The sequence below is a fragment of the Mesorhizobium sp. J8 genome, from assembly GCF_016591715.1.
GTDB lineage: Bacteria > Pseudomonadota > Alphaproteobacteria > Rhizobiales > Rhizobiaceae > Mesorhizobium.
Genome location: NZ_AP024109.1, coordinates 6,285,444 through 6,338,906, shown reverse-complemented (window position 1 = coordinate 6,338,906; position 53,463 = coordinate 6,285,444). Strand labels below are relative to the sequence as shown.

Below are 53,463 nucleotides of genomic sequence, written 5' to 3'. Positions count from 1 at the left end.
CGAATCGATCGAGCTCGCCAGGCACTGGCTGGAGAAGGCCGACCTCGTCGACCGCGCCGACGACCCGGCCGGCGACCTGCCCTATGGCGCGCAGCGCCGTCTGGAGATCGCGCGCGCCATGTGCACGGGGCCGGAGCTGCTGTGCCTCGACGAGCCGGCCGCCGGCCTCAATCCGAAGGAATCGGCCGCGCTCAACGAGCTTCTGATGGACATCAAGAACAACACCGGCACATCGATCCTGCTCATCGAGCACGATATGTCGGTGGTGATGCAGATCTCCGACCATGTCGTGGTGCTCGAATATGGCCGCAAGATCTCCGACGGCAATCCGCAGTCGGTGCGCACCGATCCGCGCGTCATCGCCGCCTATCTCGGCGTCGACGACGAGGAAGTGCAGGAAGTGCTCACCGAAGTCGGCGACGAGGATGTGATCGAGCAGCTCGATACCGGGCCGGACGCCGCGCACGGGCCGGGAAATTCCGCCTCGATGATGGCCGGCCCGGTCTCCGACAGCGTCGAACATGCCAACGAGGGCGAGCGGGTCACGGTGTCGAAGGGGGCCTCGAAAGCGGCCCAGATCGACGCGCGCGCCGCGGCAATCGCCAGCAAGCCGATTGTCGCCCCAGCAGCGACGAAGCCGGCGACGAAGAAGCCGGCGGCAAAAGCGCGGTCGACAAAGGCGGCCGCGAAGGCGCCCACCGCAAAGGCCGAAGGCATCTCCAACCGCCTCGACGCGCCGCGCGGCGGCAAGGCCGACAGCCTGATCCGCATCAAGGGCATAGGCCCGGTCAACGAGCGGAAGCTGAACGAGCACGGCATCTTCCATTTCGACCAGATCGCCGCCTGGAAAAAGGCCGATATCGAAGCGGCGGAAGCCTATCTCGCCTTTGACGGGCGCATCGAGCGCGAAGACTGGATCGGCCAGGCAAAGGCGTTGGCGAAGGAAGCGGCGGCCAAGCCCGCGACGCGTGGAGGGCGTAAATAATGGCCGGCACAACGCTGCTCGACATCAAGGGCGTCGAGACCTACTACGGCAACATCCGCGCGCTGAACGGCGTCAACGTGCAGGTCAACCAGGGTGAGATCGTGGCGCTTATCGGCGCCAACGGCGCCGGCAAGTCGACCCTGATGATGACCATCTTCGGCGCTCCGCGCGCTCGCGCCGGCACCATCACCTTCGCCGGCACCGACATCACGCAACTGCCGACGCACGAGATCGCCCGCCTGCGTATCGCCCAGTCGCCGGAAGGACGCCGCATCTTCCCGCGCATGACGGTGATGGAAAACCTGCAGATGGGCGCCAGCCTCGACAACCTCAAACATTATGACGAGGACGTCGAGAAGGTGTTCACGCTGTTCCCGCGGCTGAAAGAGCGCATCGCCCAGCGCGGCGGCACGCTGTCGGGCGGCGAGCAGCAGATGCTGTCGATCGGGCGCGCGCTGATGGCGCGGCCGAAGCTTTTGCTGCTCGACGAGCCGTCGCTGGGCTTGGCGCCGCTGATCGTCAAGCAGATCTTCGACGCCATCCGCGAGCTCAACAAGACGCAGGGGCTGACCGTGTTCCTGGTCGAGCAGAACGCCTTCGGCGCGCTCAAACTGGCGACGCGTGGTTATGTCATGGTCAACGGCAATGTGACGATGAGCGGCACCGGCAAGGAACTGCTCGCCAATCCGGAAGTGCGCGCAGCCTATCTCGAAGGCGGACATCACTGAGATCGGGGAGATCAATCATGGGTATTCTCTACGAAGAGGCCTCGATCTGGCAGTTCCTGTTCGTCACAGGCCTGCTTGGCGGCGGGGCGGCGTGGATGACCGGCAAGGCGGCGGCGCAGACCTGGAGCAGCCACTTGCAGCTGTTCTTCTACGTGCTCGGCCTCGGTGTTGGCGTGAGGTTCATCCATCACGCGCTGTTCGAGGGCACGATGTTCTCGCTGCATTACTATATCGTCGACACCATCGTGCTGATGATATTGGGCTTCCTCGGCTATCAATACACGCGCACCAACCAAATGGTGACACAGTATAACTGGCTCTACGAAAGAGCTTCCTTATTAAGCTGGAAACCGAAAGGTTGACGTTCACCATTACGCCGTTTCGGACATGAATCGGCGTGACAAGTGCCTGAAAATCGGCATTCTATGCTTTCTGCGATAAGGGTGGGCATCGCATGAAAGTATCATCCACGCCCACTCCGTAAATGGGAGCGTTTCAATGAAAAAATCACTTTTGTCCGCCGTGGCGCTGACCGCGTTCGTCGCGTTCAGCGGCAGCGCGTGGGCCGACATCCTGATCGGCGTCGCCGGTCCGATCACCGGCCCGAACGCCGCCTTCGGCGCACAGTTGCAGAAGGGCGCGGAACAGGCGGTCGCCGACATCAACGCGGCGGGCGGTATCCTTGGCCAGCAGCTCAAGCTCGAGATCGGTGACGACGTCTCCGACCCGAAGCAGGGCATCTCGGTCGCCAACAAGTTCGTCGCCGACGGCGTCAAGTACGTCGACGGCCACTTCAATTCGGGCGTCTCGATCCCGGCGTCGGAAGTCTATCAGGAGAACGGCATCCTCGAGATCACGCCCGCGGCGACCAATCCGAAGTTCACCGAGCGCGGTATGTGGAACACCTTCCGCACCTGCGGTCGCGACGACCAGCAGGGCAAGGTGGCCGGCGACTACATCGCCAAGAACTTCAAGGACGCCAAGATCGCCATCGTCCACGACAAGACGCCTTACGGCCAGGGTCTCGCGGATGAAACCAAGAAGAACCTCAATGCCAACGGCATCAAGGAAGTGTTGTACGAAGGCGTGAATGTCGGCGACAAGGACTTCTCGGCCCTCATCGCCAAAATGAAGGAAAACGGCGTCACGCTCATCTACTGGGGCGGCCTGCACACCGAAGCCGGCCTGATCATCCGTCAGTCGGCCGACCAGGGCCTGAAGGCACCGCTGTTCTCGGGCGACGGCATCGTCTCCAACGAGCTGGCCTCGATCGCGGGTGATGCCGTTGCCGGCACGCTCAACACCTTCGCTCCGGATCCGCGCAAGAATCCGGCCGCCAAGGAAGTGGTCGAGAAGTTCCGCGCAGCCGGCTTCGAGCCGGAAGCCTACACGCTCTACTCCTATGCCGCCGTGCAGATCATCGCCCAGGCCATCGCCAAGACCGGCTCGGCCGACGATGCGCAGAAGGTTGCCGAGACGATCCGGGCCAACACCTGGAAGACGGCCATCGGCGACATCGGCTACGACGCCAAGGGCGACATCACCCGTCCGGACTATGTCATCTACGAATGGAAGAAGGGCGACGACGGCAAGTACGCCTACTTCGAGAAATAAGCCGGCGAATTCAAGCCGACTTTCGGGATGCCCGGCGCTTGCGCCGGGCATTTTCGTTTGCGGGTTTGCGGCCTTGCCGGAAGCTCCGCGCCGCGCGCCCGGAATACCCGCCCACGCCGGCTGCCGCTATTGGCAGAACGGCAATGACGGTTTGGCGCAAACAAGCGAGTTAAATCGTTTTAGCTGTCGCGCAAATTTGTTTGCGCTGCAGCATTTTCACGCTAATCATTGCGCCGGTTCATCTCCCTTACGCTGCTGGAGCCCAGTCCTTGGCCATCACGAAGATCCTCGTCGCCAACCGGTCCGAAATCGCCATCCGCGTGTTCCGCGCGGCCAATGAGCTCGGTCTCAAAACCGTGGCGATCTGGGCGGAGGAGGACAAATATTCGCTGCATCGCTTCAAGGCCGACGAGAGCTATCAGGTCGGGCGCGGGCCGCATCTCGCCAAGGATATGGGTCCCATCGAGAGCTACCTGTCGATCGAGGAGGTGATCCGGGTCGCCAGGCTGTCGGGCGCCGACGCCATCCATCCCGGCTATGGCCTGCTCTCGGAAAGCCCTGAATTCGCCGAGGCCTGCGCGGCGGCCGGCATCACCTTCATTGGCCCGAAACCGGAAACGATGCGCCGGCTAGGCAACAAGGTCGCCGCGCGCAACCTGGCGATCGAGGTCGGCGTGCCGGTCGTGCCGGCGACCGATCCGCTGCCCGACGACATGGACGAGGTGAAGAAGCTCGCCGCGCAAATCGGCTATCCGGTGATGCTGAAGGCCTCATGGGGCGGCGGCGGCCGCGGCATGCGCGCCATCCGTTCCGAAGCCGACCTCGCGCGCGAGGTGATGGAAGGCAAGCGCGAGGCGAAGGCCGCCTTCGGCAAGGACGAGGTCTATCTCGAAAAGCTGATCGAACGCGCCCGCCATGTCGAAGTGCAGGTGCTAGGCGACACCCATGGCAACGCGGTGCATCTCTTCGAGCGCGACTGCTCGATCCAGCGCCGCAACCAGAAGGTCGTGGAGCGCGCGCCGGCGCCCTATCTCAGCGAAGAGCTGCGCCAGGAACTTTGCGGCTATGCGCTGAAGATCGCGCGCGAGACCAGCTATATCGGCGCCGGCACGGTCGAGTTCCTGCAAGACGCCGATACCGGCAAATTCTACTTCATCGAGGTCAATCCGCGCATCCAGGTCGAGCACACCGTCACCGAGCAGGTGACCGGCATCGACATCGTCAAGGCGCAGATCCACATTCTCGACGGCTTCGCCATCGGCACCAAGCAATCGGGCGTGCCGGCGCAGAAGGACATCAGGCTCAACGGCCACGCGCTGCAGTGCCGCATCACCACCGAGGATCCGGAGCACAATTTCATCCCGGACTATGGCCGCATCACCGCCTATCGCGAGGCGGCCGGCTTCGGCATCCGGCTCGACGGCGGCACCGCCTATTCGGGCGCGGTCATCACCCGCTTCTACGATCCGCTGCTCGAAAAGGTGACGGCCTGGGCGCCGACGCCCGGCGAGGTGATCTCGCGCATGAACCGGGCCCTGCGCGAGTTCCGTATCCGCGGCGTCGCCACCAATCTCACCTTCCTTGAAGCGATCATCAACCACCCGCGCTTCGCCGACAATTCCTACACGACCAAGTTCATCGACACGACGCCGGAACTGTTCGAGCAGGTGAAGCGGCAGGACCGCGCCACCAAGCTGCTCACCTATCTGGCCGATGTCAGCGTCAACGGCCATCCCGAGACGCGCGGCCGGCCGATGCCGAAGGCCAATGCGGCCGCGCCCGTGGTGCCTTATCTCAACGGCCATGTCCCGGACGGCAGCAAGCAGAGGCTCGATACGCTCGGCCCGGAGAAATTCGCGGCGTGGATGCGGGATCAGCGCCAGGTGCTGGTCACCGACACGACGATGCGCGACGGCCACCAATCGCTGCTCGCCACGCGCATGCGCACCTATGACATCGTCGGCATCGCCGGCACCTATGCGCGCGCGCTGCCGCAGCTCTTGTCGCTTGAATGCTGGGGCGGCGCCACCTTCGATGTCGCCATGCGCTTCCTCACCGAGGATCCGTGGGAGCGGCTGAGCAAGGTGCGCGAGGCCGCGCCCAACCTTCTTCTGCAAATGCTTTTGCGCGGCGCCAACGGCGTCGGCTACACCAACTATCCCGACAATGTCGTCCAGCATTTCGTGCGCCAGGCGGCAAGCGGCGGCGTCGACCTGTTCCGCATCTTCGACTGCCTGAACTGGGTCGAGAACATGCGCGTCGCCATGGACGCGGTGGGCGCCGAGGGCAAGCTGGTCGAAGCGGCGATGTGCTACACCGGCGACATCCTCGATCCGGCCCGCGCCAAATACGATCTCAAATATTATGTCGGGCTGGCCAAGGAGTTGGAGGCCGCCGGCGCGCACATCATCGCCGTGAAGGACATGGCCGGCCTGCTGAAGCCGGCCGCAGCCCGCGTGCTGTTCAAGGCGCTGCGCGAGGCCACCGACCTGCCGATCCATTTCCACACGCATGACACGTCGGGTCTTTCGGCGGCGACGGTGCTGGCAGCAGTGGAAAGCGGCGCCGACGCCATCGACGCAGCGATGGATTCTTTTTCCGGCAACACCTCGCAGCCCTGCCTCGGCTCGATCGTCGAGGCGCTGAGGGGCACCGAGCGCGATCCCGGCCTCGACCCGCAATGGATCCGCCACATCTCCTTCTACTGGGAGGCGGTGCGCAACCAGTACGCGGCCTTCGAGAGCGACCTCAAGGGACCGGCCTCGGAAGTCTATCTGCACGAAATGCCGGGCGGCCAGTTCACAAACCTGAAGGAACAGGCCCGCTCGCTCGGGCTGGAAACGCGTTGGCACGAGGTGGCGCAGGCCTACCACGACGTCAACCTGATGTTCGGCGACATCGTCAAGGTGACGCCGTCGTCCAAGGTGGTCGGCGACATGGCGCTGATGATGGTCAGCCAGGACCTCACCGTCGCCGATGTCGAGAATCCGGCCAAGGACATCGCCTTCCCGGATTCGGTCGTGTCGATGCTGCGCGGCGATCTCGGCCAGTCGCCCGGCGGCTGGCCGGCGGCGCTGCAGAAGAAGGCGCTGAAGGGGGACAAGCCGATCACGGTCAGGCCCGGCTCGCTGTTGAAACCGGCCGACCTCAAGGCCAGCCGCAAGGACATCGAGACCAAGCTCGAGCGCAAGCTCTCGGAATACGAGTTCGCCTCCTGGCTGATGTATCCGAAAGTGTTCACCGACTTCGTCGCGGCGCAAGAGACCTATGGGCCGGTCAGCGTGCTGCCGACGCCGACCTATTTCTACGGCATGAAGTCGGAAGACGAGATTTTCGTCGACATCGAGAAGGGCAAGACTTTGGTGGTGCGCTGCCAGGCGTTCGGCGATGTCGACGACAAGGGCATGGTCACCGTCTTCTTCGAGCTCAACGGCCAGCCGCGCCGCATCAAGGTGCCGGACCGGGCGCATGGCGCTTCTGCCGCCAAGGCGCGCCGCAAGGCCGAGCCCGGCAATGAGGGGCATGTCGGCGCGCCGATGCCCGGCGTGGTGTCGGCGCTCGCCGTGACGGTCGGACAGGCGGTCAAGGCGGGCGACGTGCTCTTGTCGATCGAGGCGATGAAGATGGAAACCGCGCTGCATGCCGAGCGCGACGGCGAGATCGCCGAGGTGCTGGTCAAGGCCGGCGACCAGATCGATGCGAAGGATCTCTTGATCGCTTTCAAATGATAGTTGGAGAGCGATGCGTGATGGGCGGCTGACAGCAGCCGTCCACAGCCGCTCGACAAGTGTCTTGACCCGCCGCGCCCGCTCGGGCAGGGAACCCGCTCCAATTCGCCGTGGCGGGAATCGCCATGGCTTCAAGAAGACGCGGAGAGAAAAATGGCCGACGAAATCACCGAGACCAGCCAGACTGTAGCCGCCGGCCAACTGCGCACCATCATCGAGCGCATCGAGCGGCTCGAGGAAGAGAAGAAGACGATCTCCGACGACATCAAGGACGTCTATGCCGAGGCCAAGGGCACCGGCTTCGACACCAAGGCGATCCGCACCATCGTGCGGCTGCGCAAGAAGGATCAGGCGGAGCGCCAGGAAGAGGAGTCCATCCTCGACCTCTACAAGGCCGCTCTCGGCATGGTGTAAGCCTCATGGCCGGGAGCCGGCCATGAACGAATTCGACTTCGGCGGCCGCCGTGCCTCGGAGTTCCGCCATCGCGGCTTCTGGACACTCTTCGCCGAGCGTCATCCGGAGGAAAGGCCAAGGATGGCGCGGCGTGGGCCTTGGTTCTGGCAGCGTGGTCTGCCGGATTTCGCTTTGGTGCTTTCGATGTATGTCGCGCCGGCGCAGAACCATGTCGGCGTCTTCTTCGGACGCAATGAGAAGTTCGGCGCCACGGAGTCGTGGTCGCGGCTGAAACCGTTCCAGCCGGCGATCGAGGCCAAGCTGAAGCTCAGGCCTGACCAAAGCGCGCAGGATCTTGGCATCAATTCACTGTGGCACGTGAACTGCTATGCCGAGGACAATTGGCCGGCCATGACCGACTGGCTGGTAACGGAGTGCTCGCGCTTCGAAGATGCCGTGACCGAAGTCCTGGGGCAGAAATAGGTCGCCGGGGATGACGGACTTCTTCCGCACGCGCTGGAGAGGTGAAGCGCCGCTCGACCGGCTGTTCTGGCGCGACATGCTGCTGGTCGGAACGGTCTTGAGCGTCGCCTCTTCAGCGCTGGCACTGATCCTGCTCGGATTGAAGCTGCCGCTCTGGCTGGTGCTGGCGGTGCATTTCCTTCCCGTGCCCTACAACATCTTTCTCACCATCGCCGTGTGGCGAACGGCGGAGAAGGTCGGCGGGTTCAAGGCGCAGCTGATGATGCTGGGTTCGGCGCTCTGGCTGATCGCGAGCGTCGTTGTTTGAGGGTCTTTTCTGGAGCAAATGCGGGCTACGGCGAAGGCGCCGCGCCTGACCGCGTCGAACTTTTCCTGCAGTTGCCCCAACGAAAAAGGGCGGCCGAAGCCGCCCTTGGCGAAGCCGCTTCCGAAGCATCAAGCCGCCGGCTCGAAGCGTAGCGCCACGCCGTTGATGCAATAGCGCAGGCCGGTTGGCGGCGGGCCGTCCTCGAAGACGTGGCCGAGATGGCTGCCGCAGCGCGAGCAGTGGCATTCGGTGCGGACCATGCCGTAGCTGCGGTCGACGGTGGTCTCGATCGAGCCCGGGACCGGATCGTTGAAGCTCGGCCAGCCGGTGCCGCTCTCGAATTTCAGCTTGGATTCGAACAGCGGCTGGCCGCAGCCGACGCAATGGAAAGTGCCGGCGCGCTTCTCATAGAGCAGGGCGCAGCTGCCGGGGCGCTCGGTGCCGTGGTTGCGCATGACGGCATATTGCTCCGGCGTCAGCCGGGCGCGCCATTCGGCATCGGTGCGGGTGACGGGATAGGCGTGGGTGTCCATGAAATCTCCTCGGCCTTGGCGGCTCGTTGTTGCTTGCAAGGGGTATTCGCTGAAACATAGGCATTTGTTACAGCATATTCAGGTGAGGCCGGTCTGCAAATGCCGGTGCTCACGTACTTTAAGTACGCTCCGCTCCGGTTCTCGGACGCCAACATTTTCGACTCGGCCTGACCTCAATTTCAACGTTATCCCAGCAGATCAGTGCCTGCGTGACAACTGCCTGGTCGCCGCTTCCAGTCCGGCCAATGTCAGCGGGAACATGCGGCCGCCGAAGATCTCGCCGATCATGGCGATCGAGTGGGTGTAGCGCCAGTTCTTCTCGGCTTCCGGGTTCAACCAGATCGCGTTCGGCCATTGCTGCAAGAGCCGCGACAGCCACACGCTGCCGGCCTCCGGGTTCCAGTGCTCGACCGAACCGCCGGGATGCATGATCTCGTAAGGACTCATCGAGGCATCGCCGACGACGATCACCTTATAGTCCGGGCCGTATTTGTGAATGAGGTCGAAGGTCGGGATCGTCTCGGCCAGGCGACGGCGATTGTCCTTCCAGACACGCTCGTAGAGGCAGTTGTGAAAGTAGAAATATTCGAGCTGGCGGAACTCGGCGCGCGCGGCCGAGAACAGCTCCTCGACAACGCGGATGTGGTCGTCCATCGAGCCGCCGACATCGAAGAACATCAAGAGCTTCACCGCATTGCGCCGCTCGGGCCTGGTCTTGACGTCGAGATAGCCGTGCTCCGCGGTGGCATGGATGGTGCCGGGCAGGTCGAATTCCTCTTCTGCGCCCTCGCGCACCCAACGGCGCAGCCGCTTCAGCGCGACCTTGATGTTGCGGGTACCGAGCTCGACGGTATCGTCGAAATTCCTGAATTCGCGTTTGTCCCAGACCTTCACCGCGCGGCGGTGGCGGCTTTCATGCTGGCCGATGCGCACGCCTTCCGGGTTGTAGCCATAGGCGCCAAAGGGCGAAGTGCCGCCGGTGCCGATCCATTTCGAGCCGCCCTGGTGGCGGCCTTTCTGCTCCTCCAGCCGCTGCTTCAAGGTTTCCATCAGCTTGTCGAAGCCGCCCAAAGCCTCGACCAATCTTTTCTCTTCCTCGGTCAGGTGCTTCTCGGCCAGCCGGCGCAGCCATTCCTCAGGGATATTGGCGACATCGACGGCGTCGGGTCCGCCGAGTGCCTCGACGCCCTTGAAGACATGCGCGAAAACCTGATCGAAACGGTCGATATGGCGCTCGTCCTTCACCAGTGCCGAGCGCGCGAGATAATAGAAACCCTCGACGTCATAGTCGACCAGTCCGGTTTCCAGCCCTTCCAGCAGCGACAGATATTCCCTGAGCGAAACGGGAACCCGCGCGGCCTTCAATTCCAGGAAGAAGGGGATGAACATCAGTTCCTTATAGCAGGTCGTATTCGATGAAGCCCGTACGCCTGGCCACATGATCGTAGAGCCGGCGCGCGGTGGCGTTGGTCTCGTGTGTCATCCAGTAGACGTTCTTGACGCCGATCTTGCCAGCCTCGTCCTGCACCGCCTTGATCAGCGCCGCGCCCACGCCTTTGCCGCGCACCTCCGGATCGGCGAACAGGTCCTGCAGATAGCAGTTGTTGACCAGCGACCAGCAGGAACGGTGGTAGAGATAGTGGGTGAGACCAACCGCCTTGCCGTCAAGCATGGCGATGAAACCTTTCGGCTCGAACTCGCCGTCCGTGAACAGCCGCTTCCAGGTGAGGTCATAGACCTCTTCCGGCAGCTTGGTTTCGTAAAAGGTGAGATAGGCCGTCCACAACCGGCGCCATTCGCCGTGATCGGATTGCGCGAGCGGGCGAACGGTGATTTCGGACATTTTTTCTCCTCCAATGCTTTGGCTGGAAGCTGCTGCACAGGCGGTTTGCAGGCAACGGTCCACAGCCGAGGAAAGCGCTATTGCTGCCGGCTAAAGCGCAGTGCGCTTTAGCTCCTTGTTCTTACGCATGTCGTTGTCCCAGAACCGCCGCACACTTCTGGGCGACATGCGCTATTGCTGGCGTCTCGCCATGAACGCCAGCCGCTCGAACAAATGCACGTCCTGCTCGTTCTTCAACAGCGCGCCGTGCAGTTTCGGCAGCATGTTCTTCGGGTCGGCGCGCAAATCCTCGGGCGCGATGTCGTCGGCGACCAGTAGGCGGATCCAGTCGAGCGCCTCGGAGGTCGAGGGCTTCTTCTTCAGACCAGGCACATCGCGGATTTCGTAGAACTGGGTGAGCGCCGCCCGCACCAAATTCTGCTTGATGCCGGGATAATGCACCTCGACGATGCGGTGCAGCGTGTCGATGTCGGGGAAGCGAATATAGTGGAAGAAGCAGCGGCGCAGGAAGGCGTCGGGCAGCTCCTTCTCATTGTTGGAAGTGATGATGACGATCGGCCGGAACTCCGCGCGGATCGTCTCGCCGGTCTCGTAGACGAAGAACTCCATCCGATCGAGCTCCTGCAGGAGGTCGTTGGGGAACTCGATGTCGGCCTTGTCGATCTCGTCGATCAGAAGCACGACTTTCTTTTGCGCCGCGAAGGCGTCCCATAGCTTGCCGCGCTTGATGTAGTTGGCGATGTCGTTGAAGCGCTCGTCGCCGAGCTGGCTGTCGCGAAGCCGCGAGACGGCGTCATATTCGTAGAGGCCCTGCTGCGCCTTGGTGGTCGACTTGACGTTCCACTCGATGAACTCGAGCCCGAGCGCCGATGCCACCTGGCGTGCGAGCTCGGTCTTGCCGGTGCCGGGCTCGCCCTTGACCAGCAAGGGCCGCTCCAGCGCGATCGCGGCGTTGACCGCGACCATCAGATCCTTGTCGGCAACATAGGCCGCTGTGCCTTCGAAACGCATTTTTTCTCCTGTCCTTGCGGCCGGACCGTAAGGAGGCCGGACGGACCGCGCAAGGGCGGTTGCCGAAGAGCCTCTGGGCGAGATGGCCTGCAAGCCGAATTACACGCAAATGGTCGCTCGTCTCTCTGGCGCACGGCTAACCATCGGCCTATATTTGCACTCGGCGGTCTGCGCTTCCCGGCAGGAGAAACTTATCCCCGGGGCCTTATCGATCCTTAGGGAGCTGTCCCTGGGAAGACTCGTGGGTTTTCTCACACGGCGCCCACCTACTTTGTAGGCACCCGGGATCGACCTCTCCACCGGTTGTGTGGATCGCCGCTCTCCCGATTTTGGGAGACATGCGCTAGAAAACGTCGCTCCTGCAACGCCACCCCGATCCGGCCTTTTCTAGCGTCCGCACATGACCTCACCGAAAGACCTGAAGAAACAGCTTCGCAAGGAAGCGCTGGCGCGACGCGATGCGCTCGACGAATTCTGGCGCGTGGAGATCGCGCTCGAGATGGCCGAGACCGCGAAGGAGAAGATCGACTTCGAGCCCGGCCGCGTTGTCTCCGGCTTCTGGCCGATGCGCTCGGAAGTCGATGTGCGGCCGCTGATGTTCGCCCTGCGCGAGAAGGGTGCCAGGCTCTGCCTGCCGGCGATCCTCGACAAGACCACGATCGTCTTCCGCGAGCTGGTGCGCGGCGCGCCGATGGTCGAGATGGGGTTCGGCACGGTCGGGCCGCATGAGGAGGCGGAAGTGCTCGACCCGACGCTGATGCTGGTGCCGCTCGCCGCCTTCGACGCCCGCGGCCATCGCATCGGCTACGGCGCCGGCTATTACGACCGGGCGATCGCCAGGCTGGCCGACAAGGGCATCGCACCGAGGCTGATCGGCATCGCCTTCGATTGCCAGGAAGTCGAGCGGGTGCCGGAGGAGAACCATGACGTCATCATTCCGGAAATACTGACTGAGAGCGGGTTGCGCCGCTTCGATATAGCTTAAAGCGCGTCGCGCTGAACCGGATTCAGGCGACGCGCTTTAAGTCATTGTTTGGATGCATGCCGTTGCCCCAGAACTGCTGCGCACTTGTGGGCGACATGCATTAAACTATCGCGACCCGCTTAACGCGTTTCAAAGACAAGTCGGATAATATTCCTGCGGCTATAGTCGAGCCGACCGGGGGTCGTGGTGTTCGTTCTCGCGCGCTATTTGCTGATGCCCTTCGCCCTGATCGCGGCGATACTGTTCTTGATGGCATCGCATATCATAGGAACTGCCCTGCACCACCAGGCCACCTGGCAGCGCACACTCGCCACCGTGACGGATGTCAGTCCCTACAGCGAAATGCAGGCGAACGGCCTCAAAACAGACGGCATCGATGTCGCCCTGGCTTACGTCGTCAACGACGTGCCGATGACCTGGTCCGGCAAGGGCAAGGACATCGGTCTCTACAAGGCAGACAAGGGCGACAGGATAGAGTTCTACTACGATCCTTCCGATCCATCGAACCTCGATACCGTGGCGATGAAGGGCTGGCATGGCGGGCTGCTGCTGCTCGCCGTCACCGGCGGGTTCGTCGCCTTCTATGCGTGGTTCTTCTGGCTGCGCCGGCGCACCGCGCCGCCGGCCCCGCCGATGATGCCTTCGGCCAGCCGCGTGTCGGGCGCGGGGCCAAGGCAGTCCTCACGGCAGGGCGGCACCTTCAGCCGGCGTTAGACGGTTCGTACCGCTTGCCTAGCATCCACAGCTCTGGATAGAAGTGGCTATGAGACTCCTCTTCCTCGGCGACATGGTTGGCAAGACGGGACGCACGGCGGTGTGGGAACAGTTGCCGGGGCTGATTTCCGACTTCAAGCTCGATTTCGTCATCGTCAATGGCGAGAACGCCGCCGGCGGCTTCGGCATCACCGAGGAGATCTTTCGCGAGACGCTCGCGGCCGGCGCGGATGTCGTCACCACCGGCAACCATGTCTGGGACCAGCGCGACGCCCTGATCTTCGCGCCGCGCGAAGAGCGCTTCCTGCGGCCCTCCAATTTTCCCAAGGGCACGCCCGGGCGTGGCTCGGGCGTCTATATCGCCCGCAACGGCGCGCGCGTGCTGGTCGCCAACATCATGGGTCGCGTCTTCATGCATCCGGAGCTCGACGACCCGTTCCAGGCCGGCGAACGGGAGCTCGCCGCCTGCCCGCTCGGCGAGCAAGCGGACGCGGCGGTGATCGATTTCCACGCCGAGGCGACCTCGGAGAAAATGTGCTTCGCGCATTTCGTTGACGGCCGCGCCAGCCTCGTCGTCGGCACGCACACGCATCAACCGACCGCCGACCATCAGATCCTCAATGGCGGCACGGCCTATATTTCGGATGCCGGCATGTGCGGCGATTACGATTCCTCGCTCGGAATGGACAAGGAAGAACCGCTCAACCGGTTCCTTTCCAAGGTGCCGAAGGGCCGTTTCGAGGCGTCGTCAGGACCCGCGACGCTCTGTGGCGTCGGCGTCGATATTTCAGACCGCACCGGGCTTGCCGAAAGAATCGCGCCGTTTCGTCGCGGGCCGCGCCTGGAAGAAACGGCGCCGTCCTTCTGGTCGTGACATTGATATAAGCGAGATCAATACCTAACTGGCGACGAAACCGCGAAAACTGCTCTAGATCGTAGAGGGGACGACCTTCATGCAGCTTGTCGAATTTCTGGCGCCGCACTTTCATTTTGTTGCCGATCCGACCGCATGGGTCGCGCTTTTGACGCTGGTGGTGCTGGAGATCGTCCTCGGCATCGACAATCTGATCTTCATCTCGATCCTGACCAACAAGTTGCCGGAAGCGCAGCGCGCCCGCGCCCGCCGGCTGGGCATCTCGGCGGCGCTGGTCATGCGCCTCATCCTGCTCGCCACGATCTCGATCATCGTGCAATTGACGACGCCGGTGTTCACCGCCTTCGGCCACGGCTTTTCCTGGCGCGACCTGATCCTGATCGCCGGCGGCCTGTTCCTGGTCTGGAAGGCAACCAAGGAAATCCATCACACGGTCGACCCGCAGGACCATCAGGACACGATGGTCGGCGGCACGCTGCAGTTGAGCCTTGCCGGCGCCATCTTCCAGATACTGCTGCTCGACCTCGTCTTTTCGATCGATTCCATCATCACAGCCGTCGGCATGACCGACGAGATCGCGATCATGTATATTGCGGTGATCGTGGCGGTGAGCGTGATGATGCTGGCGGCGACGCCGCTCGCCAACTTCATCGCCAGGAACCCCTCCATAGTCATGCTGGCGCTAGGCTTCCTGTTGATGATCGGCATGACGCTGATCGCCGACGGCATGGGCTACCACGTGCCCAAGGGCTACATCTACGCCGCCATGGGCTTTTCGGCGCTGGTCGAGGGCCTCAACATGCTGGCAAGGAATCGCAAGAAGCAGGGTTCGGGCGGCGGGCACTAGAGCAATTCCAGGAAAAGTGTGAGCGGTTTTCCGTCCGGAATTGCGTAAAAAAGAGATAGGGCGTTTCGCCGTTTCCGTGAAACGGTGAAACGCCCTAGGCCCGCTACCTCGCCGGCGCCGTTAGGCCGGAATGCCCTTCGGGTGACGGTCGCCGATCAGGCCTAGCGTCAGGCCCTGTTCCAGCCATGTCTTGGCGCCGGCGAGCACCAGTGAGAAGCCACCGGTCGAGTCGATCGCCTGTCTGACCTGCTCGTCGCCGGAGCCGGCAAAGCCGAAGTTGCGGACTTCGAGGAAAGTTGCGTCGTTAGCCATTTGAGTAAAGGTCCAGACGACGGCGGTCGGCGGATCGCTCCATTGCATGACGATCTTCTCGTTCGGAACGATCTCGTTGACCTCGACCCTCGTCGAGACGCCATACATGCGCCACTCCCACTCGACCGGCTTGCCTTCGTCCAGCCTGCCGCTCGAATGCGTGAACCAGAATTTCGTGGTGACCGCCGGATCGACGATCGCCTCGAAGACCTCGGCGACCGGCCGGCGGATCAGCATGGCGGCTTGGGCAGTTGGAGCTTGCTTGAGTTCCACGGTTTCCTCCATGGATTGTTTTAAGGCAGATTGATCTGCCAGGAGACGCCGAAGCGGTCGTTCAGCCAGGCGAAGCGACGGCTGAAGCCGTAATTTCCGGTCGGCATCAGGAACGACCCGTCCTCGGACAGGACACCAACGATGCGCTCCAGTTCCTCCTCGGACGAACAGTCGACGAAGAACGAGAAGGACGGCGTGAAGGTGAAGGCGTGGTGGACCGGGCTGTTGAAGAGCGTGACCTCCACACCGCCAATGGACGCGCGCGCCAACTTGACGGTTCCCTCGGGCCCGTCTTCGCCCGCAACGTAGCGTGCGACCTCGAGGACGCTGCTTTCCGGGATTGTCCCGCAATAGAGGGTCACGGCCTCCTCGGCCCGGCCTTCGAACATCAGGAACGGCGTTACCTTCACGACAGTCCTCCCCTGGCTGGAGACGCTGAGCTTTAGATGTTGGTCTCGTTGGCGGGCTCGCCTTTCAGCTCGCTGCGGTAATAGCCGTCGCGCAGATTGATGCCGTATTCGAGATAGGCCTTCATGCAGGCGAGCATCTGCGACCAACCCTCGCAATTGAGGTAGGACTTCTTCAGGCCGACCTCGCCTTCGTGCCAGCCCTGCTCGGCGATGGTGACGAAGGTACCGCCGTCGTCCAGCGGCTCGAAATTCATCTCGATGCGGGTCTTGTAGGCGGGTTTGCCGTCGGCGTCGGTCGCGTCCCAGCGCAGCACGATGCGCTTGTCCTTCACCACGTCGTCGACTTCCACCGGCACGGACTTCCACCAGGTGACGGTGGTGCCCGCGACAAGCGGAGCCGAAGCGCCGCCGATGGTGGTGAAATAACCGCTGAGCTTCGTCGGGTTGACGACGGCGTCAAAGACTTCGGCGACCGGTTTGCCGATGCGCCCGGAAATCCTGAATCCAAGGGACATATCCACAGCTCCTTCCTTGCTGCCTGAAACGATATGTTATAGAAACATAACATGTCAAGCCAAGCTGCGGACGATCATGTTTTCAAGGCCTTGGCGCATCCGCGCCGGCGCGAATTGCTGGATCGCCTGAAAGATCGGCCGCAGACCACCGGCGCGCTTTGCGAGGCTTTCCCGGACATGGACCGCTGCACGGTGATGATGCATCTGAAGGTGCTGGAGGAGGCCGACCTGGTCGTGGCGAGGCGCGAGGGGCGCGAGCGTTGGAACCATCTCAACGCGCTGCCGATCAAGCAAATCCACGATCGCTGGATCAGCCAGTATGCCGGCCACGCCATCAGCATCCTCGACCGGCTGAAGTCTGATCTGGAGGGGTGAGAGACCAGTTCGACGCCCGAGCGACGGCGCGGCTGGACGAATTGAGCCGATTTATCTATAAGCCGGCCATTCCGACAAAGAGCGCCGCATGCCTTCGCAGGCATGCTTGGAGCGTTCTGAAAGATTGAATTCGAGCATTCTGCCGAAGACGCGGTGACGACACCTCGCTTCGAGATGCTCTAGCCGAACACGACAGGGGTGCCATGGCTGGCCATTCGCAGTTTAAGAACATCATGCACCGCAAGGGCCGTCAGGATGCGGTGCGGTCGAAAATGTTTTCCAAGCTGGCGCGCGAAATCACCGTCGCCGCCAAGACCGGCACGCCGGATCCGGCAATGAATCCGCGCCTGCGCCTTGCGGTGCAGAACGCCAAGGCCGTGTCGATGCCGAAGGACAACATCCAGCGCGCCATCAACAAGGCGTCCGCGGGTGACGCCGAAAACTACGAGGCGGTGCGCTACGAAGGCTACGGTCCGGGCGGCGTGGCGCTGATCGTCGAAGTGCTGACCGACAACCGCAACCGGTCGGCCTCCAATGTGCGCGCCGCCTTCACCAAGGCCGGTGGGGCGCTCGGCGAAACCGGCTCGGTGTCGTTCATGTGGAACCGTGTCGGCGAGATCTATTACCCGGCCTCGGCCGGCAGCGCCGACAAGGTGATGGAAGCCGCGATCGAGGCAGGCGCCGACGACGTCGAGTCGGACGAGGAAGGCCATACGATCTACTGCGCCTTCGAAAACCTCGGCGACGTGTCGAAGTCGCTTGAAGCGGCGCTCGGCGAGGCGGAATCGGTCAAGCCGATCTGGCAGCCGCAGAACAATGTCCCGGTCGACGAAGAGCGGGCGCAGTCGCTGATGAAGCTGGTCGCCACGCTCGAGGACGATGACGACGTGCAGAGCGTCTACGCCAATTTCGAGGTCGACGACGAGACGATGGCCAAGCTCAGCGCGGCCTGACCGGTCACGCGAGCCGATATGAGCGAAGCTCAATCTTATATGAGCGAGAAGCCGCTGCCCGTCATCCGCATCACCTATTGCACGCAATGCCAGTGGCTGCTGCGCGCTGGCTGGATGGCGCAGGAACTGCTCTCGACTTTCGGCACCGATCTCGGCGAGGTGGTGCTGGTGCCGGGCACAGGTGGAATCTTCGCCATTTCCTGCAACGATCAGCTCATCTGGGATCGCAAGCGCGACGGCGGCTTTCCGGACGCGGCGAAGCTGAAGCAGCTGGTCCGCGACGTCATCGATCCGGAGCGGGATTTGGGGCACGCCGACCGCAAGGGACACAAGAAGACAGATCCCGCCTGACTGAACTGACCCCCGAAAGTTGGACACAATCTTCGGGGGCTTTGTATTGCGGCTGCGTATCTCAGATCAACGCCATGATGAAGCAGGCCATCGCCACGATCGCGGTGACGGTGCGGACGTGGTTCCACATCACCCATTGGCTGAGATGGTTCGCCCACACGGCGGCGCCGTCGGCGCTCTCCGGATCGACGGCGGCTAAAGCGTCATTCAGCGGCACATTGAAGACCATGGTCACGAGCGGATTGCCGACGAAATAGATCACCGCGCCGGCAAGCAGCCAGTACGCGCCGGACTGGCTCCAGCCGAAGAATACGGCGGCAATCAACACCAGGCAGATGAGGCCGGTGCCGAACAGCGCCGTCATGAAGGTCGGCGTGATCACCGTGACGTTGATCGAATTCATTGCCGCGATGCCCGCCGGGACGGGCAGCCGGGCAAGCGCTGCCATGACGAAATTGGAAAAGGCGAAAAACACGCCGCCGACGACGCCGGAGCCGATCGCGGCGATGAAGGTGAGGGTGGGAAGAAGTTTCATCATCTCAGTTGCTCCTGCTGCCGGTCATTTTCCCAAATGTGATAAACCCTCACATTTGCAAAACGTGATAATCCCTCGTATTTTGCGAGTCAAGCCGAGGTTTCAGAAAAAAGGCGCCGCAGTGAGCCATGGATGAGAGAACCGCCAAGCCGGATCAGGCCGCGATCGCCTCGCCACGCCGGTCACCGAGCCAGCAGCGCAGCCGCGAACGGGTCGAGCGCATGCTCGCGGCCGCCTCGGCGTTGATTGCCGAGCAGGGCAGCGATGCGATGCGCATGGGCGAGGTGGCGGAAAGGGCAGGGGTTTCGATCGGCTCGCTCTACCAGTTCTTTCCGGACAAGCGGGCGATCGTCTGGGCGCTGGCCGAACGCTACACGGCGGAAAGCCAGGCCTGCATTTCGGCGGCCCTGAAGGATGTCAGCGATGTCGAGGGCTTCAAGAGCGCATTCTCGGAGTTGGTAGACATCTATTACCACCTGTTCCAGGCCGAGCCGGTGATACGCGACGTCTGGTCGGGGACACAGGCCGACAAGGCGCTGCGCGAACTCGAGCTTGCCGACAGCCGGGCTAACGCCGAATTCCTGGTCGCGGTGCTCAAGCGGCTCAGGCCGGACGCCGATCCGGTCGAGCTGGAGACGACGGCATTTCTGGTGTGGCAGATGGGCGAGGCTGCGGTGCGGCTGGCGATCTCGGTCGACCGGGAGGAGGGCGACAGGCTGGTCGCGGCTTACAAGCGCATGGCGCTGAGGGAACTGATGGGGAAGTAGGAACGCCCACCCTCCCCCTTGTGGGGAGGGTCGCTGCGCAGCAGCGGGGAGGGGGCAGCGCCAGTCCCACCCGGACCTTCGGTCCGACCTCCCCACAAGGGGGAGGTAGGGCAGGCGCAGCCAACAAAAAACCCGCCTCGAAGGCGGGTTTTTCAAGATCTGCAAGCGTATCCGGCTTAGAGGCCGAAACCTTCGAAACGCTTCTTGAACTTCGACAGGCGGCCGCCGCGGTCGAGCAGGGTCTGCTGGCCGCCGGTCCAGGCCGGGTGCGTGGTCGGGTCGATGTCGAGGTTCATCGTGTCGCCTTCCTTGCCCCAGGTCGAACGGGTCAGGTATTCGGTGCCGTCGGTCATGACGACCTTGATGGTGTGGTAGTCGGGATGGATATCGGCCTTCATTGTCTTATGTCCTGGCTTGCCGGCGCTGATGACGGACCTATGGCCTGCGTCGATGCGCCCCTTTTTAAAACTCGAAGCCGCAGCTAATGAAAAGCCACGGCTTCTAAAACGGTCGGCGAGCCTATACATCAGCCGGAATTGAATCACAAGGCCGCGGCGGGCGCATATTGAAGCGCTGTCCCGCCAAGCGGCCAGAGGAAACGCTCATGGCGGAAATCGGTGGCAGCGCAAGCGAGCGCAGACGCTCGGTCCGGCCGCTCCGCAGCCTTTTTCCCTACATCACCCGCTATCGGAAGCTGGCGATCGGCGCCATCATCTCGCTGATCGTGGCGGCAGTGACGACGCTTGCCCTGCCGATGGCCGTGCGGCGCATGATCGACCATGGTTTCCAGGCCTCGGGCTCGACCTTCATCGCCGAATATTTCGCCGCGCTCGTGGCGATGGCGGCACTGCTCGCGGCCGCCTCGGCCAGCCGCTATTATTTCGTCATCACGCTCGGCGAACGGGTCGTGGCCGACATCCGCCGCGACGTTTTCGCCCATGTCACGACCTTGTCGCCCGCCTTTTTCGATCGCGCGCATTCGGGCGAGATCGTCTCGCGGCTTGCCGCCGACACCACGCAGGTGAAGTCGGCGGTCGGCGCCACCGCCTCGGTCGCGTTGCGCAACCTCATCCTCGGCCTCGGCGCGGTGGCGATGATGGTCGTCACCAGCCCGAAACTCTCCGGCCTGGTGCTGGTGGCGATCCCGGTGATCGTGCTGCCGCTGGTCGCCTTCGGCCGCTCGGTGCGCCGCAAGTCCCGGCAGGCGCAGGATACGCTCGCCGAAGCCACCGCCTATGCCAGCGAGCAGATCGGCGCGGTGCGCACGTTGCAGGCCTTCACCAACGAGAAGCTGGTCACCGGCCGCTTCGCGGGCGCCGTCGACGCCGCCTTCGAAGCGGCGCGGGCCTCGGTGTTCGCGCGCTCGTTCCTGACCTTCTTCGCCATCTTCATGATCTTTTCCTCGGTGGTGGCGGTGCTGTGGTTCGGCTCGCGCGACGTGCTGGCCGGCACACTGTCGGCCGGCACGCTCAGCCAGTTCCTGCTCTATTCGGTGTTTGCCGCCGGCGCGCTGGGCGCCTTGTCGGAGGTGTGGAGCGAGCTGTCGCAGGCGGCGGGCGCCGCCGAACGGCTGACCGAGATCCTGGCCGAGACGCCGGCGATCCGGCGGCCGGTCGACCCTGTTGCGTTGCCGGCGGCCGCCAAGGGGGCGATCAGCTTCGACGACGTCTCCTTCTGCTATCCGGCGCGGCCGGACCGCGCCGCGGTGCACGGCCTGAGCTTCCAGGTGAAGCCGGGCGAGACCGTGGCGATCGTCGGTCCGTCAGGCGCGGGCAAGAGCACCGTCTTTTCTCTGATCCTGCGCTTCTACGATCCCGAAAGCGGCCGCGTCGTGATCGACGGCGTCGATTTGCGCGAGGCCGATCCGGCCGCCATCCGCCAGCGCATCGCAATCGTGCCGCAGGACGTCACCATCTTCGCCGCCAGCGTCCGTGACAATATCGGCTTTGGCCGGCAGGGCGCCAGCGAGGCCGAAATCGAGGCCGCGGCCAAGGCGGCCCTTGCCGACGAATTCATCGCGAGGCTGGGCAACGGCTATGACAGCCAGGTCGGGGAGCGTGGCGTGACGCTGTCCGGTGGACAGCGGCAGCGCGTCGCGATCGCCCGGGCCATCCTGCGCGACGCGCCGATCCTCCTGCTCGACGAAGCGACCTCGGCGCTCGACGCCGAGAGCGAGACGTTGGTGCAAAGGGCGCTGGAACGGCTGATGCGCGGCCGCACCACCATCGTCATCGCGCACCGATTGGCGACCGTGCTCAAGGCCGACCGCATCCTAGTTATGGAAGGCGGCCGCATCGTCGAGGAAGGCACGCATCAGAGCCTGGTCGCCAAGGGCGGCATCTACGCGCGGCTCGCCAAGCTGCAGTTCGAGACCGGCGCCAATGCCTTCAAGGGCGCGGCGGAGTGAATTTAAGATTTGCTGCGCCGGTAGGCCATCAGTAATGGCCCGCCGACAAAGAACGAGAGCACCAGCAATATGGTAGTCAATCGTACTGCTTTATCGGGCTCGGCGACGGGCGCGGGATCGTCCGGCGCATCCTGATAGGCGAAGTTGAAAGACCAGTCGATGTTGTCGCCGACATCCTTGACCGATTTCAGATAGTCGCCGATCGCCTTAGCCGGAACCTCACTCGCCAGCGTCCGGAAGTCCCACTTCACCTCGAATGTGGTCGGTGTGTTGCTCCATGACGATCTCAGCGAGAGATAGGGCGTCACGACATTTTTCATGTCCTCGCCGGAAAACCTTGCCTTCAGATTGCTGACCGTTATGGCGTGGCTGCGATAGATCGGCGTGCCCAGCGCGACCGGCCCGACGCGGTCCACCATGGTCGGCGTCGGCAGATCGGTGCCGAGATCGGCCGCCTTGAGCGGAAAATTCTTGGCCAGATCGTTGGTGGCCAACGCCTGCGCCGGTAGCTGGTAGCTCTCCCGCACATTGATGATGTTGCCGTCGCGATTGTCGAAAACCTCCAGCTTGGCCGCGCTCTCAATGCCGGGATAACGCTTGCTGTAATATTTCAGGTAGGAGTCCGATAGGTCGCTCAGCGATCGGCTGGCCAAGCTGCTGCGCATCTCATCCGCGTCGGCGCCCGAATAGGTCGAAAGCACCGCCAGCGTCAGGTGGCCATCATGCTTGTCGGGAAATGAAAAGTCCTCGGCGACCTTGATGGACGGGCCGGTCAGCTGCTGACCGGGCATCTTCTCCAGTTGACCGTTGCCGAACAGCGGCAAGGCAAAGCCGTAATCCGGCTGCCAGAAGTTGCTGGCATCGCCGCCCTGCAGGTAGTTGGTGGCATCGAGCCAGTATGTCTTGGCGCCGATCGTTGCCTTGACGATGGCGTGGTCGAAGGCGCGGATTGCCGGCAGATGCTGGTCCAGCGCGCGGCCCTTGTCGAGGTCGGCCAACGCCACCTGCGCCGGGACGCCCAGCCGCCGCAGCGCCGAAGCCAAGAGCAGGGCCTTGTCCTTGCAATCGCCGAAGCCGCTCTGGATGACCGTCGCCGGGTCGCGCGGAATGTATGAGCCTGAGCCCATCGACAGGCTGACATAGCGGATCTCATCCTGGACGAGACGCATCGCCTGGATCATGCGATCCTCGGGTTGCGGGTGCTTGGCCGCGATCTCGTCCAACTTCGCGGCGAAGGCAGCGGGGAAGGTGGTCGCCGGCTTGTAATAAGGCTGGATGGCGTCCACCACGCCCTGCCAGCTCGCGATCGAGGAGATGTCGATCGATCCCCACGCCGGAAATTCCGCCGGCAGATTGTCCTCGACCTTGACGGGTTTCGGATCCGCGATCTCCCAGAGATAGACCGTGTCCGAGCCCGACGTGGAGACGACGGGCTTGATATCGGTTCCGCGCGGCTTGATCGCCAGCGGCTGCGCGGCCGGCCAGGTGATGCTGGTGCGGATCAACCCGACCGGCTCGTCCCATTCGGTCGCGAAACTGTCGAAGAACAGATCCTTGCCGACGAGCGGTGTATTCTCATAGGTCTGGCCATAGTCGACGATGTCGCCGACGCGCACATCGTCGATGTTGACGTGAGCGGTCAGCCAGCCATCATAGATGCCTTTTTCGGCGTCCTTCTCCTGGCGGAAAATGTCGAACCTGACATCGGCTAGCCGGTCCAGTACCTGGCCGTCGCGGATGATGATGAGATGATTGAGCGTGACCCTGTGGCGTGAGGGATCGAATTGCAGGTCGATGCTGGCGCCCCGTTCCAGGCCGGGACGGTCGACTATTTTGTAGACGGAGCGCCAATAGTCGTCGTAGCCATGCTCGCGATGGATAATCTGCTCATCCGCCAGCAGCCATGAAATGCCGTTTTTGATGCGGTCGGCGCGCGCCGGATCGGCAGCCGGGATAACGACGGCCTTGATCCAGTCCGCTTCCGGCCCCTTGCGGACGATCTCGTCGGCGCCTGCAGGCGAGATCAGACCTGCCAGCGAGACTAAAAAGAGCAGGAGGCAGCGGAAAGACCTGACCCCGCGAAGACTGTTACCCACAATCCAAGCCCGTTGACGCAACCAGACTCTTTGTCAGAGTCTTTCCCGCCAAAGTAAAGCCCGGCCGCGCATGTTTTGCGCTGTGGCTCAACAGACATCGACGGATGCGTCAGTTGCCGTAACGCCTGCGCAGGTGCTCCGTGAAGTAAACGGCGTTGAGCTTCTCACCAGTGGCGCGCTCGAGCAGGTCCGGCGTCGACCAGCGCGAGCCCTGCGACCAGATCCTGTCGCGACGCCACTCGTTGACGGCGCTGAAATCGCCCTTGGCGAGATCCGCGTCCGCCGACGGATGCTCCCTGGTCAGTGCCGCCCATTGCTGCGCCGCCATGATGGCGCCCAGCGTGTAGGAGGGGAAATAGCCGAAAGCGGCGCCCGGCCAGTGCACGTCCTGCATCGGTCCGTCGGCCGGGTTGTCGATGGTCGAGAGGCCAAGATAATCGCGCATCTTGGCGTCCCACGCCTCGGGCAGATCGGCGACTTCCAACCGGCCGGCGACGAGCTCCTGCTCGAGCTCGTAGCGCAGGATGACATGCAGCGGATAGGTGACCTCGTCTGCGTCGACGCGGATCAGGCCGCGCTCGACGTGATGGACATGCGGCAGGATCTCGTCGATCGACCAGGTTTCGCCGAGATGCTTTTCGACCACCGGCAGCGCCCAGCGCCAGAAGGCCGGATTGCGGCCGATCTGCTTTTCGACGAACAGGCTCTGGCTCTCATGCACGGCCATGCCGCGCGCCTTGCCGAGCGGCCAATGCGACCAGGCCTTCGGCAGGTTCTGCTCGTAGAGCGCGTGGCCGGTCTCGTGCAGCACGCCCATAAGCGCCGACAGGAAGTCGGAGGTCTTGTAGCGGGTGGTGATGCGCACGTCGGTGGGCACGCCGCCGCAGAAAGGATGGTGCGATACCGAGAGCGAGCCATGGGTGAGGTCGAAGCCGACGGCCGCCATCATGGCAAGTCCGAGCTCGCGCTGGCGGTCGACGGGATAGCTGCCCGAAAGCGGCTTCAACGGGTGTTTTGCCAGCCGCGCCTCCTGCGCGGCCAGCGCCCGCGGCAGGAAATCCTTGAGGAAGACTTTCAGCTCGGCGAAGACCGGCGTGATGTCGGCCGCACGGTTGCCGGGATCATACTGCTCCATCAGCGCATCATAGGGCGCCAGGCCGAGCACGTCGGCACGCATGGCGGCTTCCTCCCGCACCAGGGCCACGACGCCTTCCAGCGCGGGCAGGAAGCCAGCCCAGTCGTTCGTGGCGCGCAAGCTCCGCCAGAGCTGCTCGGAGCGCATGCGCGCCACCGTCTGGCGCTCGACGAACTCGACAGGCAGGCAGGTGAGATTGGTGTATTGGCGGCGCAGTTCCCTGACCGCCGCCTGCTGCTCTTCGCTCAGTGGCTCGGCTTCGGCGGCGGCGATCCAGTCCCCGATCTCCGGTGCGGTCGCTTGGGCGTGCAGCATGCCGGCAAGCGAGGACATCGCCTCGGCGCGCTTCTCGCCGCCGCCGACCGCCATATGCGTCGCCTCGTCGGCGCCGAGGATAGCCAAAGCATGTTCCAGCGCTTCGAGCTTGTGGCCGAGTTCGTCGAGTTTCTGGAAGGACATGATGGATTCCGGGCTTCAATTTGGCTGGCGCGAAAAGATACCAAGGCGCCGGCCTTGGCAACCCTTATCGGCCGGAATGGAACCAGCGGTCTTGCCTTGCAAGGTGACTGCGTGATCAATGCCGGGAACAAACTGGAGGGGACGATGGTCGGCAATATCCTGGTCGGGCTGGTGGCGCTGGTCCATTGCTATATCGTCTATCTGGAGATGGTGTTGTGGGACACGCCGCGCGGCCACAAGGCGTTCGGGCTGACGCCGGAATTCGCCAGCGCCTCGAAGGTGCTCGCCGCCAATCAGGGCCTCTATAACGGCTTTCTCGCCGCGGGCCTGATCTGGGGTCTCTACCTCGGCGCAGCCGGATTTCAGATCAAGATGTTCTTCCTGCTCTGCGTCGCGATAGCCGGCCTCCACGGCGCGGCGACCGTCGGCCGCAAGATCCTCTTCATCCAGACGGTGCCGGCGGTGCTCGCCATCGTCGCGCTTTGGCTCGGCCTGTAATCGGAACAGCAATCGAAAAAGGACGCCCCCGGGGCCAGGTCCCGCGGGCGCCAGGTGGTCCCTTCCATTTCCTCCGGAAATGTCAGCCGTTCGGGTAATTGCCGCCGTCTGAGCCGTCGCCCACCATGAAGCCGCTGCCGGTATCGTTCATCAGCCTCTGGTCGACATTGTCGAGGCGGCGCAGCAGCTCGTGGTATTGCGGGGACGGGATCCTGCCGTGATCCGACGCCGCGACATGCTCCGCGGCCTGGCTGATGCGCGCGGCGCGCATGTGCAGTTGCTGCGCCTCGGAAGCCGAAATGTTGTTGGCCTGCCGGGCGTCGGTGATGCCCTGATCCACGCCCTGGACCTGATCGATCAGGCCGGTCACGCGCGGGCCGATGAACTCGGCTGGAGGGGTCGCGTCGAGAAGCCCCTTGTGGTGCCCGGCCGCATAGGCGCCGGCGAGCGGGGCCGCGATCAGCGCGGCAGCCAGGGTTGCAGTCTTGAGGGATGTTGAAGCGCGCATGGCAGCGCATCCTTCTATAGGGAAGGTGGCGGCCCTGCCGCATTGCCTTCCGACCTTTCCGGGCCGTCCGGTTCCGTCGCGTCGCGATGGGAGGCATCGCCGGCGGTCCCCGGCCCTGCGCGGCAAATTAGGAGTGTGATTTCGCGATGTGTAATTAAAAAAAGATAATGTTTTCAAGCCTTGCCGGTTGGACTTGTCGCGCTAAGTATTCAGCCGGCGAACAACTTCCCGTGACTTCATGTGATAATGAATCACCGTTCGGTGAGCTTCAGCTCAATGCGGCGGTTCTTGCTGCGCGCCTCGTCGGTGTCGGCCGGATCGAGCGGCTGGAACTCGCCGAAGCCGGCAGCCACCAGCCGGTTGGCCGGCACACCGTTCTCGATCAGGAATTTCACCACCGAGGTGGCGCGCGCGGTCGACAGTTCCCAGTTGTCGCGATAGCGGCCGGTGCCGGACAGCGGCTTGTTGTCGGTGTGGCCGTCGACGCGCAGCACCCAGCTGATCTCCGGCGGGATTTCCTTCTGCAATTCGATGATGGCGTCGGCGAGCTTCTTCATCTCGACCTTGCCGGCGTCGTTGATCACGTCGGAGCCGGTCGGGAACAGCACCTCCGACTGGAAGACGAAACGATCGCCGACGATGCGGATGTTCTCGCGGTCGGCGAGGATCTCGCGCAGCCGGCCGAAGAAGTCGGAACGGTAGCGGTTGAGCTCCTGGACGCGCTGCGCCAGCGCGACATTCAGGCGGCGGCCGAGATCGGCGATCTTGGTGTTGGATTCCTGGTCACGCTGCTCGGAGACGTTGAGCGCGTCCTCGAGCGCCGCGATCTGCTTGCGCAGCGCCGCGATCTGCTGGTTGAGGATCTCGACCTGGCTCAGCGCCTGCTGGCTGATCTGGCGCTGGTTGCTGAGCTCGCCGGAAAGCTGGTCCGCCCGCTTGTTGGCCGCGTCGCCGGCGCCGGCGCCTTGCGCCAGCAGTTGTTCGAGGCGGCTCTTCTCGGCTTGCGCCGCCGACAGTGACGCCTGCAGGTTGGCGAGCGAATCCTCCTTGTCCTGGCTGTTCGTGCGTTCCAGCGCGAGCAGCTGGGTCAGCTCGTTGATCTGCGAGTTGAGGCGGTTCAGCACCGCGTCCTTGCCGGAGATCTCGCGGCTGAGCAGGAATTGCGCCAGCACGAAGACGGTGAGCAGGAACATGATCGCGAGCAACAGCGTCGACAGTGCGTCGACGAAACCCGGCCAGTAGTCGATGCGGCGGTCGGCGCGCCGTCTTGCCAGTGCCACGTCAGTGGACCCCTTGCTTCTTCAGCGCGTCGGCGATCTTTTCCAGCGTGTTGCGCATGGCTTTCTGCTCGTCGGACTGGGCTTCGACCCAGTCGCGCATGATCTGCTGCTCCGAGCGCATGTTCTTGACCAGCCCCGAGATGCCGTCGGCAAGATTGGCCATGGCGGTGGCGACACGCGGATTGGACGCGCCGCCATTCTCCTGCAGGCTGCGCAGTCGCTCCGACAGGAGCCTGATGTCCTCGGAGGACTCGGTCTTGGCCGAGTCGGAAACGACGATGTCGGACGAGAGGTCGGTGACCGAGGACAGCCAGTTCTCGAGCTCAGTGTAAAAACGCGTCTGGGCACGGCCGGCCTGCAGGTCGAGGAAGCCGAGCACGAGCGAGCCGGAGAGGCCGAACAGCGAGGACGAAAACGCGGTGCCCATACCGGCGAGCGGGGCCGACAGGCCCTGCTTCAGCGCGTCGAGCACAGCCGCCGCGTCGCCGGTGCCCGGGTCCAGCGCCTCGATCGTCTCGCGAATCGAGGCGATGGTGTTGAGCAGACCCCAGAAGGTGCCGAGCAGGCCGAGGAACACGAGCAGGCCGACCAGATAGCGCGAGGTGTCGCGGCTCTCGTCGAGGCGGGTGGCGATGGAATCGAGCATCGTGCGCATCGACGAGGTCGAAAATGCGATCGTCGACGAGCGGCCGATCATCGCCTTCATCGGCGCCAGAAGCACCGGCTCGGTGGTTTCGGAGCCGGCGCGGAAGGAGTTGACCCAGCGCACCTCGCGGAACAGCCGCCCGACCTGGATGAAGGCAAGCAGGATGCCCACCGCCAGCACGCCGACTATCAATCCGTTGAGGCCCGGATTGCTGGAGAAGGCGGTCGAGATCTGGCGGGTGAGGATGGCGGCGATGAAAGCGACGATGATCAGGAAGATCACCATGGTGAGCAGGAAGACCTGCGGGCTGGACAGCTTGTGCGGATCATAGACCAGGACGTCCGATCGCCTGCCGAAGGATCTGAGAAAAGCCATCCGTGCCCCGTTTCCGATGCCACCCGCCGCAGAATTGCCGCGACTCTAAACGGAATTGTGACCAAATTGAATGGCGCTTGGCAATATGGCCGATTGGCCCGCGCCACAGGCCTAGAACCGGTTGACGACCAGGCAGTCGACCATGGCGGCCAGATGCAGGCCGGCGCCGGTGACGACGAAGCCGTGCCAGACGGCATTGTGGAAGCGCAGGCCCTTCCAGGCGAAGAAGATGACGCCCAGGGAATAGACCATGCCGCCGGCGACGAGCAGCGCCACCGAGGCCGTCGGCAGCGTGCGGACCAGCGGTCCGGCGAGCACGACGCCGCTCCAGCCGATGGCGAGATAGAAGACGATGGCCAGCCGGTCGTAGCGGCCGGGCAGGAACATCTTGATGGCGATGCCGGCAACGGCCGCACCCCACACGACGACGATCATGGGCAGCGCCAGCGGCGAGTTGTCGAGCTGGGCGAGGAAGGGCGTGTAGGTGGCGGCGATCAGCAGATAGATCGCGGCATGGTCGAAGCGGCGCAGGATCCACTTCGCCGGCCACGAGACCGGCCATAGATTATAGGCCAGCGACACCGAGAGCACAGTGAGCAGCGACACCACATAGAACACCGCGGCGACATATTCGCCGGGGCCGGCGTGGAAGGCGGCCAAGGCCAGGAACGCCGAGCCGGCGGCGATCGCCAGCACGATGCCCACCGCATGGACGATGCCATCGGCGATCATTTCGGCGCGCGAATAGTGCCAGCGCCCCACAAAGGGAATGTCAAGCGGTGTATCCGGCCGGGCGTCGTTCATGAATGATCCTGCAACGCCTAATCTGGGCGTTCGCGGGCCATTATTTCAAGCTTCGGTTGCGGTTTTGCGACCAGAGCCGCGCGTCCTTTCGACGCGCAACCGGGCCTAATTGATCAGCGGGGAGCCAGCGGCTTCTTCACGGTTTTCAGCAGCGCGCGCTGGATGAGCTCGTTGCCGGCGACGACCTCGCCGCTGTCCAGCATGCCCTGTCCGCCATCCATGTCGGAGACGTAGCCGCCGGCCTCGCGTACCAGAAGGATGCCGGCGGCGATGTCCCAGGACGACAGGCCGGTTTCCCAGAAACCGTCCATGCGTCCGGCCGCGACATAGGCGAGGTCGAGCGCGGCGGAGCCCAGGCGGCGAACGCCGGAGACTTCGGCCATGACGTTGCGCAGCTCGATCAGGAAATTGCCGTGCTGGCCGCGGCCGAGATGCGGCACGCCGCAGCCGATAACGCTGTCGATCAGCTTGGAGCGCCCGGCAACGCGCAGCCGGCGGTCGTTCATGAACGCGCCGCCGCCGCGCTCGGCCGTGTAGAGCTCGTCCATCGCCGGATTGTAGACGACGCCGGCGACGATCTGGCCCTGGCGCTCGAGCGCGATCGACACCGAGAAGAGCGGGATGCCGTGCAGGAAGTTGGTGGTGCCGTCGAGCGGATCGACGATCCAGCGGTGCTGGGCGTCCTCGCCCTCGACGGAGCCGCGCTCCTCCATCAGGAAGGCGTAGCCCGGCCGCGCCTTCGACAGCTCGGCGAAGACGATCTCTTCGGCCTTGCGGTCGGCCTGGCTGACATAGTCGCCCGGTCCCTTCATCGAGACCTGCAGGTTCTGCACCTCGCCGAAGTCGCGCGACAGCGAACGGCCGGCCTTCATCGCAGCCTGGACCATGACGTTGAGGAGAGCTGAACGCGCCATTTTTTCTTCCTGCTTTCGGCCGCCTGGAACGAGATTACCCTATCTCGTTCCAGAATTTGTTTTGAAGCATGATCTTGTCCGAAAAATCTGCAACTTTGCTGCGCTGACCTTCGGTTCGGATCGTGCTTTAGTCCGCGCGGCGCATGTAGGTGATTTCGTTGGTGTCGACGATGATGCGCTCGCCGGCCGAGATGAAGGGTGGCACCAGCACGCGGATGCCGTTTTCCAGCACCGCCGGCTTATAGGAGGAAGCGGCCGTCTGGCCCCGCACCACCGGGTCTGCCTCGGTCACGGTCAGCGTCACCTGGTCGGGCAGGGAGATGCCGATCGGCCGCTCCTCGTAGAGTTGCACCGTTACCATCATTCCGTCCTGCAGGAAGGCGGCGCGCTCGCCGACGAAGTCCTTTGCCAGTTCGAGCTGCTCGTAGCTTTCGGTGTCCATGAAGACCAGCGCGTCGCCCTGCTCGTAGAGGAACGAGAAGTCCTTGAGATCGAGCCTTATCTGCTCGACGGTCTCGGCTGAGCGGAAACGCTCGTTGAGCTTTGTGCCGTTGATCAGGTTCTTCAGCTCGACCTGGTTGTAGGCACCGCCCTTGCCGGGCTTGACGGTGTTGGTCTTGACCGCCACCCACAGGCCGCCATCGTGCTCGATGACATAGCCGGGACGGATTTCGCTGCCACTGATCTTGGCCATGATAAACTGATCCGAATGAGATTTTTCACGCGCCCGCCGCGCTTTGGCGCTTCCAAGACCACAAATCGCGCATAGTGGCAAGGGAGGGAGGGATGGCTGCGTCGGCGCGCCGGCGTCAGATATCGACCGTGATCGCCTTGCCGACGGCCCGAGCGATGGCCTCCGCCACCTTCGCCAGGGCGTTGAGATGCGGGGATCGGAGCGCCACGACCCGCATGGAAAGGTCGAGATCGCCCGCGTCGACAAGCGCGAGGCCATCGGGAATCCCCCGCGCAGCCAGCCGCGAGGGCATCAGGCCGAGGCCATGTCCGCGACGAACCCATTCCATCTGCATTGCAGGGTCCTGAATTTCCGCGGCCACGACAAGCCGGTGCCGCTGGTCGCCCATCGCGGACAACAGTCTTTGGCGCGCGTCGCAAGGTTCGGGGCTTAGCACCCAGGGCATCGGCGCCTCGGCTCCGAGATGATGCTCCATGCCGCCGGCCCGCGCGACGATGCAGAGGCGCTCGATGCCGAGCGTGCCTGGCTCCTCGAAAGGCCTCAGAACGATCGCCATGTCGAGTTGACCATTGTCGAACTGATCGACGAGTTCCGAGCTCCAGGCGGTTCGCAAACGCAGCGAGACTTTAGAGAATGCCGCCGCGGCGCCGGCAATGGCGTTGGCCACGCCGGAGTCGGTCAACCCATGCGCCAGGCCAAGGCGTAGTACGCCTCGCGGTTCGGCTTCAGCCGCATAAGACTTCAGAGCCTCGACTGAGGCGAGAATGTCCCTGGCGCGCGCCAGAACCTCCAACCCCGCCGCCGTCAACCGCGGCGGCTTTTGCCGCCGGTCGAGCAGCGTCGTGCCGAGCATATCCTCCAGCCGCTGAACCTGCCTGGTTACGGCAGGCTGCGTCAGCGGCAGACGCCGCGCGACTTTCTGGATCGAGCCCTCCTCGGCGAAGAGGACAAGGGTGCGCAGTTCCTCAAGCATGATAATGTGTCTAAGGCATAAACATGCTGATTATTATGAATTTGAAATCTGGTCCGGCGCAAGCGATTTTGCCTCCGACACGGTCAGTCGAAGGAAAACCAGATGCGCACGATCGAATTGCAAGCTCCCGGCGGCATTGAAAGCCTGAGGATGGTGGACCGGCCGACGCCGGTGCCGGGCCGGCAGCAAATCCTCATCAAGGTGAAGGCAAGCGCGCTCAATTACCGCGATGTCGAAATCGCCCGCGGCAGCTATCACACGAAATTCGCCCTGCCCCTCGTGCCGCTTTCCGACGGCGTCGGCGAAGTCGTGGCTGTCGGCGCGGAGGTCAGCCGGTTCAAGGCCGGCGACCGTGTCTGCGGCACGTTCTGGCAACGCTGGGTGGCCGGCGGCTTCGTCATGGCCGAGGCGTCCTATCAGCGCGGCGGCCCGACCGACGGCATGCTCAGCGAGTATGCGCTGCTTGACGAGCAGGCGGCGGTGCTAGCGCCAGCCCATCTCAGCGACCTGGAGGCGGCAACGCTGGCCTGCGCGGGCGTGACTGCCTGGCACGCGTTGTTCACCGAAGGCAAGTTGATGCCAGGGGAAACAGTTCTCACGCTCGGCACCGGCGGGGTGTCGCTGTTTGCGCTGCAGTTCGCAAGGACCGCCGGAGCGCGCGTGATCGTCACGTCGAGCAGCGATGAAAAGCTTGACCGGGCAAAGGAGCTCGGCGCGCATGAGGGCGTGAACTACCGCGACAATCCGGACTGGGCGGAGGCCGTGCTGGCGTTGACGGACGGACGCGGCGCCGACCACATCGTTGAAGTCGGCGGGCCGCAAAGCTTTGCGCAGTCGCTCAAGGCGGCGGCGCGCGGCGCACAGATCAACGTCATCGGCTATCTCGGCGGCAGCGACGGATTGGTCAATCCGCTCGACATCTTCCGGCGCCAGGTCACGGCGCGCGGCATTCCGGTCGGGTCGCGCCAGTCCTTCGAGGCAATGAACCGGGCGATTGCCGTCAACGGCCTGCGTCCGGTGATCGACAAGGTGTTTGCCTGGCACGAGGCCGTATCGGCGCTTCGCTACCTCGAGCATGGCTCGCCCTTCGGCAAGGTCGTGCTCGATCACATGCGGTGAGGAGGAGGGCTATGGCAGGCGATTTGCCTTCTGCAGCGCCTGCTTGGTCTGATCATCGTCGAGGCCTTGCAGGAAATCGTCCATCCGCGGGTCGATCAGCCCGGCGCGGCGGGCGACGATGTACCAGGCGCCCGCGAGGATCAGGTCCGGGTCGGTGCCGATGCCGCCCATATAGAGCTTGGCGAGGCGGTTCTGGGCCGCGACATTGCCGCCTTGCGCAGCCCGCTTCATCCAGGCAAAGCCCGATTTCAGGTCGCGCCCGCCGCCGCGTCCCTCGATCATCCAGGTGGCGAGGTCGATCTGCGCTGTGTCGTAGTTCTGTCGCGCTGCCTGCGCCAGCAGCATGCGCGCCTGGGCGTCGTCATGCGGCTTGCCGCCGGCGCCGTTGGCATAGAGCTGCGCCATCGCATATTGCGCATCGGCGAGGCCGGTGGCGGCCGCGCGCTCATAGTAGACGGCGGCCTTCGCAAGGCCGGCATCGCCGGGATCCTGCTGGACGAGCAACTGGGCGAAGTTGAACTGCGCAAGCCGGTTGCCGGCCTCGGCCGAGGCCTGCATCAGCGCGAAGGCGCCCTTTTCGTCCTTCTTCACATACCGGCCGTCCAATAGCATTAGCGCATATTGGAACTGTGCTTCCGGCACGCCCTGTTCGGCCGCCAGCGCATACCATTTCGCGGCCTCGGCCGGATTGAGCGGCACACCCAATCCGCGCGACAGGATTTCGGCGACCAGCGTCTCGGCCGCCGGATCGCCGTTCTTGGCGCGCTCCATGGCGAGGTTGTAGGCGGTCTTGTAAAGGCCGCGCTGGAAGGCGCCGTAGGCGGCGTCCGGCTGCTTGGCGCCGAAGCGGTCGGGATTGATGGTATCGGCCGATGGCGGCGTCATGGTGGCCGGCTGCGGCAAGGTGTTCTGGATCGGCTTGTCGATATGTGGACTGCCGCCGAACCTGCTCGGATCCGGCGCGCCGGCGTCCGGCGTGGCCGTTTCCGGTTTGCCGGTATCCGGCGTGCCCGCGCCTGCATCCGGCTTGGCGGCGTCGGGTGCGCTTTTGTCCGGCGCGCTCGTCTCCGGACGCGGCTGCGGCAGCGGGACGGTTTCGGCCGCCGTCGCGGTCTGCGCGAACAAGCCGGCCAGGACCACCAGGCAGGGGCCACACAGGCGCATGTCAGTCCTCGAAGCGCGGCGCGGTTTCATCGAGCAGCGCATTGGCGGCGGCGATCGCGGCGCGCGGGTCGCGGCCGTCGGCAAAGACGGCGCTGGACAGCGCCACGAACTCGGCGCCGGTCGCGGCCACCGTCTCGACGGATGCAAGCTCGGAGCCGCCCATGACGATGCAGGGGATCGAGATCATCTCCGCCCACCATTCGCCGAGGGCGAGGTTGCGATGGTGCGGCTCCGGCTTGTTGTCATAGCCGAAGCGGCCGAAGAACATGTAGTCGGGCCGCTCCTCGCCGAGCTCCAGCGCCTCGTCGCGGGTCTTGGCGCCGCCGGCGCCGACCATCATCTTGCCGGCAAGGCGCTCGATCGTCTCGGCGAGCTCCTTGGGTTTGGCTTCGACATGGATGCCGTCGGCCTGGACGCGCCCGGCGATGCGGCTGTCGCCGGCGATGATCACGGCGATGCCGGCGGCTTGAGCGACCGGCACGATCCTCTCGGCGAAGCCTTGGAAGGACGCGTCGTCCATGCCGTTGTCGGGCAGGATCAGCGAGGCGATGTCGCCGCCCTCGAAGGCCGCGCAGATCTGCTCCGCCGGCACGAGCGGCGGCGCGATCAGCACGATGCGGCAGCGATTGGGCGGGTTTAAATCGTTCATTGGCCTTCGATCCCGGTTTCGCCTATGCCGGGCGAACATGGTTGCATTGCGGCATAGAGCAAAGGGCGCGGCTTGAACAGTCGGCCCGCGCGGGACAAGGCCAAAATGCTTAACCAGCATCGCAGCTTGCATCACCGATTCGGGTTCGGCGGTAGGGCGTTGGGAACCGAGAAGACGTCCGCTAAATAGGCCGGAAAAGCAGGAACAGGCATATGGCGCAAAACATCTACGACCGTCCGGAATTCTTCGAAGGCTATAGCCGTCTCAGCCGCTCGGTCGAGGGCCTGGACGGCGCCCCCGAATGGCCGGCGCTGCGCGCCATGCTGCCCGACGTCGAAGGCTCGAGCATCGTCGATCTCGGCTGCGGCTTCGGCTGGTTCTGCCGCTGGGCGCGCGCGCATGGCGCCAGGGATGTGCTCGGCCTCGACCTGTCGGAGAAGATGCTGGCGCGGGCACGCGCCGCCGGCTCCGACGATGCCATAACCTATCGGCGCGCCGACCTCGACGAACTCAGCCTGCCGAACGCGCGTTTCAACCTCGCCTACAGCTCGCTTGCCTTGCACTATGTCGGCGATGCCGCGCGCCTGTTCGCGACCGTCCACCAGGCCCTGGTTCCCGGCGGAGCGTTCGTCTTCTCGACCGAACATCCGATCTATATGGCGCCGACCAGCCCGGGCTGGTCGATCGACGCCGCGGGCCGGAAGACATGGCCGGTCGACCGGTACCTGGTCGAGGGACCGCGCACCACCGACTGGTTCACCAAGGGCGTGGTCAAGCATCACCGCACCATCGGCACCACGCTCAATTTGCTGATCAAGGCCGGCTTCAGCATCGGGCATGTCGAGGAATTCCGTCCGACGGACGAGCAGATCGCCGCCCGGCCGGAACTGGCCGAAGAGCTCGAGCGGCCGATGTTCCTGCTGGTCCAGGCGCGACGGCCGACGAACCCAACTTGAGGTCAACGTCTCGCGCACGCGCTCACAAGCGCCGGTGTCGAACGAGCGCCGGTGTCGAACGGGCGCCAGCATCGAATGTCGGGATCAGGTTCCGGTTCGGCGCATTTCTTGGCGACTCCCGCGCGCGCCGGCACTAGTCTGGGCCGTCCTTGCCGCCTCGAGGAGGTTTCGCATGCGTGGTCGTTGCTTATGCGGCGCTATCGCTTTTGAAGTCGATGGCCCGGCGCAGGCCTGCGTGGTCTGTCATTGTGAAAGCTGTCGGCGGCAATGTTCCGCGCCGATGACCACCTACATTGGCGTCCTGGACGGCCAATGGCGATGGCTGGGAAAACCGCCGAAGGTGTTCAACTCTTCTCCCGGCGTAGAGAGAACATTTTGCGATTGCTGCGGTTCGCCGCTTTCGTTCCGCTCAAAGAACATGTCCGGCGTCATGCATTTCTTTGCCGCGGCGATGGCGGAGCCGGAAAAATTCGCGCCTACGCTGCATGTCGCTTTCGAGGAGAAGCTCCCTTGGCTGGAACTCGCCGACGGCCTGCCGACACGTTTCGGGCCTGACTACACGAAGGGCTAGAACGTTTCACCGTTTCACGGAACGGCCAGGCCGGCATACCGGATGCCGGCATTAATGACTATCCCGGAGGCGCTGTTCTGCGCTATGGCTGGGTTCCCCGCCTTCTCCAACCTTCCCTTGCCGATGTCAGGCCTGCTCAGCGATCCATGGTTCTATGCCGCCGCCATTCCGGCGGTGATCCTTGTCGGCTTGTCGAAAGGCGGCTTCGGCGGCGCGGTCGGTTTCGTCGGCGTGCCGCTGATGGCGCTGACCATTCCTCCGGTGCAAGCAGCCGCCATCCTGCTGCCGATCCTGTGCCTGATGGACATCGTCTCGGTGTGGACCTGGTGGGGCGTCTACGACCGCAAGATGCTGGTCGACATGATGCCGGGCGCCGTCATCGGTATCGGGCTCGGCTGGCTGACCGCGGCTTTGGTCACCGAGGAGATGGTGCGGCTGATCGTCGGCGCCGTCGCGCTGGTGTTCGTGCTGCGTTGGGTCTACCTGCAGCTTCGCCATGGCGCCGATCATGCAGCGGAGCCGAACCGCGTCGCCGCCGCCTTCTGGGGCACGGTCGCCGGCTTCACCAGCTTCGTCGCCCATGTCGGCGGTCCGCCCTTCCAGGTCTATGCGCTGCCGATCCGGCTCGACCCGAAGGTGCTGTCGGGCACCGCGGCGATCTTCTTTGCCGCCACCAATGCGCTGAAGCTCGTTCCTTATTTCGCGCTCGGCCAGTTCGACGCCACCAACCTGATCGCCTCCGCCGCCCTGATGCCGCTGGCGCCGCTGTCAACGATCGCCGGCGCCTGGCTGGTGCGCCGCATGCGGCCGGAAATCTTCTATCCGTTCACCTACGCCACCGTCGCGGTGGTTGCCGTCAAGCTGCTGTGGGACGGCATTGCCGGCCTGATGTAGAAGCGAAGCGGCCATCGGACGCTTCGCTTCGAACAATCGCGACGTTCAGGGAGTTTCGCCGTCTCACGGAAACGGCGAGCGTCCTGTCCATTTGTTTTTACGCAATTCCGGGCGGAAAACCGCCCACACTCTTCCTGGAATTGCTCAGGCGGCGCTGGGCACCATCTGCCGGCTGCCGCCGAAGGCGAGCGCGGCGCCCAGCGCAACCACCATCGCCATGCCGGCCAGGATGCCGATGTCGTGCACAGTGGGCTTCAGCACCATGTCGGCGATGATCACCAGCATCACCGCGTAGTCGAGACGCGCCCAGCTCATCATACGCTGGCCGATGGCAAGGACGGCGGGCGTGACGCCCTGCTCGGCGACCATGGCGCCCATGCGTTCGCCGGTCGGCTTGAAGATCAGCATACCGATCGAGAAGGTCGTGGCATAGCCGACGAGGCCGATGACGATCCAGAGCTCGGCGAAGCCGACCCAGAAGCCGCACATGATGAGGCCGAAGACCAGCGTCAGCATCGACATCGGCGCGAAGAACTTGCCGCCGAGCTGTCCGCTGGCGCGCATCGCCTGCAGCTTGTCCTCGATGTTGCCGGCACGCTCGGCCAGCACGCCGAGCAGGAACAGCACGAAGCCGCCGCCGACCCACAAAACAGCCGAAACGACGTGAAGGAATTTGACGATCGAATACCAATCCATGGTTTGCTCCCGGATATCCCGTATGATTTCGAGCGGGCGCGGATCTGCGCGCCGCCTCGGAGGAGCGGGCTTTTGCGCGTCGCGTGTTTCGGAACGATGCCGCGGCAGCAGCCAACATGTTACGGCCGCCAAGGCCGGCGCTCGAAAATCCGTTTTTCAGACGATCCCGGCCAGAGAAGCCGTTGTCCTGTTCCGGCACAGGAAAGCGCGTTCGCTTAAAAAATCGCCGCCGCGTTAAGGGTTCATTAAGCTTTACGGGCGTTTACTATGCACATCCAGTTTTGCTGGATTCTTACCGAGTGGTTGGAGCCACTTTGTTTGACGCCTCCCTGTTAAACTCCTGAGAGCCGCCTTATCCGCGGCTCTTTTTTTGTCCGCACGCGGCCGGCGGCCATGCGCCGGCGGATGGCTGGAACGCGGCCGGCGTTAACCGTTTGTTAAACATGCGCTTGCCTTCATGGGCGTCGAAGCGCATTTTCAAGCCTCAGTCATTTAAGGGTGCGGCCGTGTCGGCAAGGATTGCCGAATCGGCTGGCGGCAGTGCAGGGGCGTATCGATGAACGAGCCTTCGAAAGGCAGCGCGAAAACCATCAAATTGGCGGAGCGCCGGGTTTTCTCCCAATCCTTCAAGCCGCTCTACCAGGAAGGCATGGGGCTGGTCGAGCAGGCTGCCGAATATCTCGATGGCAAGGGCAGGCTCGAAGCCAAGAAATTGTCGCGCACGGCGGCGACCCTCTATGCGGCCGAATCGATGCGGCTGACCACGCGGCTCATGCAGGTCGCCTCCTGGCTGCTCTTGCAGCGGGCGGCGAATTCCGGCGAGATGACGCGCGACCAGGTGGCTTCGGAGAAATCCAAGGTGCGCCTCGACACCGCGTCCGCGCATGACGAGGCGCTTGGCTGGAACGAGCTGCCCAAGGATTTTCTGGACCTGGTGACGCGCTCACTGCGCCTGCAGTCGCTCGTGCGGCGCATGGACGAGGAAATCTATGGCGGCGTCGTCAGCGACACGCATGCCCCCAGCCGGCGGGCCAACCCGGTTTCCGACCAGATCAGCCTTTTGAACACGGCGTTCGCGCGCGGCTGACGCCGCGTTTGCAACAACGCCGCGATGGCGGCGCGCGGGAACGGCACCGGCATTTCCTTGATCGGACCGCGATTGGCGAGCCGTTTTGGCCGCAGGTTGAACGTCCGCGAGCCCGAGCGCTCTTCGATATTGCGGCAACCGTCATCGTATTTGAACGCCAAGCCGGTCTTCGCGGGGAATATCACCCTTGCCTTGAAGCGACGGGACCCTAGTTGGGGCCGTTCGCCGCAGCCGGGTCGGCCCGAGCCGGTTCTGCAAGAAATCACCGTCACCGTGACCAAAGCAGATTGCGAGGCTTGATCCCGTGCATTCGCCATTGGACCATATTCCGGTATCGATCATCATTCCCAACTATAATTACGAACAGTACCTGGGACGCGCCATCGACAGCGCGTTGGAGCAGGACCACCGAAATGTCGAGGTCGTGGTCGTCGACGACGCATCGACGGATGCGTCGGTGGCCGTCATCGAGTCCTACGGCGACAAAATCCGTCCGTGCCTCAGGCGCAGGAATGGCGGGCATGGCGCGGCATTCAACACCGGGTTCGAGGCAAGCACCGGGGAGATCGTTCTTTTCCTCGACGCCGACGATTACCTCTATCCGAACGCCGTCTCCGAGGTCCTGGACGAATGGGACGCGGATGTCGCGCAGGCGCAATTCCGGCTGCATCTCGTCGATGAAAACCAAAACATCAAGGACGTCTTTCCGCCACCGGAACAGCCGTTCGATTCAGGCGACGTCATCCCGGAATTGTTGCGCAAGGGGCGCTACCGGACGACGGTGACAAGCGGGCTGGCGTTCGACCGCGAGGCGTTGGAACCGATAATGCCCATGCCTGAAAGCGATTTCCGGCAGGGCGCCGATGGCTATCTCGCGACACTCGCGCCGTTGCACGGAGAGGTGAAATCCATCGACACCTGCCTCGGCGCCTACCGCATCCATGGCTCTAACCATTCGGTCTTTGCCGAAAAGCTTGCCGAGCGGGCGCGCTGGCGCGTGGAGCATGACTTCCGGCGCCTCGAAGCCTTATCCGACCGGGCGGCCGAGATAGGTTTGACCGTGCCGCCGGATGCCGGCCTTCACGATCCGGTTCACCTGGAAGAGCGGCTGGCCTCGCTCTGCGTCGACGAGCCTCAGCATCCGGTTGAAACCGACTCCCGGCTGGCATTGGCAAGAGCAGGCGCCGCCGCCAGCCTGGAAATGAACGCGTCCTGGCGGCGGCGGGCCGCGCTGGCGGCCTGGTTCCTCAGCATCGGAATCCTGCCGCGGCGCATGGGCAACGCGGTCCTGGCGTGGAAGCTGGTCGCATCGTCGAGGCCGGCATTTCTCACGCGGCTGTCGAAAACCCTCCGTCGCGTGACGAACTAGACCCGGGGATTGTACAGCCAGCCCGCGAGTCGCTGGCTCGATCGGATTTTCGGGTGCGTTCTCGAGATCGCGACCGTTTCCGGTTTGTTCACATTTCGCTGGCATCGCTTGCCGCCGAGGTTAAACTTGGCGCATGGGGGAAGCGATTCGCATCATCGGCATCGATCCGGGCCTGAGGCGCACCGGCTGGGGTATTGTCGACAGCGCGGGCAATTCGCTACGCTTCGTTGCGTCCGGCACGGTGCGGTCCGACGAGAAGGCACCGTTGGCGACAAGGCTCTGCCAACTGCATGACGGCTTGGCCGAGGTGCTGCACCAAACCATGCCGCATGAAGCGGCGGTCGAGCAGACTTTCGTCAACAAGGATGCGACCGCGACGCTGAAGCTCGGCCAGGCGCGCGGCATCGCCATGCTGGTGCCGGCGCGCGCCGGACTGGTGGTCGCCGAATATGCCCCCAATGCCGTCAAGAAGGCCGTGATCGGCGTCGGCCATGGCGAGAAGAAGCAGATCCACATGATGGTGAAGGTGCTGATGCCGAAGGCGATCTTAGACACCGACGACGCCGCCGACGCCCTTGCCATCGCCATCTGCCATGCGCATCACCGCCCGAGCGTCGCCTATCGCATGGCGGTGGCGGGGTGAGGGGAAAAACATGATCGGCAAGCTGAAGGGCACGCTGGAGGAGATCGACGAGGACAGCTGCGTCATCGACGTGCACGGCGTCGGCTATGTCGCCCATTGCTCGGCGCGCACGCTTGCCGCGCTGCCCTCGCCGGGGGAGGCGGTGGTGCTGTTCATCGAGACCTATGTGCGCGAGGACATGATCCGGCTCTATGGCTTCCAGACCGGACTGGAACGCGAGTGGTTCCGTCTGCTGATGAACAATGTGCAGGGCGTCGGCGCCAAGGTGGCGTTGGCGGTGCTGTCGACGCTGGCGCCGGCCGACCTCGCCAACGCGATCGCGCTGCGCGACATCGCCATGGTTTCCCGCGCGCCCGGCGTCGGCAAGAAAGTGGCCGAGCGCATAGTAACCGAATTGCGCAGCAAGGCGCCTGCCTATGCGGGCGCGGCCACCGGCACGATCGGCCTCAAGCAGGAGCTCGGCGAAGGGGTGGCGGCAGCGCCGATCACGGATGCGGTCTCGGCACTGGTCAATCTCGGCTATTCGCGCGACATCGCCGCGAACGCGGTTGCGGCGGCGTTGAAGTCGGCCGGCGAGGGCGCGGATGCGTCCAAGCTGATCCGCTTCGGCCTGAAGGAACTGGCGCGGTGAGATGGTTGCTGAAAAAGCAAATTCCGACTATCGTATAGACAGTAGGAAATTTCTCAGAAAGTAAGTAGATGGGCGCGCTTGCCAGCCTCACATCGAAGGGCCAGCTTACAATTCCAAAAGACGTGCGGGACGCATTGTCGCTTAAGGCCGGCGACATGATCGCCTGGACGGTCGTGGATGGCTATCTGGTCGGGACACCGCGTAATCTCGATTTTGCCGACCTTGCTGGATTTCTGGGCGATCCGCCTGGTGGCCCAGCCTCGCTGGAAGAGATCGACGCCGCGGTGCGGGATGCCGTCGGCCGACATGTAGTCGGAGACAAGCCCAAGGGCGGGCAAGAGGGCGGCGCGTGACATCCGTTGGCATCGATACCAATGTTTTGCTTCGAATGGTGCTGAACGATGATCCGGAGCAACGGGCAAGAGCGCTGGCGTTCGGCCAGGGTCTTAACGAAGAAAAACTCGGCTTTGTGAGTTTGATCGTCCTGGTCGAGTTCAGTTGGTCTTTGCTCTCGCGCTACAGGATGCCCAAGGAGCAAGTGCAGGCTGCAATTCAGCGGCTGTTGAAGGTCAAAACGTTAGCTTTCGAGGATTTCGATGCCATCGTGGTTGCGCTCGAACGATCGAGTTCACCGCAGGTGGACTTTGCCGATGCGCTGATCGCGGAGCACAATCGAAATTTAGGTTGCTCGCATACGGTTACGTTCGATCAGCGTGCCGCCAAGTCAATTCTTGGGATGGAACTGCTGGCATGAGCCTTTCGCCCCGCCTCATTGCCCCCGACAAGCGCGGCGAGGATGCCGACCAGACGCTGCGGCCACAGTCGCTCGACGAGTTCGTCGGCCAGGCGGCGGTGCGCGCCAATCTCAAGGTCTTCGTCGATGCCGCCAGGAGCCGCGGCGAGGCGCTCGACCATGTGCTGTTCGTCGGCCCGCCCGGGCTCGGCAAGACGACGCTGGCGCAGATCATGGCGCGCGAGCTCGGCGTCAATTTCCGCTCCACCTCCGGCCCGGTCATCGCCAAGGCCGGCGATCTGGCGGCGCTGCTCACCAATCTCGAGGAACGCGACGTCCTCTTCATCGACGAGATCCATCGCCTCAATCCGGCGGTCGAGGAAATCCTCTATCCGGCGATGGAGGATTTCCAGCTCGACCTCATCATCGGCGAAGGCCCGGCGGCGCGTTCGGTCAAGATCGACCTTGCCCGTTTCACGCTGGTCGCAGCGACGACGAGGCTCGGGCTCCTGACCAATCCGCTGCGCGACCGCTTCGGCATCCCGGTGCGGCTCAATTTCTACACGGTCGAGGAGCTGGAGCAGATCGTGCGGCGCGGCGCACGGATTCTCTCGATGCCGCTCGGCGATGACGGCGCGGTGGAGATCGCGCGCCGCGCGCGCGGCACGCCGCGCATCGCCGGCCGGCTGTTGCGCCGCGTGCGCGATTTCGCCAGCGTCGCCGGCGCCGCGCATGTCGACAGGAAGGTCGCCGACGAGGCGCTGACCAGGCTAGAGGTCGACGCGCTCGGCCTCGACGCGCTCGACCGCCGCTATTTGTCGATGATCGCGCGCAATTTCGGCGGCGGGCCGGTCGGCATCGAGACGATCGCGGCCGGGCTCTCCGAACCGCGCGACGCGATCGAGGACATCATCGAGCCCTATCTCATCCAGCAGGGCTTCATCCAGCGCACGCCGCGCGGCCGCGTGCTGACCGCCAATGCCTGGCGCCATCTCGGGCTCGATCCGCCGAAGGACATCGCCCAGCAGCAGATCAGCCTGTTCCAGGAAGAGTAACGCGGATTTGTTCGCCGTTCGGCCGCGCAACGGGCCGATCTGCGCAGAATCTGCGCGCCTTCGCCTAGCTCAGGGCGCAATTGATGCCTTTAAGGCAGTTACCTGATAGAATTCCAAGGCTTGGGCTGATCCATGATCACCAGACGCGCTTTCCTGCGCCTTGTCGGCGGCTCGGCCTTCGCGATGGTGTCGCTCGGCGCCTATGCGGTAGGCATCGAGCCGATGCTGCTGACGCATGTGAAGCGCTACACGCTGACGCCGCCGCATTGGCCGGCCGGGCTCAAGCTGCGTGTCGTGGCGCTTGCCGACATTCATGCCTGCCGGCCATGGATGACGCCGGAACGGATCGCAGCGCTTGCCGAACAGGCCAATGCGCTGCAGCCGGATCTGATCGTGCTGCTCGGCGACTATACCGCTGGAACAAAGCTGGTTACGGGTCACGTGCGCGTGGCGGAATGGGCCGAGGCTTTGTCCGGGCTGAAGGCGCCGCTTGGCGTGCTGTCCATCCTTGGCAATCACGACTGGTGGACCGATTTCTTTGCGCAGCGCTCGGAAGCGGGGCCGACCCAGTCGCGCAAGGCGCTCGAGCATGTTGGTATTCCAGTGATGGAAAACGACGTGGTCCGGCTGGAAAAGGACGGGCATGGTTTCTGGATCGCCGGGCTTGCCGACCAGCTCGCGCTGTTGCCGAACAAGGCCAAGGGGCGCGACAGCTTCCAGGGCTTCGACGATCTCCCCGGCACCCTGGCCAAGATCCAGGGGAGCGACCCGATCATCCTGCTTGCGCACGAGCCCGACATTTTCATGAAGGTGCCGGAGCGAGTATCGCTCACCTTGTCCGGGCACACGCATGGCGGACAGGTGCGGCTGTTCGGCTATTCGCCGGTGGTGCCTTCGGATTACGGCAACCGGTTCGCCTACGGCCATGTCGTGGAGGACGACCGTAACCTGATCGTTTCCGGCGGGCTCGGTTTCAGCATCCTGCCGGTGCGTCTTGGTGTGCGGCCCGAGATCCTCCAGATCGACCTCGGTTGAGATGTGTCGACACGCCTCGCTGCCTTACCGCAGCGACCTGATCATATCCATCACGTCGGGTTCCGCCTTTTCGCCATCGAAGGCGTCGACGATGCCGAAGGCGCCGCCATAGCTCCACACCGACCAGGAAAAGCCATGCGCCTCGGCGCGGGCTATCATGTCGCGCACATAGGCGGCGCGGTACGCCGCCGGCATGACGAAGCCGTTGCCGTATTCCTTGCGGATCATGCCGAATTCGCCGAGCGTGATATCCTGCGGCTTGACGCCGTTGGCCTTCGCCCAGGCGTCGACCGTCGCGAACGGCGCATCCATCACGCCAAGCAGCTTTTCGGGGCTGTCCATCGTCGCCACCTGCTCGTCGAGATAGGCGAGCAGACCGCTCCGCCGCGTCCAGGGCGCCTCGGCCTTGATCCGGTCGCGTATCGTGTCCAGCCTCATGTCCAGCTCTGCCTTCGGAACGGCCGTCAGCGGATAGGGCAGGCCGGTAACATAGGGGATGAAGTCGCCGGCCCAGCTTGCGCCCTGATGCGTCAAAAGGAACGGATCGTAGGCATGGAAATCCCAGATGATGTTGTCGTCGGCAATCGCCCTGGGATCGATCCTGGCCAGCGACTCTGCGTTCGAATAGCAGCCGCCGGTCAGGATCAGCGTAAGCCCCGTGGCGGAGGCGCGCGCGGCCGCGAACAATTGCTTCTGGCGGTCGGGCCAAAGGTTGGAGCCATTGGCCTCGCAATCGACCAGCGGCTCATTCATCAATTCCAGCGCGACAAGTTTCGGATCCTCCCTGGCCAAGGTCCGCGCCATCTTGCGCACCAGCTCGGTATAGGTCTCGAAGACGGCCGGGTCGTGCATGACCTCGCTCATGCCGATCTTGCGATTACCCCCGGCGGGAATCAGATGCAGATCGACGACCACCTTCAGGCCGGCGCGGTTGATCATGCGCGCCGAATCCAACACGCTGGCAAAGAGGTCGTCGCGAAGCGCCACGGTCCGGTCCGAGAGAAAGGGCGCAGGATCGACTGGCATGCGCAGAAAATCGAGGCCGGCATCCTTGAGCGCCCTGAGGTCGCTCTCCTTGAGGAATTTGCGCCATTCCGGAAAAGGCAGGGTCGCCTGGCGATCGCCCCATTTGTCCTCGGCCGGCCAGGTCACCCACTGGTCGAGATTGAGGCCGCGCTTTATCGAGAAGGTCGCTGCTCCGGCGGGCAACGACAAAGCAGCAAACGCAAGCGCCGCCATCAAGGTCTTGATCATCGTGCCCAACAGTGCCATCCCGTTCCCGCGCGAGAACACCTGCCTGCTCGGGCCAGAAAAGGAAAGCGCGATGGACGATCATGGTGAATCGGCGGCGCTCAGCGCCGGGCTTTCCGGAGCGCTGACGGATTTCGGCCACCGGTTGATGGCCAGGGTCTACTATGCCGACACCGATTTCTCCGGCGTCGTGTATCACGCGCGCTATCTCGAATTCCTCGAACGCGGCCGCTCCGACTATCTGAGGCTGGCCGGCGTCCATCACACCGAACTCCTGGACGGCAAGCATGGCGAACGCATCGTCTGGGTGGTGCGGCGCATGGAGATCGACTTCCGCTCGCCGGCGCGCATGGACGATATCCTCACCATCGACACGCGCACCGACGACATTTCCGGCGCTCGCATCTTCATGGGCCAGCAGTTGAAACGCGGCGGCGACGTGCTGGTCGAGGCGAAAGTCGAAGCGGCGATCGTCGGCGAAAGCGGCCGCCCGAAGCGGTTTCCGAAGGAGTGGATTGCGGCTTTTATGCCTCGGGTACGCTGATATTCAGGTGATGCCGGCCTGCGAATGATGGCTTCCTGCGCTTCCGGTGCTCACGTACTTCAAGTACGCTCCGCTCCGGTTCTCGGAAGCCATCGTTCTCGGCTCGGCCTGACCTGAATCTCAGCATACCCTTGCCACGGCGCTCGCTGATTGGTCGCCCGCCAAGCGCGGCAATGCGCCGCGCCTTACGTCCTAACCCATCCTTAACCATAACGGTTCATGAAGGAATTGGCGAAGATTGGCGCAATTCCTGCGCCTTCCTTTCACCAATATTTGCCTCGAAAAGGCCGCGAAACGGTGCATTCGGGGCTTATCCCGCAAGCTTCAAGCTTCGCGCGATCGGACCAAAGGGATGCCCATGGGCCAGCCGCCAGCGATGCCCGGAAAATCTTAAGGACTTAAGTCATGGAAAACATCGCACTCGCCGATCCGGCAGCGCATTTATCGATCTGGGCGTTGTTCATGCAGGCCGGCTGGGTGGTCAAGCTGGTCATGATCGGCCTGCTCTGCGCCTCGATCTGGACCTGGGCGATCATCATCGACAAGCTTGTGGCCTATAGCCGTATGCGCCTCGCTCTCAATCGCTTCGAGCAGGTGTTCTGGTCGGGACAGTCGCTCGAGGAGCTCTACCGCACGCTGGCCGACCGCAAGACCACCGGCATGGGCGCGATCTTCGTCGCCGCCATGCGCGAATGGAAGAAGAGTTTCGAAAAGGGCGCGAAATCGCCGCTGGCGCTGCAGACGCGCATCGACAAGGCCATGGACCTGGCATTGACGCGCGAGATGGAAAGGCTGGAGGGCCGCCTCGGCTTCCTTGCCACCACCGGCTCGGCCGCGCCCTTCATCGGCCTGTTCGGCACCGTCATCGGCATCATGACCTCGTTCCAGGCGATCGCCGCGTCGAAAAACACCAGCCTGTCGGTGGTGGCGCCCGGTATCGCGGAAGCGCTGCTCGCGACCGCGATCGGCCTGCTCGCGGCCATTCCGGCGGTCATCGCCTACAACAAGCTGTCATCGGATGCGAACAAGCTCGGCGTGCGCATGGAAGGGTTCTCGGACGAGTTCTCCGCCATACTCTCGCGCCAAATCGATGAAAAAGTAGCGCAGAAGGCCTGAGGAACGATCATGGGGATGTCTGCTGCTGGCGCAGGTGGCACGGGGCGAGGCGGGCGCGGCCATAGGCGCCGTGGCCGTCACCATGCGCTGATGTCGGAAATCAACGTCACGCCGATGGTCGACGTGATGCTGGTGCTCTTGATCATCTTCATGGTCGCGGCGCCGCTCTTGACCGTCGGGGTGCCTATCGACCTGCCGGACACGCAGGCCAAGGCGATGAACGTCGACACGCAGCCGATCACCGTGTCGATCAACGCCGCCGGCCAGATCTATCTGCAGGAAACCGAGATCCCGATCGAGGAGCTGGTGGCCAAGCTGCAGGCGATTTCCAAGACCGGCTATGACGAGCGCATCTTCATTCGCGGCGACAAGTCGACCGACTACGGCACGGCGATGAAGGTCATGGCTCGCATTTCGGCGGCCGGCTACAAGAATATCGGCCTGGTCTCGCTGCAGGAACAGGATCAGTAGGCGCGCCAGATGCGGACCGGTCTCACCTCTTCGGTGATCTTGCATGCGGTGGCGCTGGCCTTCGGGCTGTTCACGCTGTCGTCGCCGCCGGCCATGCCTGCCTCCGACGTGGAATCGGTGGCGGTCGACATCGTGCCGATGGAAGCTGTGGCGCAAACGCTGCAAGGCGACAAGAAGGCGGTCATGCATGACAAGCCGGCGCCTGTTCCGACAAAGCGCCCCGACGTCGTTCCGGATGCCAAGAAGGTCGGCGAGAACACCGTCGACACCGACAAGCCGGTGACGGACGAAGCCAAGCCGAAGCCGGTCGACAAGACGGCGGCGCCGCCGCCCGCGCCGACGCCGACGGAGAAGCCGGCGGTCGAGGACGTGCCGAAGCCGCAGGAGAAGCCCAAGCCGACGCCTGCGACGGAAGTCGCGCCGACGCCGACGCCGAAGGAAGAGGTCAAGCCCGAGCCGGTCAAGCAGACCGAGCCCAAGCCGACGCCCGCCAAGGAGCCGACGCCCGCGCCGCAGCCGGACAAGACCGCCGCCATCCAGAAGGAAGAGGTCAAGCCCGACGCGGTGGCGGAAGCGATCTCGCAGGATCAGCCGACCGAGGAAGCAAAGCTTCCGGATTCGGCACCGGCACCGGAAGCGCGGCCGAAGCCGCAGCCGGCCCAGGCCGAGAGCGCCAAGGCACCTGATCGCAAGGACGCCGAAAAGCCGGTGAAGGAAGCGTCCTCCAAGAAGAAATCGGACGAGAAGCAGTTCAACGCTGACGAGATAACGGCCCTGCTCGATAAGCAGAAACCGTCCGGCGGCGGCGCCAAGCGCTCGACCCAGCAGGCTTCGCTCGGTGGTGAAAAGGATCAGGGCCAGAAGCTCTCCAGGTCGGAGCAAGGCGCGTTGGAGGATCAGCTCGGCGGTTGCTGGACCCTTCCGGTCGGCCTCGAAGGCTCCGAGAACTTCACTGTGGTCATCCGTTTCAACCTCAATGCCTCCGGCAAGCTGGAGGGCCGCCCGACCGTCGAGAAGTCCAGCGGCAACGCCCAGTTCGACGCCAGCGCGGTTCGCGCCGTGCAGAAATGCGACGTCGCCGGGCTGCAGGTTCCCGCCGGAAAGCAAGACATCTGGTCCGACATTCGCGTCAACTTCGATCCGAGAGCGATGCTTGGCCTCTAAGCCTGAGCGTCCAAAAAATCAGCAAGAGAAGCGAGAAGACATGAAATCCATCCTCAAGCCGCTCCTGATAGTCGCCGCGATGGCGATGGGCATAAGTTCCCTCGCCATCTTGCCTGCCCAGGCAACTCTCGAGCTGAACGTCAACAAAGGCAATGTCGAGCCGATGCCGATCGCCATCCCCGATTTCCAGGGGGGGCTTGGCCCGCAGATATCGGAGATCGTCACAGCCGATCTGAAACGGTCGGGACTGTTCGCGCCGATCGACAAGGCCGCCTTTGTCGAAAAGATCACGAATCCGGACGCCACGCCCCGCTTCGACGACTGGAAGGTCATCAACGCGCAGGCGCTGGTTACCGGCAGCGTGAGCAAGGAGGCGGATGGCCGCATCCGGGCCCAGTATCGCCTGTGGGATATTTTCGGCAACCAGCAGTTGGCCGGTGAGCAGTTTTTCGCCAACGACGCAAATCAACGCCGTGTGGCGCACATCATCGCCGACGCGATTTATGAGAAGATCACCGGCGAAAAAGGCTATTTCGACACACGCGTCGTCTTCGTCGACGAATCCGGCGCCAAGAACGCGCGCAAGAAGCGCCTCGCCATCATGGACCAGGACGGCGCCAATGTGCGCTATCTGTCGGACGGCCGCGCGATCGTGCTGACGCCGCGCTTCTCGCCGAACCGGCAGGAAATCACCTACATGTCCTATGAGAGCGGGCAGCCGAAGGTCTATCTCTTGCAGATCGAGACCGGACAGCGCGAGCTGGTCGGCAATTTCCCGGGCATGACATTCGCGCCGCGCTTTTCGCCCGACGGCCAGAAAGTGATCATGAGCCTGCTGCGCGACGACGGCAACTCCAACATCTTCGCCATGGACCTGAGAAGCCGCTCCACCACGCGGCTGACCGACTCGACCGCGATCGACACCTCGCCCTCCTATTCGCCGGACGGCTCGCAGATCGTCTTCACCTCCGACCGCGGCGGCGGCAGCGGCCGCTCGCAGATCTACGTCATGGGCGCGGACGGCTCCAACCCGCACCGCATCTCCTTCGGCGATGGCGTCTATTCGACGCCGGTCTGGTCGCCGCGCGGCGACCTCATCGCCTTCACCAAGCAGAGCGGCGGCGAATTCCAGATCGGCGTCATGAAGACGGATGGCTCGGGCGAGCGCATCCTGTCCTCCGGCTTCCAGCAGGAGGGGCCGACCTGGGCGCCGAACGGTCGCGTCTTGATGTTCTTCCGCGACTCAGGCGGCGGACCGAAGCTGGTTTCGGTCGATCTGACTGGCCGCAATGAGCAGCCGATCCCGACCGCGAACTATGCTTCGGATCCGGCTTGGTCGCCGTTGCTGGACTGAGGGAAGGGAAGAAGAGGAATTGAAGAACTGAAGAATGGAGAAAGAGGGCAGCTACATCAAGCGCGCGAAGGACTTGGAAGTCTATCGGCGCGCTTATGCGGTTTCCCTTGAGCTTCACAGGGCGACACTCGTCTTTCCGAAAATCGAACAATACGCATTGGCCGACCAAATGCGCCGATCCAGCAAGGCCATCTGCGCCAATCTGGCGGAGGGCTTCGCCAAGCAAACCCATTCCAGACCCGAATTCGCGCGGTTCATTTCGATGGCTATGGGATCCTGTAGCGAAGTTGAAACGTGGATTTCTTATGCGTTCGACCTTGGCTACATCACACAAGCGCAGCGCGACGAATGGCTGCATGCCTATGTCCATATATACGGAATGCTGGTGAATCTGAGGGAGAGGCTGAAGTGAGCCTTTCTTCAATTCCTCAATTCTCCAATTCCTCTTTTTCACAGCCTCGTCGCGTTTTAGCCGCATTTCCGCCTACGGTCCGCGCGCAATGTCCTCCCTGGTAAAGCGTGGGGCGTAGCAGTCGCGGAGGGCGGCTCGAAACCAAAAATTAACCCTGTTTCTTGAACGGCGGTTAACCCAAACGTGGTTACTGGGTGATCAACGAAATCACTCGAATGCGAAGGAGAGGCGGCATGGGCCGTATCGCAGCACTTACCCGCAACCCGGCGATGATCGCTCTGGTGGCAGCGCTTGCCATTACCGGTTGCGCCTCGAAGAAGACCCCGAACAGCGCGGCCGACCTCGGCCTCAACGGTGCCGGCGCGGCCACGCCCGGCTCGGCGCAGGACTTCACCGTCAACATCGGCGACCGCATCTTCTTCGACACCGACTCGTCGTCGATCCGCGCCGATGCGCAGACCACGCTGTCGCGCCAGGCGCAGTGGCTCAACCAGTATCGTCAGTATGCGATCGTCATCGAAGGCCATGCCGACGAGCGCGGCACGCGCGAGTACAATCTGGCGCTGGGCGCCCGCCGCGCCGCCGCCACGCGCGACTTCCTGATCTCCAAGGGCGTCTCCGCCGGCCGCCTGAAGACCATCTCTTACGGCAAGGAGCGTCCGGTCGCGGTCTGCGACGACATCTCCTGCTGGTCGCAGAACCGCCGCGCCGTCACGACGCTCTCGGGCGCCGGTTCCTAAGAGACAGGCGCTGCAGCATCACGCCGACGCGGGCGACAAAAATACAACATTCCGAAATGAAAGGGCGGTCTCCGGACCGCCTTTTTCATTTGCAACAAACCGAAACAAAATTTGGCCGAAGTCTCGCGTCCTGCTATGAGCGCGAGCGCGCTTGCTCCCACTGTTTGATTTGGAAAGGCGCATCAGGCCAACACATCCACCGCGAGAGACAGAATGCATTTCAGAACGGTCCTGAGCGGCACGCTTGCGCTGCTGCTCGTATCAAGCCTCCCAAGCCTCGCCGCGTCGGCCGACAGCGCCGGACGGGGTTCCGACAGCGGATTCACCTTCCACCTTCCGACACTCGGCATCTTCGGCGACAAAAAGAAGCCGGAACAAGCGCAACTTGCACAGGACAACAGCGGTGGCATGACGGGTCTGGAAGACCAGCTGCGCCAGTTGAACGGCAAGATCGAGGAGATGAATTTCCAGATCCTGCAGATGCAGGAACAAATCCGCAAGCAGCAGGAAGACAACGAATTCCGCTTCCAGCAACTCGAGGGCGGCGCGCAAGGCGGCGCCAAGCCGGCCGGCCAGAAGAAATCGGAAGCCGCGCCCCAGGATGGAAACAGCAATGGCGGCAACACCAATCTCGGCGATGCCGGTACCGGGGATTCCGGCACCGGCGACGCCGGCACCGACAGCAGCGTCGCCCAGGCCCCGGCGATGCAGGCACCGGCCGACACCGGCGGGCAAAATAGCGGCGGCAAGACCGTCGGCGACGTCATCGTGGAGTCGCAAACCGGCGACCCCGGCAAGCTGATCACCGGCGCGCCGCCGAAGAATTTCGGCACCATCACCGTCGATAAGAACGGCAACGTGGTCAATGCCGAGTCCGACCCGCAGGCCAGCGCGCCGGCGCAGGCTCCGGCGGCAACCGCTCCTTCCGCGGAAACGCCGGCCAGGAAGAACAAGGCCGGCGGCACGCAGGTCGCGGCCCTGCCGTCGACCAACGATCCGGACGAGCTCTACCGCAATTCCTACCAGTTCATCCTGTCGGGCGATTATCCGACCGCCGAGCAGGGGTTTCGCGACCATATTTCGCGCTTCCCCAAGGATGCCAAGGCGGCGGACGCGCATTACTGGCTGGGCGAGTCGCTGCTCGGCCAGCAGAAATACCGGGACGCGGCGGAGGTCTTCCTGGCCGCCAGCAAGGATTATCCCAAGGCCAAGAAGGCGCCTGACATGCTGCTCAAGCTCGGCGTTTCGCTGGTGGGCCTGAAGCAGAACGACGTGGCCTGCGCCACCTTCAACGAGATCGGCAAGCGCTATCCCGACGTTTCCGGCACGCTCAAGGAGCGCATCAAGCAGGAAAAGGCACTGGCGGCGTGCTGACGCCCGATACCAAACCCGACCTTTCAGACAGACTTTTCACCGATCTGGACTTTTCGAGCGGCGCCGTTGCAGCCGTATCCGGCGGCAGCGACTCGACCGCCCTTCTTCT

The 53,463-nt window shown here is 63.7% G+C and carries 61 protein-coding genes and 1 other RNA gene (2 of these 62 running past the window's edge); 40 read left to right on the top strand and 22 right to left on the bottom strand.

Annotation, left to right across the window (positions count from 1 at the left end; all coding sequences use genetic code 11):
- The 8 genes from MJ8_RS30360 to MJ8_RS30325 form a co-directional block, all read left to right on the top strand.
- Window positions 1-985, top strand: partial view of an ATP-binding cassette domain-containing protein gene (locus tag MJ8_RS30360; RefSeq protein ID WP_201412216.1) — the 3' portion only. 428 nt of this gene lie to the left of the window's left edge; 985 of the gene's 1,413 nt are visible here — the last part of the coding sequence; its start codon lies off the left edge, out of view; the stop codon is at window positions 983-985.
- Window positions 985-1,713, top strand: coding sequence for an ABC transporter ATP-binding protein (locus tag MJ8_RS30355; RefSeq protein ID WP_201412215.1), 729 nt, complete (start codon window positions 985-987; stop codon window positions 1,711-1,713). Before MJ8_RS30360 ends, MJ8_RS30355 begins: the two co-directional genes overlap by 1 nt.
- Before the next feature lie 14 nt (window positions 1,714-1,727).
- Window positions 1,728-2,075, top strand: coding sequence for a DUF6867 family protein (locus MJ8_RS30350; RefSeq protein WP_201415627.1), 348 nt, complete (start codon window positions 1,728-1,730; stop codon window positions 2,073-2,075).
- 136 nt (window positions 2,076-2,211) lie between these two features.
- Entirely contained in the window at window positions 2,212-3,327 is a 1,116-nt protein-coding gene (locus tag MJ8_RS30345) for a branched-chain amino acid ABC transporter substrate-binding protein (RefSeq protein ID WP_201412214.1), read from the top strand.
- A 269-nt stretch (window positions 3,328-3,596) separates the two neighbouring features.
- Window positions 3,597-7,055, top strand: a complete 3,459-nt coding sequence (pyc, locus tag MJ8_RS30340; RefSeq protein WP_201412213.1) for a pyruvate carboxylase — start codon at window positions 3,597-3,599, stop codon at window positions 7,053-7,055.
- Window positions 7,056-7,208: 153 nt separating this feature from the next.
- Window positions 7,209-7,469, top strand: a complete 261-nt coding sequence (locus MJ8_RS30335; RefSeq protein ID WP_040991643.1) for a DUF2312 domain-containing protein — start codon at window positions 7,209-7,211, stop codon at window positions 7,467-7,469.
- 22 nt (window positions 7,470-7,491) lie between these two features.
- Window positions 7,492-7,932: a hypothetical protein gene (locus MJ8_RS30330; RefSeq protein ID WP_201412212.1), complete on the top strand. Its 441-nt coding sequence runs from the start codon at window positions 7,492-7,494 to the stop codon at window positions 7,930-7,932.
- A 10-nt stretch (window positions 7,933-7,942) separates the two neighbouring features.
- Window positions 7,943-8,239: a hypothetical protein gene (locus MJ8_RS30325; RefSeq protein ID WP_201412211.1), complete on the top strand. Its 297-nt coding sequence runs from the start codon at window positions 7,943-7,945 to the stop codon at window positions 8,237-8,239.
- A 128-nt stretch (window positions 8,240-8,367) separates the two neighbouring features.
- Here the strand turns inward: MJ8_RS30325 and msrB are convergent, their stop codons facing one another.
- The 4 genes from msrB to MJ8_RS30305 all read right to left on the bottom strand — a co-directional run bounded on the left by msrB (window position 8,368) and on the right by MJ8_RS30305 (window position 11,626).
- On the bottom strand, window positions 8,368-8,772 hold the full coding sequence (gene msrB / locus MJ8_RS30320; protein ID WP_201412210.1) for a peptide-methionine (R)-S-oxide reductase MsrB: 405 nt from the start codon (window positions 8,770-8,772) through the stop codon (window positions 8,368-8,370).
- Between the two features lie 198 nt (window positions 8,773-8,970).
- A complete protein-coding gene (locus tag MJ8_RS30315) occupies window positions 8,971-10,161 on the bottom strand; it encodes a vWA domain-containing protein (protein WP_201412209.1) in 1,191 nt (396 codons plus the stop codon).
- 7 nt (window positions 10,162-10,168) lie between these two features.
- Window positions 10,169-10,615 (bottom strand): GNAT family N-acetyltransferase, encoded by a 447-nt coding sequence (locus MJ8_RS30310; protein WP_201412208.1) that lies wholly within the window; start codon window positions 10,613-10,615, stop codon window positions 10,169-10,171.
- 171 nt (window positions 10,616-10,786) lie between these two features.
- A complete protein-coding gene (locus MJ8_RS30305) occupies window positions 10,787-11,626 on the bottom strand; it encodes an AAA family ATPase (RefSeq protein ID WP_201412207.1) in 840 nt (279 codons plus the stop codon).
- 162 nt (window positions 11,627-11,788) lie between these two features.
- On the opposite strand from MJ8_RS30305, the gene ssrS reads away from it, so the two are divergent.
- The 5 genes from ssrS to MJ8_RS30280 all read left to right on the top strand — a co-directional run bounded on the left by ssrS (window position 11,789) and on the right by MJ8_RS30280 (window position 15,046).
- Window positions 11,789-11,944, top strand: a non-coding RNA gene (gene ssrS, locus MJ8_RS30300) — 6S RNA.
- An 82-nt stretch (window positions 11,945-12,026) separates the two neighbouring features.
- A complete protein-coding gene (locus tag MJ8_RS30295; RefSeq protein WP_201412206.1) occupies window positions 12,027-12,611 on the top strand; it encodes a 5-formyltetrahydrofolate cyclo-ligase in 585 nt (194 codons plus the stop codon).
- A 186-nt stretch (window positions 12,612-12,797) separates the two neighbouring features.
- Window positions 12,798-13,325 (top strand): DUF3592 domain-containing protein, encoded by a 528-nt coding sequence (locus tag MJ8_RS30290; protein WP_201412205.1) that lies wholly within the window; start codon window positions 12,798-12,800, stop codon window positions 13,323-13,325.
- Between the two features lie 49 nt (window positions 13,326-13,374).
- Complete coding sequence (locus MJ8_RS30285) at window positions 13,375-14,199, top strand: YmdB family metallophosphoesterase (RefSeq protein WP_201412204.1); 825 nt, start codon at window positions 13,375-13,377, stop codon at window positions 14,197-14,199.
- A gap of 79 nt (window positions 14,200-14,278) precedes the next feature.
- Complete coding sequence (locus MJ8_RS30280) at window positions 14,279-15,046, top strand: TerC family protein (protein ID WP_201412203.1); 768 nt, start codon at window positions 14,279-14,281, stop codon at window positions 15,044-15,046.
- A gap of 120 nt (window positions 15,047-15,166) precedes the next feature.
- On the opposite strand, the gene MJ8_RS30275 is transcribed toward MJ8_RS30280, so the two are convergent.
- From MJ8_RS30275 to MJ8_RS30265, 3 genes are read right to left on the bottom strand one after another with little or no spacing between them, the layout of a single operon-like run.
- Window positions 15,167-15,595: an SRPBCC family protein gene (locus MJ8_RS30275; RefSeq protein WP_412177132.1), complete on the bottom strand. Its 429-nt coding sequence runs from the start codon at window positions 15,593-15,595 to the stop codon at window positions 15,167-15,169.
- A 56-nt stretch (window positions 15,596-15,651) separates the two neighbouring features.
- Window positions 15,652-16,041 carry a VOC family protein gene (locus MJ8_RS30270; RefSeq protein WP_225248074.1) on the bottom strand — a complete coding sequence of 130 codons (390 nt, stop codon included), beginning with the start codon at window positions 16,039-16,041 and terminating at the stop codon, window positions 15,652-15,654.
- A 32-nt stretch (window positions 16,042-16,073) separates the two neighbouring features.
- Entirely contained in the window at window positions 16,074-16,556 is a 483-nt protein-coding gene (locus tag MJ8_RS30265) for an SRPBCC domain-containing protein (protein WP_201412201.1), read from the bottom strand.
- Window positions 16,557-16,607: 51 nt separating this feature from the next.
- Here MJ8_RS30265 and MJ8_RS30260 point away from each other — a divergent pair, with 51 nt between their 5' ends.
- From MJ8_RS30260 to MJ8_RS30250, 3 genes are all read left to right on the top strand, one after another.
- Window positions 16,608-16,931: an ArsR/SmtB family transcription factor gene (locus tag MJ8_RS30260; RefSeq protein ID WP_201412200.1), complete on the top strand. Its 324-nt coding sequence runs from the start codon at window positions 16,608-16,610 to the stop codon at window positions 16,929-16,931.
- A gap of 203 nt (window positions 16,932-17,134) precedes the next feature.
- Window positions 17,135-17,884: a YebC/PmpR family DNA-binding transcriptional regulator gene (locus MJ8_RS30255; protein WP_140752658.1), complete on the top strand. Its 750-nt coding sequence runs from the start codon at window positions 17,135-17,137 to the stop codon at window positions 17,882-17,884.
- 18 nt (window positions 17,885-17,902) lie between these two features.
- Entirely contained in the window at window positions 17,903-18,235 is a 333-nt protein-coding gene (locus MJ8_RS30250) for a SelT/SelW/SelH family protein (protein WP_201412199.1), read from the top strand.
- Window positions 18,236-18,296: 61 nt separating this feature from the next.
- Here the strand turns inward: MJ8_RS30250 and MJ8_RS30245 are convergent, their stop codons facing one another.
- Window positions 18,297-18,773 carry a DUF1772 domain-containing protein gene (locus MJ8_RS30245; RefSeq protein ID WP_201412198.1) on the bottom strand — a complete coding sequence of 159 codons (477 nt, stop codon included), beginning with the start codon at window positions 18,771-18,773 and terminating at the stop codon, window positions 18,297-18,299.
- Window positions 18,774-18,898: 125 nt separating this feature from the next.
- Here MJ8_RS30245 and MJ8_RS30240 point away from each other — a divergent pair, with 125 nt between their 5' ends.
- A complete protein-coding gene (locus MJ8_RS30240; protein ID WP_201412197.1) occupies window positions 18,899-19,537 on the top strand; it encodes a TetR/AcrR family transcriptional regulator in 639 nt (212 codons plus the stop codon).
- A 176-nt stretch (window positions 19,538-19,713) separates the two neighbouring features.
- On the opposite strand, the gene rpmE is transcribed toward MJ8_RS30240, so the two are convergent.
- Window positions 19,714-19,935: a 50S ribosomal protein L31 gene (gene rpmE, locus MJ8_RS30235; RefSeq protein ID WP_040974396.1), complete on the bottom strand. Its 222-nt coding sequence runs from the start codon at window positions 19,933-19,935 to the stop codon at window positions 19,714-19,716.
- A 206-nt stretch (window positions 19,936-20,141) separates the two neighbouring features.
- Between rpmE and MJ8_RS30230 the strand changes: the two genes are divergently transcribed.
- On the top strand, window positions 20,142-21,944 hold the full coding sequence (locus tag MJ8_RS30230) for an ABC transporter transmembrane domain-containing protein (RefSeq protein ID WP_201412196.1): 1,803 nt from the start codon (window positions 20,142-20,144) through the stop codon (window positions 21,942-21,944).
- Between the two features lie 2 nt (window positions 21,945-21,946).
- Here MJ8_RS30230 and MJ8_RS30225 read toward each other — a convergent pair whose 3' ends face one another.
- On the bottom strand, window positions 21,947-24,040 hold the full coding sequence (locus tag MJ8_RS30225; RefSeq protein ID WP_201412195.1) for a DUF3857 domain-containing protein: 2,094 nt from the start codon (window positions 24,038-24,040) through the stop codon (window positions 21,947-21,949).
- A 109-nt stretch (window positions 24,041-24,149) separates the two neighbouring features.
- Window positions 24,150-25,634, bottom strand: a complete 1,485-nt coding sequence (locus tag MJ8_RS30220) for a carboxypeptidase M32 (RefSeq protein ID WP_201412194.1) — start codon at window positions 25,632-25,634, stop codon at window positions 24,150-24,152.
- Between the two features lie 144 nt (window positions 25,635-25,778).
- Here MJ8_RS30220 and MJ8_RS30215 point away from each other — a divergent pair, with 144 nt between their 5' ends.
- The gene (locus MJ8_RS30215; RefSeq protein ID WP_201412193.1) at window positions 25,779-26,132 is read left to right on the top strand and encodes a DUF1304 domain-containing protein; all 354 of its coding nucleotides are present in this window, start codon (window positions 25,779-25,781) and stop codon (window positions 26,130-26,132) included.
- Window positions 26,133-26,214: 82 nt separating this feature from the next.
- On the opposite strand, the gene MJ8_RS30210 is transcribed toward MJ8_RS30215, so the two are convergent.
- The 7 genes from MJ8_RS30210 to MJ8_RS30180 all read right to left on the bottom strand — a co-directional run bounded on the left by MJ8_RS30210 (window position 26,215) and on the right by MJ8_RS30180 (window position 32,326).
- A complete protein-coding gene (locus MJ8_RS30210; RefSeq protein WP_201412192.1) occupies window positions 26,215-26,640 on the bottom strand; it encodes a hypothetical protein in 426 nt (141 codons plus the stop codon).
- 251 nt (window positions 26,641-26,891) lie between these two features.
- Complete coding sequence (locus MJ8_RS30205; protein ID WP_140752668.1) at window positions 26,892-27,920, bottom strand: peptidoglycan -binding protein; 1,029 nt, start codon at window positions 27,918-27,920, stop codon at window positions 26,892-26,894.
- Window position 27,921: 1 nt separating this feature from the next.
- The gene (locus MJ8_RS30200) at window positions 27,922-28,941 is read right to left on the bottom strand and encodes a MotA/TolQ/ExbB proton channel family protein (RefSeq protein WP_201412191.1); all 1,020 of its coding nucleotides are present in this window, start codon (window positions 28,939-28,941) and stop codon (window positions 27,922-27,924) included.
- A 111-nt stretch (window positions 28,942-29,052) separates the two neighbouring features.
- Window positions 29,053-29,745 (bottom strand): PAQR family membrane homeostasis protein TrhA, encoded by a 693-nt coding sequence (gene trhA / locus MJ8_RS30195; RefSeq protein ID WP_201412190.1) that lies wholly within the window; start codon window positions 29,743-29,745, stop codon window positions 29,053-29,055.
- A 113-nt stretch (window positions 29,746-29,858) separates the two neighbouring features.
- Window positions 29,859-30,659, bottom strand: a complete 801-nt coding sequence (locus MJ8_RS30190) for an inositol monophosphatase family protein (RefSeq protein ID WP_201412189.1) — start codon at window positions 30,657-30,659, stop codon at window positions 29,859-29,861.
- Between the two features lie 127 nt (window positions 30,660-30,786).
- Window positions 30,787-31,353 carry an elongation factor P gene (gene efp / locus MJ8_RS30185; RefSeq protein ID WP_126080741.1) on the bottom strand — a complete coding sequence of 189 codons (567 nt, stop codon included), beginning with the start codon at window positions 31,351-31,353 and terminating at the stop codon, window positions 30,787-30,789.
- A 115-nt stretch (window positions 31,354-31,468) separates the two neighbouring features.
- Window positions 31,469-32,326 (bottom strand): LysR family transcriptional regulator, encoded by an 858-nt coding sequence (locus tag MJ8_RS30180; RefSeq protein WP_201412188.1) that lies wholly within the window; start codon window positions 32,324-32,326, stop codon window positions 31,469-31,471.
- Window positions 32,327-32,428: 102 nt separating this feature from the next.
- Here MJ8_RS30180 and MJ8_RS30175 point away from each other — a divergent pair, with 102 nt between their 5' ends.
- Window positions 32,429-33,445 (top strand): zinc-dependent alcohol dehydrogenase family protein, encoded by a 1,017-nt coding sequence (locus MJ8_RS30175; RefSeq protein WP_201412187.1) that lies wholly within the window; start codon window positions 32,429-32,431, stop codon window positions 33,443-33,445.
- A 9-nt stretch (window positions 33,446-33,454) separates the two neighbouring features.
- Here MJ8_RS30175 and MJ8_RS30170 read toward each other — a convergent pair whose 3' ends face one another.
- Together MJ8_RS30170 and MJ8_RS30165 are read right to left on the bottom strand one after the other, a co-directional pair.
- Window positions 33,455-34,609 carry a tetratricopeptide repeat protein gene (locus MJ8_RS30170; protein ID WP_225248073.1) on the bottom strand — a complete coding sequence of 385 codons (1,155 nt, stop codon included), beginning with the start codon at window positions 34,607-34,609 and terminating at the stop codon, window positions 33,455-33,457.
- A 1-nt stretch (window position 34,610) separates the two neighbouring features.
- Window positions 34,611-35,258, bottom strand: a complete 648-nt coding sequence (locus MJ8_RS30165; RefSeq protein WP_201412186.1) for a thiamine phosphate synthase — start codon at window positions 35,256-35,258, stop codon at window positions 34,611-34,613.
- A gap of 212 nt (window positions 35,259-35,470) precedes the next feature.
- On the opposite strand from MJ8_RS30165, the gene MJ8_RS30160 reads away from it, so the two are divergent.
- From MJ8_RS30160 to MJ8_RS30150, 3 genes are all read left to right on the top strand, one after another.
- Window positions 35,471-36,214, top strand: a complete 744-nt coding sequence (locus tag MJ8_RS30160) for a class I SAM-dependent methyltransferase (RefSeq protein ID WP_201412185.1) — start codon at window positions 35,471-35,473, stop codon at window positions 36,212-36,214.
- Window positions 36,096-36,785, top strand: coding sequence for a GFA family protein (locus MJ8_RS32690; RefSeq protein WP_318528197.1), 690 nt, complete (start codon window positions 36,096-36,098; stop codon window positions 36,783-36,785). Before MJ8_RS30160 ends, MJ8_RS32690 begins: the two co-directional genes overlap by 119 nt.
- A 123-nt stretch (window positions 36,786-36,908) precedes the next feature.
- Window positions 36,909-37,679, top strand: coding sequence for a sulfite exporter TauE/SafE family protein (locus MJ8_RS30150; protein WP_201415623.1), 771 nt, complete (start codon window positions 36,909-36,911; stop codon window positions 37,677-37,679).
- Window positions 37,680-37,823: 144 nt separating this feature from the next.
- Here MJ8_RS30150 and MJ8_RS30145 read toward each other — a convergent pair whose 3' ends face one another.
- Window positions 37,824-38,375: a DUF2269 family protein gene (locus MJ8_RS30145; protein WP_201412184.1), complete on the bottom strand. Its 552-nt coding sequence runs from the start codon at window positions 38,373-38,375 to the stop codon at window positions 37,824-37,826.
- Window positions 38,376-38,931: 556 nt separating this feature from the next.
- Here MJ8_RS30145 and MJ8_RS30140 point away from each other — a divergent pair.
- From MJ8_RS30140 to MJ8_RS30105, 8 genes are all read left to right on the top strand, one after another.
- Entirely contained in the window at window positions 38,932-39,462 is a 531-nt protein-coding gene (locus MJ8_RS30140) for a DUF1465 family protein (protein WP_041004685.1), read from the top strand.
- A gap of 304 nt (window positions 39,463-39,766) precedes the next feature.
- The gene (locus MJ8_RS30135) at window positions 39,767-40,831 is read left to right on the top strand and encodes a glycosyltransferase family 2 protein (protein ID WP_201412183.1); all 1,065 of its coding nucleotides are present in this window, start codon (window positions 39,767-39,769) and stop codon (window positions 40,829-40,831) included.
- 133 nt (window positions 40,832-40,964) lie between these two features.
- Window positions 40,965-41,474, top strand: coding sequence for a crossover junction endodeoxyribonuclease RuvC (gene ruvC / locus MJ8_RS30130; protein WP_201412182.1), 510 nt, complete (start codon window positions 40,965-40,967; stop codon window positions 41,472-41,474).
- 10 nt (window positions 41,475-41,484) lie between these two features.
- A complete protein-coding gene (ruvA, locus tag MJ8_RS30125; RefSeq protein WP_201412181.1) occupies window positions 41,485-42,105 on the top strand; it encodes a Holliday junction branch migration protein RuvA in 621 nt (206 codons plus the stop codon).
- A 68-nt stretch (window positions 42,106-42,173) separates the two neighbouring features.
- Window positions 42,174-42,458 (top strand): AbrB/MazE/SpoVT family DNA-binding domain-containing protein, encoded by a 285-nt coding sequence (locus MJ8_RS30120; protein WP_201412180.1) that lies wholly within the window; start codon window positions 42,174-42,176, stop codon window positions 42,456-42,458.
- A complete protein-coding gene (locus MJ8_RS30115) occupies window positions 42,455-42,859 on the top strand; it encodes a PIN domain-containing protein (RefSeq protein WP_201412179.1) in 405 nt (134 codons plus the stop codon). The genes MJ8_RS30120 and MJ8_RS30115 overlap by 4 nt, the downstream gene beginning before the upstream one ends.
- Window positions 42,856-43,893 carry a Holliday junction branch migration DNA helicase RuvB gene (gene ruvB, locus MJ8_RS30110; protein ID WP_201412178.1) on the top strand — a complete coding sequence of 346 codons (1,038 nt, stop codon included), beginning with the start codon at window positions 42,856-42,858 and terminating at the stop codon, window positions 43,891-43,893. The genes MJ8_RS30115 and ruvB overlap by 4 nt, the downstream gene beginning before the upstream one ends.
- Window positions 43,894-44,025: 132 nt before the next feature.
- Entirely contained in the window at window positions 44,026-44,928 is a 903-nt protein-coding gene (locus tag MJ8_RS30105; protein WP_201412177.1) for a metallophosphoesterase, read from the top strand.
- Window positions 44,929-44,952: 24 nt separating this feature from the next.
- Here MJ8_RS30105 and MJ8_RS30100 read toward each other — a convergent pair whose 3' ends face one another.
- Window positions 44,953-46,200 carry a glycoside hydrolase family 5 protein gene (locus tag MJ8_RS30100; protein ID WP_201412176.1) on the bottom strand — a complete coding sequence of 416 codons (1,248 nt, stop codon included), beginning with the start codon at window positions 46,198-46,200 and terminating at the stop codon, window positions 44,953-44,955.
- Window positions 46,201-46,252: 52 nt separating this feature from the next.
- Here MJ8_RS30100 and ybgC point away from each other — a divergent pair, with 52 nt between their 5' ends.
- From ybgC to tilS, 9 genes are all read left to right on the top strand, one after another.
- Window positions 46,253-46,723, top strand: coding sequence for a tol-pal system-associated acyl-CoA thioesterase (gene ybgC, locus MJ8_RS30095; protein ID WP_201412175.1), 471 nt, complete (start codon window positions 46,253-46,255; stop codon window positions 46,721-46,723).
- Window positions 46,724-47,128: 405 nt separating this feature from the next.
- The gene (gene tolQ / locus MJ8_RS30090) at window positions 47,129-47,839 is read left to right on the top strand and encodes a protein TolQ (protein WP_201412174.1); all 711 of its coding nucleotides are present in this window, start codon (window positions 47,129-47,131) and stop codon (window positions 47,837-47,839) included.
- 9 nt (window positions 47,840-47,848) lie between these two features.
- Window positions 47,849-48,310 (top strand): protein TolR, encoded by a 462-nt coding sequence (gene tolR, locus MJ8_RS30085; RefSeq protein ID WP_140752704.1) that lies wholly within the window; start codon window positions 47,849-47,851, stop codon window positions 48,308-48,310.
- 9 nt (window positions 48,311-48,319) lie between these two features.
- Window positions 48,320-49,474, top strand: a complete 1,155-nt coding sequence (locus tag MJ8_RS30080; protein WP_201412173.1) for an energy transducer TonB — start codon at window positions 48,320-48,322, stop codon at window positions 49,472-49,474.
- Window positions 49,475-49,553: 79 nt separating this feature from the next.
- A complete protein-coding gene (gene tolB, locus MJ8_RS30075) occupies window positions 49,554-50,828 on the top strand; it encodes a Tol-Pal system beta propeller repeat protein TolB (RefSeq protein ID WP_225248338.1) in 1,275 nt (424 codons plus the stop codon).
- A 34-nt stretch (window positions 50,829-50,862) separates the two neighbouring features.
- On the top strand, window positions 50,863-51,240 hold the full coding sequence (locus MJ8_RS30070; RefSeq protein ID WP_201412171.1) for a four helix bundle protein: 378 nt from the start codon (window positions 50,863-50,865) through the stop codon (window positions 51,238-51,240).
- Window positions 51,241-51,473: 233 nt separating this feature from the next.
- Complete coding sequence (gene pal / locus MJ8_RS30065) at window positions 51,474-51,980, top strand: peptidoglycan-associated lipoprotein Pal (protein WP_140752710.1); 507 nt, start codon at window positions 51,474-51,476, stop codon at window positions 51,978-51,980.
- Between the two features lie 213 nt (window positions 51,981-52,193).
- The gene (ybgF, locus tag MJ8_RS30060) at window positions 52,194-53,354 is read left to right on the top strand and encodes a tol-pal system protein YbgF (protein WP_201412170.1); all 1,161 of its coding nucleotides are present in this window, start codon (window positions 52,194-52,196) and stop codon (window positions 53,352-53,354) included.
- On the top strand, window positions 53,348-53,463 hold the 5' portion of the coding sequence (gene tilS / locus MJ8_RS30055; RefSeq protein ID WP_201412169.1) for a tRNA lysidine(34) synthetase TilS. Its footprint extends 1,273 nt past the window's final position; the window shows 116 of its 1,389 coding nt (coding positions 1-116); it begins with the start codon at window positions 53,348-53,350; the stop codon falls past the right edge of the window. The genes ybgF and tilS overlap by 7 nt, the downstream gene beginning before the upstream one ends.

What these genes read in the sequence shown, in the direction of transcription:
- MJ8_RS30355 (WP_201412215.1), top strand. Translation starts at nt 985, where the DNA reads ATGGCCGGCACAACGCTGCTCGACATCAAGGGCGTCGAGACCTACTAC.
- MJ8_RS30345 (WP_201412214.1), top strand. Translation starts at nt 2,212, where the DNA reads ATGAAAAAATCACTTTTGTCCGCCGTGGCGCTGACCGCGTTCGTCGCG.
- MJ8_RS30335 (WP_040991643.1), top strand. Translation starts at nt 7,209, where the DNA reads ATGGCCGACGAAATCACCGAGACCAGCCAGACTGTAGCCGCCGGCCAA.
- MJ8_RS30330 (WP_201412212.1), top strand. Translation starts at nt 7,492, where the DNA reads ATGAACGAATTCGACTTCGGCGGCCGCCGTGCCTCGGAGTTCCGCCAT.
- MJ8_RS30325 (WP_201412211.1), top strand. Translation starts at nt 7,943, where the DNA reads ATGACGGACTTCTTCCGCACGCGCTGGAGAGGTGAAGCGCCGCTCGAC.
- msrB (WP_201412210.1), bottom strand. Translation starts at nt 8,772, where the DNA reads ATGGACACCCACGCCTATCCCGTCACCCGCACCGATGCCGAATGGCGC.
- MJ8_RS30315 (WP_201412209.1), bottom strand. Translation starts at nt 10,161, where the DNA reads ATGTTCATCCCCTTCTTCCTGGAATTGAAGGCCGCGCGGGTTCCCGTT.
- MJ8_RS30310 (WP_201412208.1), bottom strand. Translation starts at nt 10,615, where the DNA reads ATGTCCGAAATCACCGTTCGCCCGCTCGCGCAATCCGATCACGGCGAA.
- MJ8_RS30305 (WP_201412207.1), bottom strand. Translation starts at nt 11,626, where the DNA reads ATGCGTTTCGAAGGCACAGCGGCCTATGTTGCCGACAAGGATCTGATG.
- MJ8_RS30295 (WP_201412206.1), top strand. Translation starts at nt 12,027, where the DNA reads ATGACCTCACCGAAAGACCTGAAGAAACAGCTTCGCAAGGAAGCGCTG.
- MJ8_RS30285 (WP_201412204.1), top strand. Translation starts at nt 13,375, where the DNA reads ATGAGACTCCTCTTCCTCGGCGACATGGTTGGCAAGACGGGACGCACG.
- MJ8_RS30280 (WP_201412203.1), top strand. Translation starts at nt 14,279, where the DNA reads ATGCAGCTTGTCGAATTTCTGGCGCCGCACTTTCATTTTGTTGCCGAT.
- MJ8_RS30275 (WP_412177132.1), bottom strand. Translation starts at nt 15,595, where the DNA reads ATGCTGATCCGCCGGCCGGTCGCCGAGGTCTTCGAGGCGATCGTCGAT.
- MJ8_RS30265 (WP_201412201.1), bottom strand. Translation starts at nt 16,556, where the DNA reads ATGTCCCTTGGATTCAGGATTTCCGGGCGCATCGGCAAACCGGTCGCC.
- MJ8_RS30260 (WP_201412200.1), top strand. Translation starts at nt 16,608, where the DNA reads ATGTCAAGCCAAGCTGCGGACGATCATGTTTTCAAGGCCTTGGCGCAT.
- MJ8_RS30255 (WP_140752658.1), top strand. Translation starts at nt 17,135, where the DNA reads ATGGCTGGCCATTCGCAGTTTAAGAACATCATGCACCGCAAGGGCCGT.
- MJ8_RS30250 (WP_201412199.1), top strand. Translation starts at nt 17,903, where the DNA reads ATGAGCGAAGCTCAATCTTATATGAGCGAGAAGCCGCTGCCCGTCATC.
- MJ8_RS30245 (WP_201412198.1), bottom strand. Translation starts at nt 18,773, where the DNA reads ATGATGAAACTTCTTCCCACCCTCACCTTCATCGCCGCGATCGGCTCC.
- MJ8_RS30240 (WP_201412197.1), top strand. Translation starts at nt 18,899, where the DNA reads ATGGATGAGAGAACCGCCAAGCCGGATCAGGCCGCGATCGCCTCGCCA.
- rpmE (WP_040974396.1), bottom strand. Translation starts at nt 19,935, where the DNA reads ATGAAGGCCGATATCCATCCCGACTACCACACCATCAAGGTCGTCATG.
- MJ8_RS30230 (WP_201412196.1), top strand. Translation starts at nt 20,142, where the DNA reads ATGGCGGAAATCGGTGGCAGCGCAAGCGAGCGCAGACGCTCGGTCCGG.
- MJ8_RS30220 (WP_201412194.1), bottom strand. Translation starts at nt 25,634, where the DNA reads ATGTCCTTCCAGAAACTCGACGAACTCGGCCACAAGCTCGAAGCGCTG.
- MJ8_RS30215 (WP_201412193.1), top strand. Translation starts at nt 25,779, where the DNA reads ATGGTCGGCAATATCCTGGTCGGGCTGGTGGCGCTGGTCCATTGCTAT.
- MJ8_RS30210 (WP_201412192.1), bottom strand. Translation starts at nt 26,640, where the DNA reads ATGCGCGCTTCAACATCCCTCAAGACTGCAACCCTGGCTGCCGCGCTG.
- MJ8_RS30200 (WP_201412191.1), bottom strand. Translation starts at nt 28,941, where the DNA reads ATGGCTTTTCTCAGATCCTTCGGCAGGCGATCGGACGTCCTGGTCTAT.
- trhA (WP_201412190.1), bottom strand. Translation starts at nt 29,745, where the DNA reads ATGAACGACGCCCGGCCGGATACACCGCTTGACATTCCCTTTGTGGGG.
- MJ8_RS30190 (WP_201412189.1), bottom strand. Translation starts at nt 30,659, where the DNA reads ATGGCGCGTTCAGCTCTCCTCAACGTCATGGTCCAGGCTGCGATGAAG.
- efp (WP_126080741.1), bottom strand. Translation starts at nt 31,353, where the DNA reads ATGGCCAAGATCAGTGGCAGCGAAATCCGTCCCGGCTATGTCATCGAG.
- MJ8_RS30180 (WP_201412188.1), bottom strand. Translation starts at nt 32,326, where the DNA reads ATGCTTGAGGAACTGCGCACCCTTGTCCTCTTCGCCGAGGAGGGCTCG.
- MJ8_RS30175 (WP_201412187.1), top strand. Translation starts at nt 32,429, where the DNA reads ATGCGCACGATCGAATTGCAAGCTCCCGGCGGCATTGAAAGCCTGAGG.
- MJ8_RS30170 (WP_225248073.1), bottom strand. Translation starts at nt 34,609, where the DNA reads ATGCGCCTGTGTGGCCCCTGCCTGGTGGTCCTGGCCGGCTTGTTCGCG.
- MJ8_RS30165 (WP_201412186.1), bottom strand. Translation starts at nt 35,258, where the DNA reads ATGAACGATTTAAACCCGCCCAATCGCTGCCGCATCGTGCTGATCGCG.
- MJ8_RS30160 (WP_201412185.1), top strand. Translation starts at nt 35,471, where the DNA reads ATGGCGCAAAACATCTACGACCGTCCGGAATTCTTCGAAGGCTATAGC.
- MJ8_RS32690 (WP_318528197.1), top strand. Translation starts at nt 36,096, where the DNA reads ATGTCGAGGAATTCCGTCCGACGGACGAGCAGATCGCCGCCCGGCCGG.
- MJ8_RS30150 (WP_201415623.1), top strand. Translation starts at nt 36,909, where the DNA reads ATGTCAGGCCTGCTCAGCGATCCATGGTTCTATGCCGCCGCCATTCCG.
- MJ8_RS30145 (WP_201412184.1), bottom strand. Translation starts at nt 38,375, where the DNA reads ATGGATTGGTATTCGATCGTCAAATTCCTTCACGTCGTTTCGGCTGTT.
- MJ8_RS30140 (WP_041004685.1), top strand. Translation starts at nt 38,932, where the DNA reads ATGAACGAGCCTTCGAAAGGCAGCGCGAAAACCATCAAATTGGCGGAG.
- ruvC (WP_201412182.1), top strand. Translation starts at nt 40,965, where the DNA reads ATGGGGGAAGCGATTCGCATCATCGGCATCGATCCGGGCCTGAGGCGC.
- ruvA (WP_201412181.1), top strand. Translation starts at nt 41,485, where the DNA reads ATGATCGGCAAGCTGAAGGGCACGCTGGAGGAGATCGACGAGGACAGC.
- MJ8_RS30120 (WP_201412180.1), top strand. Translation starts at nt 42,174, where the DNA reads ATGGGCGCGCTTGCCAGCCTCACATCGAAGGGCCAGCTTACAATTCCA.
- ruvB (WP_201412178.1), top strand. Translation starts at nt 42,856, where the DNA reads ATGAGCCTTTCGCCCCGCCTCATTGCCCCCGACAAGCGCGGCGAGGAT.
- MJ8_RS30105 (WP_201412177.1), top strand. Translation starts at nt 44,026, where the DNA reads ATGATCACCAGACGCGCTTTCCTGCGCCTTGTCGGCGGCTCGGCCTTC.
- MJ8_RS30100 (WP_201412176.1), bottom strand. Translation starts at nt 46,200, where the DNA reads ATGGCACTGTTGGGCACGATGATCAAGACCTTGATGGCGGCGCTTGCG.
- ybgC (WP_201412175.1), top strand. Translation starts at nt 46,253, where the DNA reads ATGGACGATCATGGTGAATCGGCGGCGCTCAGCGCCGGGCTTTCCGGA.
- tolQ (WP_201412174.1), top strand. Translation starts at nt 47,129, where the DNA reads ATGGAAAACATCGCACTCGCCGATCCGGCAGCGCATTTATCGATCTGG.
- tolR (WP_140752704.1), top strand. Translation starts at nt 47,849, where the DNA reads ATGGGGATGTCTGCTGCTGGCGCAGGTGGCACGGGGCGAGGCGGGCGC.
- MJ8_RS30080 (WP_201412173.1), top strand. Translation starts at nt 48,320, where the DNA reads ATGCGGACCGGTCTCACCTCTTCGGTGATCTTGCATGCGGTGGCGCTG.
- tolB (WP_225248338.1), top strand. Translation starts at nt 49,554, where the DNA reads ATGGCGATGGGCATAAGTTCCCTCGCCATCTTGCCTGCCCAGGCAACT.
- MJ8_RS30070 (WP_201412171.1), top strand. Translation starts at nt 50,863, where the DNA reads ATGGAGAAAGAGGGCAGCTACATCAAGCGCGCGAAGGACTTGGAAGTC.
- pal (WP_140752710.1), top strand. Translation starts at nt 51,474, where the DNA reads ATGGGCCGTATCGCAGCACTTACCCGCAACCCGGCGATGATCGCTCTG.
- ybgF (WP_201412170.1), top strand. Translation starts at nt 52,194, where the DNA reads ATGCATTTCAGAACGGTCCTGAGCGGCACGCTTGCGCTGCTGCTCGTA.